The following is a 56299-nucleotide window of genomic DNA, read 5'->3' on the forward strand; positions in this document are numbered from 1 at the left end:
GGCTCAATGGTGGGCGTTCCCTTGGAGGCACGCCCACGAGGACTGGAGGGGCGACAAGTACCCCGCAATTAAAGTGCTTTATCGCAACAGGCGGTCCGCGCCGGACGACCTCACTGGCATTGTTGCGTGCTTGCCTCCTGCCCCTCACCCGACGGTACTTCGCCTGGCCCTTGCTTCAACGGAACAACTCAACCTGGCGCTGACACTGGTTCACGACACGTTCAATCCTGAAGCGGCGACGCCGTTGAGCGAGAGTCAGCACCTGTGGTGCATGCGTTTATCCAAGGCGCTGCCCCCTACCATGCTGTCGCGCGATGCTGATCCATTGCAATTGCTCTCCAGCTGGGTAGAGCCCGATACCTGGCGGCGCCTTCGACTGAGATTCCCCCGTAACCGCGTACAGGCGGTTGAGAAAAGTACCGTCTCACTCGAAAACGCAAGCAGTCGACTGAACACGCTATGGCAAGCCGTAGTCTGGCGCGTGACGACATTGGCAAACGCCCCCCTGTCACCTGACCCGAACGCGTAAGGAAAACAGCGATGTTATGCCGACACACCATTGAGTTGCTCAAGGATGCTTCGGAATTGCCACGTTGCCTGATCCCCCGGGAAGAGCTTGCAAACTGGGCACACGCCAACCAACTCATCAGTCGCGCCAAGGCACAGGCTGATGAACTGGTAATCCAGGCAGAGAAGCGATGCGAAATGCTGCTGGAAAAGGCGTCCCTGGATTTCTGGCAACGCGCAGACGCCCAACTCAAGCGCTGGGAGCGTGACCGTCAAGCGATGTGTGACAACCTGGAGGTGTATGCAACATCAATCACCAACCAGGCGATTCGCTGCCTGCTTGACGACACGGTGCCCCCCGAGCGGCTGGCCGCCCTTCTGAGGCAACTACTGGCAAACCAGATTCATGAGATCAACGCCTCGCTGCTCTGTCACCCACAGGACATTGAGGAGATAAAACAGTGCCTCGCCAATCAACAGGCAACACTCTGGAAGCTTCAGCCCGACGAAACAATCCCTGCGCAGACCCTTGTATTGAAAACCGATGAGGGTGATTTCCGTATTAGCTGGCACTCGATGCTCGATGCTTTTTTCAATCACGCAAAGGAATACCGGATAGACATTTAATTGCATCCGCCTGGCGTCCTGCACAACGCTACTTAACAACAATTGATCCACCCATGCACGTCCACCCAAGACAAAGGAACGCCCATGAGTCTTTCCAACAATCTTTCACAAGAACTTTCAAGAAGCAGCAGTATTGCCCACAAGCTGTATAAGCAGAGTTCAAGCAACGGCTCTAAAGATGGGGCTGACGCTGAATTATTCTATGAACTTGCCGTCAAGAACACCCTTTCCCAAATGGCGTATCTGGAACATAACCGCGTTTCGCATATGTTGCTCAAAAGTACTTTTGAGAGTTTCCAATAACATGCAATCGCTAGTTCGTGATTGGTTAAGTGGCTGTAGAGAACAACTCAGTTTGTTTGAGGGTGATGACCAAATCATGCTGAAACGTCAGGGAGACGCTTTGTTACTTAGCCCTCAACTGACCTCAATCCGCGCAGACACCACCACCTTGCAGCACTGGATGCGCCTGGGCGCGGCCAGCCTGAATCATTTCCATGGCGCACTGGCTCAAAAAGCTGACAGCGGCGCGTTATGGCTGATTCAGAAACTGCCAGGTGGGCAGGGAGAGGCTTACGTGCTCGGTTGCCTTGAGGCCCTGCTGAACCAACGCGACACCTGGCGCGCCACAGTCGCGCGCTTTGCTCGCCCGACTCAAAACCTCAAACCCACCTCGCTACGCTCACTGTCGTACTAACCCGAGAGCCCAGTGTGTAAACCCACTTGATGTCATGAGCATCCGCCCGGTGTCCCAGCAGCGCCGCCATCCCGGTAAAACCAAACATCCGCCCGAGCAATCCCCCGGCAATCATCCGCACGTTGCCCAGCCCCATACCTGTGTAGACGCCGCCTACGGCCAGCCAACACGGCCATTTTCGATAAACAATTGAAAGCGTAGAAAAATTCTTAATAAAAATGCTTGACGCATTCCCGTTCTGCGCGAATAATGCGCGCCACTTGGCTACATAGCTCAGTTGGTTAGAGCATAGCATTCATAATGCTGGGGTCCGGGGTTCAAGTCCCTGTGTAGCCACCAAGTACCTGTTTACAGATGTCTCCATGAGTCTCTAAACAACCTCAAGAAGCCCGCCTAGTGCGGGCTTTCTTGTTTCTGGCTATCTCTCCTTGTATCTCCCTATACCTTCCCTCCGTGTATCCCCCTGTGTATCCTCGACAAATAATTGAACCGAGGGGATACAAGCCCAAATGAAGCGATCCGAGATAAAACGCCGCCCCCTTTCCGATACCGCATTGGCCGGCCTTGAGCCTGATGCCAGCGAGTATCGCGAGCTGGACGGGAGCGGCCTTTATTTCCGCGTGAAGCCTGATGGCCAAAAGTCCTGGCAGCTTCGCTACAAGAAGCCCGACGGCAAATGGTCGTGGCTTGGGCTTGGCGGTTACCCCGAGGTAAGCGGATCAGTCGCCAGGCAGAAAGCGGCCGAATTGCTCACCGACGCAGCCGACGGCAAAAACCCGATCGTTACCAAGCAAGCCCGCAAGAAAGCAGAAAGGGATGTCGCCGGCGAGACATTCGAGCCACTGGCGCGAGAGTGGTACGCCTCTCGTCTCACCAACTGGGACGCGGGCACCGCCAAGCGAATCATCGGCGCCCTGGAACGTCACGTCTTCCCGGTGTTCGGCAAGCGACCCTACGCCGACATCACACCGCTTGAGTGGATGGAGTTTCTGCGCGGCATGGAGCAGCAGGGAATCCTCGAGCAAATGAGCCGGGTGCGCTCGTACTGCCGAGACGCCTACGACCTGGCCCGGGTAACTGGCCGGGCGACCCATAACCCACTTGATGGGCTGCAAAAATACCTCCAGTCAGGCAAGGCCGAGAACTACGCCCACGTCTCACCCGATGAACTTCCCGGCCTGATCCGCGCCATCGCTGCCTATCCGCACGCCCACGATGTGCGTCTCGGCCTTCGCCTGCTGAGCCTGTTCGCCGTGCGCCCCAGCGAGCTGCGCGAGGCGCAGTGGTCGGAGTTCGATTTCGCCAAGAAGGTCTGGACGATCCCGGTCGAGCGTAAAGGCCGCAAAAAGGGACTTGAGCACCTAGTGCCGCTTTCGTCTCAGGCGATCGAGGCGCTAGAGGAGCTCCGCCAGTACACCGGCAGCTATCCCCTTTTATTCCCAGGCCGCAGCGACCACACCAAGCCACGCAGTGACACCGTGTTTCTGATGGCGCTGCGCCGTATGGGATATGAAGGCCGACAAACAGGTCACGGTTTCCGGCATATCGCGTCGACAGTGCTCAACGAGAACGGGTTCGAAGAGAATCACATCGAAGCCCAGTTATCACACAAAAAGCCTGGCGTTGCCGGCGTCTACAACAAAGCCCAGTACCTGCCGCAGCGCAAAACGATGATGCAATGGTATGCGAACTACCTCGATGGCCTGGCTGGCGGCGTTGTGATCCAGGGCCACTTCGGCAAGCTGGCATGAGCGTACTTCCCTAGCAGGCGTAGACAGCTATAGACTGAACGCCATTACTGTTCGGATAGCCAGTACCTATATAGGCATAGCGTTTTGGCCAGCCTAGCCCGACGGGGCGAAAAGCGGACACTCATCCGCTTTGCTGGCCAACCTAATGAGTAATGCCGGAGGGCATTTAATTGGCAGAGATCCCAACACCAGACAGCTTTTATGAGCTCTCGTTGGTAGCAGATCGCTTCATTGACAAAGCATCTAAAGCTATCGTTTTCGAAATTGATGAGCTGGCCGTCAGTGGTTTTCAAGACGCTGATCTCCCAGGGGCGGCGCGCGCGTGCTCAAAGCTGATCGAGGTCCAGCTAAGCGAGACTCTTAATGATGAGTGCAAGAGAACAATGGAATGGCTCGAATCTGAGCCCGCATTCGCGATGGCATTCAAGTCACTGGGTTACCACAAAGTGACTGATGATCACTGGGAGGTACCAATCCGGCGCGAATTAGAACGATGGCTACCAAGCTACCGTGAAGAGAAATACGCACGCGCGAGCTACATTGCTCTGAAAATTGCTCGCCTCCCGTCCCACTATATCAATTACGTTTCACTGGTCGCGGGTGCGTCTTACAGGTACATCAGCGGCGCCGGCCATCGCACCGCAATCGAGGGGCCAGCGACAATCCGCCGCCTCAAAGACCTGCTCGCGGATTTCGAGGAAGTGCTCAGCACCGAATGGTTACCTGACAGCCTTCGGAAGAATCTCGCATACAGCATCCGTACAGAATCAGCCTTGCGTGATTTGGATTCTTGTGAAGATATTTCTTCCCCTGCAAGCCGCAGGAATGACGCAGATCTCCCTACCCGTCTATTCGCCACTGATTTGCTGAGAGTAAACCAACAAGCTTTTCGCTCATTCCATAAAAAAGCTGTGTTCCATTTGATGGGGCTGTCATTTGTGGAAAGGCCATTGGAGATGCGGACCATCGAACGATTGGCAAAAAGTGAGTTGGACGCCCACCGGGAAATTGCCGCCAAACGCATCGCCGACAAAAGAGGCCTAGATTTCGACGATGTTCTGACGACACTAAAAACGAATAGAAGCTTCAACTTGCCGCGCTAGAACACAGGCTGAAATGACGGCGCTTTGTCGTGCCCAAAGCGCCAACGAATTGCGAATCTGTCTCCCGTCATCTCCAGTTAGTACGGGAATCGCAACATGCATACAATCCATACGCCCCATCAGCCATCCCCCGCCGCCGCGCAAAACTTCGATCCTGCAATCACCTTGATTCGTATGCCGGATCTGGAGGCCATCACCGGCCTGGCCCGCCCCACTGTCTACAAACGCCTCAAGGACGACCCGACCTTCCCCCGCCCTGTCCCACTGAGCAACAGCAAGTCGCGTGGTTCGCCAGTCGGTTTTGTACTGGCTGAGGTCCACGCCTGGGTGCGCCAACGCATCGCCTTGCGAGGGGAGGCTGCATAAATGGCCGACCAAAAAAAAGGCCAACCCAATAAGGCCAGCCCAGAAAAAACTCACCTATACGATACCAGTAACCACGCCCAACTAGTACGGCTTGTTCCGCGTCTTCGTAAAGGGCCTGCTGACACCTTCACCATCATGCGCGAGCTGAACATCTGCCGTCCTGGCGCTCGTATCTGCGACTTGCGCAGTGCCGGATACAAGATCATCACCAACCGCATCACGATGACGGATGAGTGGGGCCGCATACACCGTGGTGTTGCCGTCTACACATTGATCACGGAACCAGGCGCGAAGGTGGCGGCATGAGCGCCCGTGTTGTCCCCCTCTCATACGAGGGCCAGGTCATCAACTTCAATGCTGACGGTTGGATCAACGCGACCGTTGCAGCCGCCCGCTTCGATAAGGTTCCCAACGAGTGGCTGCGTCTCGGCTCCACCGAGGAGTACATAGAGAAACTGGCGAGCAGGATGATTGAGAGTAATACGGGAAAATCCCGCATTACTCTTGTTACGACCCGTCGAGGCAATACTGCCAACAGCGGTACCTGGCTCCATCCGAAGCTGGCTGTGAAATTCGCCCGCTGGCTCTCTGTGGACTTTGAGATCTGGTGCGACGAGCAGATCGACGCTCTGGTACGCGGTGACCAGGCCAAATGGCAACAGGCCCGCCAGCAATCGGCCGTCGGCTATCGCGGTCTGTGTGAGGCTCTGGCAATCGCTCATGAGGAGAGTGGCAAGACTCCCCAGCACCACCACTTCATCAACGAAGCCAAACTGATTAACCAGGCGATCACCGGACAATTCGCCGGCCGCAATCGCGATGAGCTCAGCGCCCATGAGCTGGTGCTGGTTACCTTGATCGAGATCCGCGATGTGCTGCTGATCGGCCAGGGCAAGGACTTCGCCGCCCGCAAAGCATCCCTACTGCGCTATGTCCAAAGCCTAACGGCCAAGCACCTCCGGAGTGTTGCGGTATGACAGCTATGCTCATGATCAGCGATAAACGGTCGATAACTTTTGTTGCAAGCAATCGTGCTCGTCGGTATGGTTTGCCAGTCGCTGCAAATTCAGCGACCGGGCTTGGTAACCCGATCAGCAAAAGGCGCAACAGCGCCCCCATTACGATTGCAGGCGCTTTTTTTGTGCCCGCAGTTACGTGTTATGGCGGCTGTGCGTGGGAGGCATTCGTGCCTGCCGGGTTCCTTTTGCCCCGGTTTACCAACCTGCGTACAGCTGCCACCCATTCGCTTGGTAACGAACGTGGCAGCTCCTCAGCAGAAGGAGCTACACCAATGAATCACGCCCTCATTCCGTCCGCAATTCGCGCATTTGCTCACCGCCGTATGGCCCTGAGCGCCCTCCGCGCAAACTCCAGCCTCGCAACCCGCCTCAAGCGTTACTCGCATCACATGAGCATTGCCCGCTCCCTGGAGTCTGCCGGCGGTGCGCAATGAATACTCCCGCTCGCACCATCCAAGAAATCGCCCACGACACGGTTGAGGATCTCGAAAGCGCCCAGATCGCCCTGCGCAAGATTGAGGCCGTTCTCTATGCCGCATTGGCAGACAAGGGCACGAGTCAGCACGTCCGCAATCTGGTAGATGTCGCGTGGAACCTAGCCGCTGACGGCGCCAAGACCGCCGACTGCAACCGCGAGGCAATTCCCGCGGCTCTGTCCGGGTGCGCTGGCCTGGGCGCCGGGGGTGACGAATGAAAACGGCAATCCAAACGCGGGATGACCTCAGTTTCACCAAGCGCGACGACATGGGCAGGCTCATCAACTGGCCCCGGAACAACCCTGGCGTAGCTGCCGATTGGGAAAAGGGCCTTGCTTGCTTCGATTACGAGATCACCGAGCTGGCCGCACATGATGAAACCGAAGCATTCGGCGCCATTCAGTTCGCCTTGTGCGGCATGGGTGGGCGATATACGAACCTTGAAATCGGCTTTATAGATCGCGTAGCCAGGGCTGCGGTGATTGGCTTGCGCGCAATGCGAAATGGCTCCGAGCGGTTCAAGCCGAAAGACCAAGTAGAGGCTTAAAAAATCATGAACAACCTAACCTGCAAAAACGCGGGTACGCCGAAGGCTTGCCTGAAAAAAACCATCGAACTGTTTTACGTCACGCACCCGAAGGTGCCCAAGGCGTTGCTGGGATCATTCTTGACCGAGGCCGACGCTGAGTGCGGGCGCGTTGTTATGCGCAATGCTGGCGCCCAGGTGACGGCCTGCCTGGTTGATTCAATCGACGACGTTACCCGCTGGCACGGTGTGAACAACGGTCAAGTTTGCCGGGCCTTTGCTGGCGCTGATCGCCGGGAGGTCGGCCATGGATAACGTGACCCCAATCAAGCGCAGGGGCAGTGGCGGCCCCCCACTGCTGGCGCTCATATCGACAGCGCCAGCTATGCGCTGCTGGTGGAATCCCTGGTGGGCTTCCTGGAGCTGCGCATCTCGGAAGGCGACCAAGGCCGCCAATGCGATGAGTTGGAGCGCCTGACTCAGAAACTGGAGAACTTGGCCAAGCGGTTTACCCCGCCGAAGGGGGCCGCATGACTGACGCAACGATCCTATTCCGTGATGCGCTCCAGGCCGTCTATGGCCCTCTCGAGTGGCTCCCCTTGGCCGACGGCACCATTCACCGGTTTCACGTTCCAGGCGACAAGGCTGGCTCCTTCAATGGCTGGTACACACTGTTTGCTGACGGTATCGCGTCCGGCGCTTTCGGCAGTTGGAAAGCCGGTGGCACCAGCACGTGGTGTAGTCGCGAGCCAGTGGACGCCCGCGAAGCGGCTCAAATCCGCGAGCGGGTCGACCAGGCCCGGCGTCAGCGCGAAGCCGAGCAACACCGGCGCCAGCAGCAGGCCGCCGAGAAGGCTAATCACTGGTGGCGCAATGCGCGCCGGGCCGCGCCCGACCACCCGTATCTGGTAGCCAAGGCAGTTCGCTCCTACGGCCTGCGCCAGCGTGGCGCTGACCTGCTGATACCGCTGTACCTAGATGGGCGCTTGGTCAACCTGCAAAGGATCGGGCCGGACGGCGACAAGCGCTTCCTGTTCGGCGGCCGGATCAAGGGCACCTATTCGCCGCTGGGCATCATCGAGCCAGGCTCTGTGCTTTGCATCTGCGAAGGGTGGGCGACGGCCGCCAGCCTCCACCAGCACGGCGGCTATGTCGTTGCCGCGGCCATGAACGCGGGCAACTTGATCCCGGCGGCGATGGGCTTGCGCGCTCGCTACCCGGGCCAGGCAATCGTCATCGCCGGCGACGACGATCGGCTCACCGATGGCAACCCGGGGCGCGCAGCGGCAAACGCAGCAGCGGCGGCCGTGGGTGGCCAAGTGGCTTTCCCTGAATGGCCGGAAGGCGCCCCCGATGACCTAACCGACTTCAACGACCTCGCCAACTGGAAACTCCCCCATGTCCAAGCCTGACACCAACGTGATCCATCTTCGGCCGGACGCCGCGACCATTGCGCCAGATCGCCCCTGCTGGGCGGTGTATGAGCATTGGGTGATCAATGAGAAGGGCCGCAAGCTGCGCCCGGGCGTTTACTGGCATAGCTTCAAGCGCGCCGCCGCTGACCAGGACGACGCCGAGGGCGATACCGGCGACCGGCCTATCACTGATGAGTGGATCTCCAGCCCCGTCACCGTCGTCGCCCGCACCACCAACAGCGACGATGGCAGCGAGGGCCGGCTGCTACGCCTAGTCACAGAGGGCGGCATCAAGGAATGGATCATCGCCATGGAAGTGTTCGGCGGCAGCGGCGAGGACGCCCGGCGTGCCTTGTTCGGGATGGGCGTCATTATCGCCCTCAAGAAGCGCGGCACGTTCATGGAGTACCTGCTCGACCAGCATCCTGCAGAAGTGTTTGCCACCACCAGCCGGCCGGGTTGGCATGAATCGGGCGCATTCGTGCTGCCTGGGCGAACCATCGGCAGCGCCAATGTGCGGTACCAGGCCAGCAACAAGGCTCAGGTACTTTTCAGCCGGCGCGGCGAGCTGGCGCTGTGGCAATCGGAGGTGGCCGCCAAGTGCGCGGGCAACCCGGTGCTGACGCTGGCGATCGGCTGCTCACTAGCTGGCCCACTGCTGAGTTTGGTCGGCGTGCTAGGTGGCGGTGTTCACCTGGTGGGCGATAGCTCGAGCGGTAAGTCGCTGGCGCAACTGATCGGATCGTCGGTATGGGGCGACCCGGGCGTGTTCGCCGCCAGTTGGGACATGACCAAGGGCGGCCTGGAGATCGAAGCATCGAGCCGCAATGACACCATCCTGCCCTTGGATGAGATAAAGCGCGCCGACCCCAAGCGCGTACAGGAAATGGCGTACTCCCTCGCCAACGGCCAGGGTAAGGGCACCATGACCCGTGAGCGTGAAGGCCGTGCGAAGTTGAGCTGGCGCCTGCTGACACTCTCCAGCGGCGAGCGCTCACTCTCTGAACACGCGGCCATATCCGGTAATGCCGCCCACGCTGGCGCCGAGCTGCGCATGGTCGATGTGAACGCCGGTACACGTACACACCGGGCCTTCGACGAATTGCACGGGCTTGAGGGAGCGGACTTTCACCGACAGCTCACCGTGGCGGTCGGAGCCCACCACGGCCACCTCGGGCCAGCGTTTGTGGAGCGCCTGGTCGCCGACGACGATAAGCCCGGGCTGCTCAGTGACTTTGACGGCATCCGCGCCCAGTTCGTCGAGGACAACGCCCAGGCCGGCCGCGTGGCTGACCGGTTCGCCGTGATCGCACTGGCGGGCGAAATGGCCATCGCCTACGGCTTGCTCCCTTGGGCGCCCGGCACCGCCCTCTCCGACTGCCGTTTGCTCTACGGGGAATGGCTCTCCCGTGTCGGCGGGGGCAACGCAGAAGACCGCCAGATCCTGGCCGGCATCATCGACTTTATCGACAAGCACAGTAGCAGCCGATTCTCCGATGTCGACGCAGCAGAGGTGGACGCCAAGGTATTCAACCGCGCCGGGTACTGGGAGCTGGTAGCCGGCAAACGGTTGTACCTGTTCAACAAGTCCGCGCTGATCGAGGCCGCCCATGGGTTCGGCCTCACCCGCGTCGTCAAGGCACTGGAGGTTGGCGGAGCCCTGGCCAAACGCGACACCGACCGCGATAGCCGCAAAACCAAAAAGTACCGCATCCCTGCCGGCGGATCGGCGCGCCTGTACGTGATCGACCCAGAAGCCATGGACAGCGAAGGGGGCGGCGCATGACCACCATATCCATCAAGTATGAATGCCCGAGTTCACAGGAACCTATAAACGTGGGGAACAGGGGGAACGGGGGAACAGCCAGTAAAACCGTGGGCTGTGGCCGTTCCCCCTTATTGAATGTATGGGGAACAGGGGGAACACAAACATGTTTTTGAATATAAGCGTGTCTGCGCTTTCGAGAATTTGGTTATCACCGTTCCCCACAAAAAAACGTGGGGAACAGAAACCCCCTCTGAAAGCTCCGGAAACATTGGCTGTTCCCACTGTTCCCCCGTTCCCCCGATTTTTTTCTAGAGACACATATGGGCAATGGAGCAATCAGGCCGAGGTGACGCCATGAGTCTCCTTTCCGGCTTGCTCGATCACATGCCGCCAGCCATTGCCAGCACCGACACGCCAAAAATGGATAGCCGGCCTCGCCCACGCCTGGTGCTGGCCAGCCCTGTCGAGCGCACTCCCCGACTCATCACAAGCCCACACGCAAGCGCCGCAACGGCCACGCCCGAATGGCGAAAGGCCCGTGACCACTACCTCAATCACGTCATGGATTGTAGGAGCTGCTACGCGCCCACCGGCCGCTATTGCACGGCTGGCGCTCACCTGCGCGCCAGCTACGACGCCACACCTATGGAGGCGCACCAATGACGCCCAGCCTTATCACCCGCTTGTGCAACATCGCTTTGAAGCCAGGCGTCAGCGCCGCCACGCAGCTCATCACCACCCGGCGGATCTGTCGCGCCATTGCTGACCAGGTCGACGTTATACGCAGTGAACGGCGAGCCCTTCGCCGGCAGGCGGGCAAATTGAAAGCATTCCTCCCCTTCACCCGGCAGGCCATTGCTGAATTGGAGGAGCAAGCCCAGAAACACCAAGAGGCCACCCGCAGCGGAGCGTGGAGCGCACTCGCAGGGTTTGGCCAATCACTAATGTTCGACCGCGAGGGGCTGACGCAGGCTCTGGGCTTCGACCAGATGTGCGACCTGCTGGGCGTCAACCCAGTACATCGCCATCGGGCCAGCGCAGACGGTGACACCAGCCTTCGCGGACTGGCCTACCTATCCCAACTGGAGGACAGCGCCGACCGCAAGAGCGACGAATGGGGCGCCGGTGGCCCGCTGTGTCAAGCCTGCCACGCCGCCATGATCCGGTTCATCAGGGAATGCCCAGAAGACCAACTGCCCGACCCATTCGCCCCTGGTGCGCCGTTCGGCCCGAAGCTGCCGCCAGCCCTGAGCATCGTCGGCAACTGACCATTTTCAGCGCCACGTTTTGCGAATCACGAAAACGTGGCGCGACACCGAGCAACACCACCGGGCAACTGCCCATGACCGGCGCCCGCGGCGCATAGAGGAAACATGACAGACCAAAACAGCAATACAACGGGCCAGGTGCCCACGTACCTGGACCGCTTCGCGGAGGCGTGCAAAATCATGGATTTTGCAGTCGTCCCAAACATGAATGGCGGCTACCTCGTCTGGGAAGTGCAACACGTCCGTGATGGGCAGAAGGTGACCATCGACGGGCCATTTTTCACAGAGGATGAGGGAAGGATCTCAGCCGACCTATTGCGCGGGACATTCCGCGGGGCTCGCGCTTACCAGGCGATTCACTGCTGGGCATGGAACCCAGACCCACGCCGCGAAAAGGCTATCCGTGACGACGCCATGGCATCCCGAATGATGCTCGCCATGCAGATCGGCGCCGGAGTACCAACCCACGCCACCAACGACAAGTAGGAGAAACAGACCATGGCCGCTTCAGTGATCGAATACACCCCTGTCATCAACTTCAAGCTTCGCGGTGCCCTTCGCCAGTTCGGCAAGTCCTATCCATTGGCTGTACGTACCCCAGCGGAAGCCGTCAAAGCCTTATGCGTTCAGATCCCCGGATTTGAGCGCTATATATCGAACGCCAAATCCCGAGGTTTAGAGTTCGCAGTGTTCCGCGAAAAACGGAATATTGGCGAGAAGGAGTTGAACTACAACGGAACCGGCGACATCACCATTGCACCAGTAATTACAGGTAGTAAACGCGCGGGTTCCCTTCAGACAATCGTCGGCGGGATATTGATTGCAGCAGCATACGTACTGTCTTTCACGCCGTTCGCTGCTGCGTCACCTTTTCTGTATTCGGCAGGCGCTGCAATGTCCATCGGCGGCATTATCCAAATGCTCAGCCCACAGGCTGGTGGCCTCAAGACCAGCGCAGCGCCGGAGAACGTGCCCGGGTACGCATTCGGATCAGCGAAAAACACCACAGCCTCAGGCAACCCGGTACCGCTTTGCATTGGCCACCGGCGGTGGGGCGGCGCGATCATCAGCGCCGCAATTTATGCCGAGGATCAAGTCTGAACTTAGACAGTGCTATTGTTGCATCTCATGAAAAGGAGCTCTCATGCTGAGGATCGCTGCAACAACAGCACTATTTGCCGCCCTTCTGGCAGGATGTGCCACTTCTCCGGTGCCAATCAAAAACGCTGTCGCGGTACCGCCTGAAAGGGTTCTTGCATACCAGAAAGACGTGCCAGGCACAGGCACGTTGTCGGTGACCCGCGACTCGGGCCATACGGGAAGCCTTTGCTCGGTTGGCCTTTTCGTAGACGGAAAAGTGGCGGCATTACTCAAGCCTGGAGAGAGGGTTTCCCTCCACGTCCCAGCGGGGTCTGTTGTTGTCGGTGCGGCATATCAAGGAAGCGGTATCTGCGGGATGGGCGCGGACCGACAAGAGCGAGAGGCAATCGTCAGTGGCGGAAAGGTGAAAAACTACCGAATATCAACAAGCGGTGACGGTGTTTTAGACATTCTCCCCACGACGCTGTAGCGAAAAGATAGGGCCGCTTTCGGGCGGCTTTGTCACGCTTTGAGACAGACGATATGGTCTCACTCAGACCAAATCGTCTGTTTCGCTAAGCGCATCCAGTACGGGCATTTAGCCCACTTATCATCAAGGAAGAGTAAATGAAATCTCGTGAACTACATACTACACCGACTCTTATTATTACAAACTATAGAATAGTCCCGCATCCCGATGGGAAGTACCTACACAGTTTCACACCGGAAAATACGAATACGGTCTATCAGTTTATTGCGAATCACGAGCCCGTTCTCGAAGAAGGCCAGAGATACAATATTGGCTTCACTGTCGAAGATAATGCGAACTGGGTGGATATTTCCGCAACTGCTAAGGCTGACGATGTTGACCAGTTCAAAAGTCACTACGTTGCACGTCTGCTCGGTGAAGAAAAGCGTTCCGTCGAAACTCAAAAATCTAGGGATCGCGTCCAACATAACGCGACTGACGGTCACTATCTGGGTAAGAAATATGCTTGGCGAATTTACGGTATGGCTGTTGCGCGCGATACCTTCGATGACTACCTAGAGGAAACCAAGCATCCAAGCACTCCATGCCTTACGGAAGGCAGCAAGTCGACCGCCTACAAAGAAGACGGTCTTGCTGCCGCGATGGATCTGTTAATTCAAACAGCCACGAGAGTTAGCGGAAACCGATTCCGCTCACCACTTTTGCCCTCAAAGAAATGGTTCCAGATCAAAGGTATTTCGGCCATCACAGACAAAAAGTAGGTTTTCACCCAATCATTTCACTGAACCCGCCCTACCTGAGCTTCTGGGGTTCAGTGAATTTAGAAACTTGATGTCAAGTTTTGACAAGTTCTCGACCTGAAAAAAGGTTAAGTTTTGTTAAGTCGCTGGCGCTGACCAATCGGAAGGAATCGGTCGATTTCTGCCTGTCGTGACTGGCTGAAACGTCCGCCCAACCAACGTGGTAACGAATAAGGTCGATTTGATCTATGACCTCCCGCTTCACCGGAACATCACTGCCGTGCAGAGTGGCAGCGCAAAACGCCTTAAGTCGTTAAGCTTGTCAAAATGCCGTTCCGACTTAACTAGCGCAGCGCTGCCAAAAGAGAACGGATGAGTTGCCTGCGGCGTACATACCAAGAACGAGGATTTCATGCATAGTCTGCTGCTAGGGAATGGCGTCAATCGGGCCGCACTACAGAAGGATTGGACGCAGATCCTGCGGGAGCTTGCGGCCCAGTTTGACGCTGACGAGCTAGTCCACCATCTGGGCTCAAAGCCTCTTTCAATGTTCATCGAAGAGCTCTGCGCTCGCTCAGAGGGTGTATTCCGACATACTGAGCACGACGTCAAAGTGGCATTCGCAAAGCTGCTGGAGCAGATCACCCCTATCGAGGCGCATCATAGGATCTGCAATCCGTTCAAAACCATCCTCACCACAAATTACGACTTTACGATTGAGGAAGCCTTTGTAGGGCCTCTCTATAACCCGGCTTTTCTTTACCCCGAAACCCGTTACAGCCTGTTCCGCCGCTATCAGGCAGGCGCCAAGGATATATGGCATGTTCACGGTGACTCAGCTAGACCCAGTTCGATGGTGTTGGGATATGACCAGTACGCAGGCAGCCTGCAGAAGATACGTAATTACGTCACTGAAGGTGTGAAGATCAAGACGCTCGGCTACCGACTTTCATCCCCGGTCAAGAACGGTGTGATCGAATTCGAAAGTAACCGACGGATTTACTCATGGGTAGACCATTTTCTAAGAGACCATCTGCACATCGTTGGGTTAGGTATGGACTTCACGGAAATAGATCTCTGGTGGTTGCTGCTCCACAAACGCCGACGGACCAACCAGACAGGCAAGATATTCTACTACCAGGCGGGGCTGTCCTTAACCGACGATACAGCTGTTACCTCTCTAATGAAGTCGCTCAATGTCGAAGTAATTCATGTGGTTGCAGACAGCTACAATGAGTGCTACCTGCGTATCGCTGACGAGATTGAGGGCCGGATAAAGGCATACCCCGAACTGTTATCCTTGCCTGAGCGATGCATTGAGCAGTCCAAGTACCAAGCTATAAGCCTACCGAGGGCCAAGGAAATGCAGCGAAGCTTCAGGTTCCCGTCACCTTCGAAGACTTGAAGCGCATCAATAATCGTCGTCCTTCGTTCGTTTCGATTTGAAGCCAATGTGCTATCGAACTAGCAGCTACCAGCAACAAGCTTTCCTCTCGGTTCTGCCAGTGGGAGCTTTGGATCGATACCTGCCGGTATCCAAACAGGTATCCACGGATTAACGCAGATCCACGTTGGATACCCGGGCGGTGACCGCCATCAGTGACCAATTGGTGCTGGTCACTGCCACAAGACGCCCAAATTGCGAAACAACCCCATGTAAGGCTGGTGCCCAGTTTCGTGCTGGAGCGTGTTGCGCAGTGTTTCGCGCACACTCATCGCGCACCTGGCCTGCGCGAAGCGGTGCCCTGGCAAGATTCACGCACCCTCACGCAGCATATTTACGCACTGGGCCGCGTAATGCCCTGGCGGCCCGCAGATGCTCAAGCCTCAGCAACGGCCGCTGGACTGCGCAGTAACTGCGCAAATTGCGCACAGCTGATACGCATGGTTGGTACGCACTCCGGGGATATGCCAGCAGTAGATCCGGTGGCCCGTGAGGCATAGTTGAATGGCTAAACTCACAGATGGCCTGACTGACTAGTGTCGCTGGCCGTAGGAGAGAAAAATACACTCACCGGAAACTGATCATCATCGCTAAAAAAAGTAACAAAGCCTAAGCTGGCCATTACCTATCACTCACTAGAGTTGCCTTGCCACCATGAGTATCGACGCACTTGTATACACTCAAATTGCTTCAATCCTCGGCTACGTGGGGACGGTATTCGGCCTCTATCGCCTGCTCGTTCAGCAGAAGGAAAGTGTTATTCAGCAAAAAGACAGCGTCATACAGCTGTTGAAGGAGAGTCTGGCCGATCGAGACCACCGAATTGACGCACTGAAATCACAAACCCCAGACGCCCTGGCGTCGGCGTTATCGGATCGAATTAGGATGTCTGTGGATGAGATTGCTCGATTGAAGATTGACGGAGGTACTCATTTGCAAGAAATCGCTCAAAGGGAGGAGGACCTTAGGGCTCTTCAAGAGCGACTGGGCATGATCGCTGAGCTCATACGAGGTAGCGATCTCGTATGTCCACAATGCGGAGCCCCGCTGGTACAGCGCGAACAACACACTAATTACATAGGTCTCGATAATCGTGACTGGGGTTATGTTATCGAGTTCCGCAAATATGACTGCGGCCTTTCTGTAAGCGACGAAAAGGAAATTTCTCCTTGCGAGCATCCGAAATGATGATCAAGCAGCCGTAGAAGCTCAAACAGTTATGGGTATCTCCCCATAAAATCCGGTCGCGCCGCGGCAAAGCAAATGTGGTTTGCACTGAGGTTCGCACCCTCTTACGCGAACCTGGTGCGAACCAGTGCGGCAGCCTGTTATCAAAAGCTATGGTTGCCAGGCGCTGGTTTCCACTGTGGTTTCCAGGGTTTTGCAGTGGTTTCCACTGGCAACCAGATCAGTTGCCGAACAATCCCAAGGAGGTGGTGCGACAAGCTTGCAAGCCCTTCACAAAATCCAACGGGCGCGTAGGATCAATAAGCGCAAATAGGAGGGCGCCCCTATGAAATTGATCATGGACTTCAAGGCCGACTGGCACGAAACACTCAGGGAGATCATGAAATCAGAATGGGATCTCGACACGAAAGCCATCACTGAGGACGTTCCTGTTCACTACTTCAACGCGGCCCAACGCCGCATAACCACGACGCCGAGAAAGGTTCTTGTATCTGATACTTTTCAATGCCCAGCCGAACATTTGCGGGGTTGGGAACAGATCAAGCTAAGCGTGATAGAGGGTAAGGATCTCAATTCCCATCTGAGCAAACTTATAGGCAAGGTAAAAAAAACTGATCTTCTGCTCAGCGACTGGGGAGTACATCACCTACATCTGGGCACCGTGTTAGACGGACAGTACATGGACAGAACAGGGCCGCTTTTGTTTGCACGAGTGACCGCAGACATTTTTTATGCGATCGATGTGTATACACACGACGACTTTGCGGACGCGGAGATTGTGGAGGTCGTGCATAGGAACTGGCCTGAATCGATAGAGCATTGGGCGCTTCGTGGAATGCAACCCAAAGAGACGCTGACATCCGATCAGCGCGAAACGCTACGAAAGAAAAGGTACAACTCTTTTGTTCAAGTGAAGGACGGCACTACATATGCTCCCATCGGTGGAGGGTATATGTTTTCTGGCCACAGCATATTTGCGATCACGGAAATGGACAAAGAGCATGATCTTCTCGAATGCTTGGAGCAGTTCATTCCCGACCTGATGCCCAAATTGCTTCCCGAACTCGAAAAGCGTGGTTACTCAGAAAATGGTGATCTCAGGGTGAGCCTAGTTCTGACCGATTTCGCTTACTTTGCTCATTTCCCCCAATACAGCATTGCCACCGAGCTACAGAAACGGCGCCCAGGGCCTTGGAGCGCTGCTGTCTCCAAAAATGCCAAAACCTTGAAGTGGACCTAAGCGTAGAGCACGCACTTTGACCACACTTTGACGGAATGAGAGACAGGCATGAGACGGAATCCAAGCTGGGTGGGCGTCTGAGGCTCATTCCGTGTGTGCTGCGTCAAAGTAGACTGTCTGGCCGTCTCACACCCCCGACAGACCCCAGACGGGTCTTCAGGTGCCGGTGCTACGCTCTCTCGAAACACGGAGAGCCACCATGACTGATACCAAACTGATCGCCAGCCTGTTCGACCGCCTCAATCAAAACCAGCTCGCACTGGGCGCCGCAGTGGAGGAGCTTTCCAACTGGGTCGAACAGCGCGGATCGGCAGACATCGCCAACAACGTGCGCGGCGCACTGGAAACGCTCGACGAGAACCTGGTGTCTATTCGCCAGGGTATTGGTGAGCTGGTCGTCGCCGGCAGCCTGGGTAATTGACCGAACCCCATCCTTAAAGTTGTGTCATATGAAAGCTGTAAGGCTCGCTCGCTTGGCAATATCGACTTACCAGAAAGGATAGATTTTAAAAAATGAATGACGGACCTCCTAGGAAACTTTTTGCCAGACTCAGCACTCCGTTAGATAGCCCACAACGAACTTCACGCACAACCTGAATTGTTACTCAGCGATAAATCAAAATACTGAGTTACATTATTCAAAAATCTTCCTCTCTAACCACTCCCAAATTCAACAGCCTGTACTCCATAGCACTATTCGACACAACGAATGCCGAAGCCAAGCGCCTAGCTAGATCTCCCGGATACATATAGTTACCCTCACCATGCCTCTGGCTTGCATTAAGTATATATTCCGACATATCTAAAACGAGATTCGCCGGCATTAATATTTGCGCTGCAAAATTATTTGCTTCAGACTCCAATATATCCCAATAAGACTGAGTTCGACTCATAGTCTTTCTATTATCTTTAAAGCCTTGAGAAACCTTATCTCGATGCAAACAAAAATGCCCCAACTCATGAGCCAGTGTAAACCTCCTTCTTGGCTCATATGAATTCTGAGTAGGATTTATTGTTACAACAGGAATATCTCCTTCAAAAATAATCTGACCTATAATATCAAACTGCTCTAGCGCATAGTCATACCTCACCTCAACACCTAACAACCTAGCGATTTCATCAACATCAACCGGAATGACAGGTCTGCCAGGCGAATTCCTCTCATACATAGCAAGAACATCATTTGCGAGCATAATTTGATTCATTATTTGGCATTCCTCTTCGCTAACCTTTCAGCAAGAGCCCTCATTCGCTCAGTGTGATCAAGAGTCGACTGGAGAACATTCTCGTTATCGACAACTTTCTCCTTAACAAGTTCATTAAACTTATCATTCATAAGCTTATTTAGATGCGCTATAACATCAGGATTTTCCAATACCGCAGTAATAATACCAACACCCATGACCTCGTCTTTCCCGACGCAAGCTATTAACTCATCGATAATTTCAGATTCGTGAGCACTTTTAGCAGCAGAGAATTGCTGAGCAATAACATATCCAGCAATGGCCAAAAGAACCGTAATACCCACAAATATTATCGTGGTAAAAACAATGTAGGTATTAGCAATGGCAAATGCATCACTGGCTGTTTCGACGTTGACATTTTTTATCCACCCCAGCACCCAAGGCGACAGGGTTCCACCAGCAAAGCCTACAAGTGCTACAAACGCGATTTGCACAATCCTTATCAAACTACTGTTCGATACGTTTACTGGCTTTCTTTTTCCTGCTTTTTTTTTCTCAGCTTCTTTGCTCATCTCTATCCCTAGCTAGATCGGCAGTACCTTCATATCATAATGACATGCCGCTTGCATTTTTACATCTCCAAGCTTCGATACCTGACTTGACGGTCAGGATAGTGAGCTAGATCGATAACCAAAATCCGAGCCATTCAGGCGCACCTACGTGATCCCAAACCCTTTCTGCACTCGAGAGCGCAGCGGCACTAAACATCAAGAGTTTACCGATGCTTCCATCCGCCTAGCACCAGATCGGAGCAAGGGGAGCGACTTGCTTATCCCGAGCATTAAATTAGCTAGCGCCCCCACCAACCCCACAATTGACATTAGTGAACTGAGCCAGTGTGGCATTTCGTCAATACATTAACTCCTTATTACTTGTGAGCAAAAAACTAGTCAAAAGTTTGCAAGCATGCGTAAGATCGCTTAAGCGGTTCCGCTATGACTATGCTCTATAAGTATGTCTTGGATTTTTGGCATATTTGAATTTACTATTTAGCAGCCACCTCCGCGGGCTAAATAACTGGGGGAAGGAGTTCAGATCAATTAATCGAAAAAATCAGGTTCGACATCCATGGGCTCACAGTCGTAGCTGCCTTGAGCAATATCAATTTCGATATCCCAGTCTTCTGGCGAGGAGTCGCCTTGCACACCGGAACATGTCAGATAAGCTTGGACTTCAATGACTACGGATGATGCAAATGAATCTGAGCCAATAGAAATCTCTTCACGATCGATGGAATCCCAAGCTAAGAAATCGACATATACTGATAATTCTACCTCGGCCTTAATCGCCAACTCGATAACCCATGTTGCCTTATCATCACTTAACGACCAGACTTCGGCAGCATCAATTTCGAACGAGCGGAGCTGCGCATCGTTAACTTCGGCCTCTACACGTGACACGGTACCGCTAACCACGTTATCCGCGCTCCATGAAGCGTTAACCACATGCTCGACAAGCGCGTCGTTAACTGCGTCTTTGACTGGGGAGCCATCTGTTTTCACAGCATCTATGACTTTTTGCTCTACCGCCTGAGCATGCTCATCGGTTGCAGCAAATAAAGCAGCAAGCTCTTCAATAGACCTTACGCAGTACAAATAATCCGACTCATCTGCAAATGTGCTCCAGCCTTCATCACCGGACGCAACAATTCCCATCGTGCGCTTTTCCTCTGCATGTCCTTCAAGCAACAACAGGGAAGCAGCATCAGGGAATTCTGATTTCTTATCTTTCCGCTTTGCAAAAGGTGCTTCGCCAGCAAAGTAGAGGTTAAACATCTGCTTCGCCAGATCATTCCCTGCAACCGGTAGGACATCACCACCACCGCAGCTATTTGCGTACGCCTCAACTTCATCCCGAAAGGCTTTTGAAGCAGTTCGCTCTACATCCAGTCCGTCGAATAATCCATCAATGTGCTCCATCGGTGCCGTAGCTAGGCGCTTTAGGCTGCCCGAGGCCGTTTTAAAGCTTCCTACAGCCTCCATTACTTTGACCATTCGATGAGCCACAATTTCGCGAACAACCACGTCAGACAGATACAGGGCCATTGTGTCCGGAAGCTGTTTGGGTAACTGCTTTAATGCGCCCTCAGCGAAATTGTAGCCGGCGCTTTGGATGAGGTCAGTGTCCAATGAGAAGAAGGAGACATCCCCCTCCCACAACTGGGCTGCGGTGGGCATTCCTTTGGGCATAACTCAGCACTCCTTGATTTCAGGTGGCCAGCATAGATCCAAACGATAAGGACTACCACAGAACGAGGGGAAGGAAAGGCACAACCCTGTTCCGGGGTGGTGCTGGCAAGGGGGAATGGCAAGAACGCCTCTGTGCAGTGGAAGTGCCACACCGCGCCAGCACTACCTCCTCAGAAGTGAGGAGCTAGATGATCCTGCCGCTTTTGGACTGGCCCATCAGCTTAGTGGTGATATGACCACTCCTTTATACCCACGGCGGGTTTATCAAGATGGCTGTACCGTTCGTCGGGGATGAAGCAACGAATCTCGCCCGGCTTTTTCAGCCAGCGTGAAACGGGCCAAAACCACCGCAGCAGACAGCACTTTGTATCCCATTATGTATCCCTCATATAAAATTAAACACTTATAACCAACAAAAACAGTAGCTTACATAACCAGTTCAAATGTCTGTGTACCACCAAGTACTAAAAACGGCTTACCGAAAGGTAGGCCGTTTTTTTATGCCTGTAGAAAAGTGCTGAGGCATACTCGCAACGGTCTACCTCCACGACGCGGCGCTGAACCCCACAGGACATCCCTTCATGAGCCTTGATGTGTTCGTAATCATCATGCTGGGCGCTGCGCTGCATGCCACGTGGAATGCAGTGGTCAAGGGGGGTGACGACAAGCTGCTGACCACGTGCATGATCGCGTCCTTCGCTTCACTGATCGCGCTGGCGGTCATTCCGTTCCTGGCAGTGCCTTCGACGCAAAGCTGGCCCTTCATCGGCGCGTCGGTGATATTCCAGGTGCTGTATTTCGTACTGGTCGCCTCGACCTACCGCGTTGCCGACATGAGCCAGACCTACCCGATCATGCGGGGCACCGCGCCGTTGCTGGTGGCGACGGCGAGCTTAGGGCTGCTGTCCGAATCCTTGTCCGCGTTTGCCTGGCTCGGCATTGCCGTGATCTGCATCGGTATTTTGAGCATGGCAGCAGCCCCTTCAGCCGGTCAGCGTAAAGGGATACTCCTTGCGCTGCTTAACGCGGCTGTCATCGCGGGCTACACCCTCATCGACGGAATAGGTGTGCGCAAATCCGGTGCCCCGGCGGCCTACACGTTGTGGATATTCCTGTTGACCGGCATCCCACTCGGCGCATGGGCATTGGCCCGCCGTCGACGCGAATTCAGCCGCTATCTGGCGCGTCACTGGCGCCCCGGCGTGATAGGTGGCTTCGGAACCGTCGCGTCCTATGGCCTGGCGCTGTGGGCTATGACCGCGGCCCCCATTGCCACGGTTGCGGCGCTCAGGGAGACCTCGATTCTGTTTGGCATCGTGATCTCGGCGCTGGTGCTCAAAGAGCAGTTGACCCGCGCCCGCATCGTGGCCGCGTGCATCATTGCCGCCGGGGCGATGGTGTTGCGACTGGGCTGACGCGTCGACAAACAAATCTTCCATCACCCTATCAAATGAGACAGCTTCTCATTAGTATGCCCGCTATCCGCGCAATGCAGCATCAAGGTATCAGGGGCCATGGAGACAGGGACGCCAGGGGATCAGGAAAAACTCAGCGCCGTTTTCATCGGGCAGCGCAGTGCGTTAATCCGTATGCTGTCGCGCGTCGTCGGCTGTTCGAGCCAGGCGGAGGACTTGGCCCAGGAAACCTATCTGAAGGTAGCTAAGGCGCTGTACACCCGCCCGATCGAACACTTGAAGCCGTTTCTTTATCAAACTGCGCAGTATCTGGCCTTTGATCATTTGCGCAGTGTGCGCAGTAAAAGGCGCTACGAGTGCCACTTGGCCGAAAGCCTGGTTGTCGAGGTGCCCACAATGGCACCCGGACCGGAGAGCCAGGCTCAGGGCCAGCAGCAACTGCAGCGGTTTCAACAGGTGCTCGCTACCTTGCCCAAACGCCAGCAACAAATCCTGGTATTGCATCGACTGCACGACCTGTCCCAAGGCGAGATCGCCCAGCGCCTGCAGGTGTCGTTGAGTACGGTGGAAAAAGACCTGCGCCAAGCCCTCACTGCCTGCGTCAAGCAAACGACCTACCATGATTGACCGTCCCGTCATTCCCGAAGCAGTACGTGAGCAGGCGGCCGATTGGTTCGCCCTGCGCGATGAAAGTGCGCGCAACCTCATCACCCGTCAGCGCTTTGAGCAGTGGCGCGCGGCCGATCCCCTGCACGCCACCGCCTATTCCGAAGTGGAGACGCTGTGGGAAAACCGCGCCTTCGAACAAGCCTTGAAAGACCTCGCCGTCGACCTTGAATTGCCCCCTTCCCCGGTAACCACCAAGCCTCCCAAGACACGTTTTGTGGCTGCCGCCGCTACCCTGTTGCTCGCACTGGGCATCGGTTGGATGGCCGACGTGCCGATGCGCCTGCAAGCCGATCACATGACCGACGTCGCGCAGCTGGAACGCTTTGACCTGGAAGATGGCTCTCACATCGTGCTGGGCAGCCACAGCGCAATCAGCACCACCTTCGACGGCGCCCAGCGGCGCATCAAGCTATTGCGTGGAGAGCTCTACGTCGAGGCCGCCCACGACTCTAAACGCCCACTGAGCATCGAGACCAACGAGGCCAGCGTAACCGTGGTCGGCACGCAATTCAGCGTCAGCCAGCGAGACTCGGAGGTCACTGTCGCCGTGCGTGAAGGCCAGGTGCGCTTCGCCAACCGCAAGGGCGAGCAGAGCCTGCTGCAGGCGGGTAACTGGCAACAGCTACGAGATGGTCAACTGCAACCGCTGTCCCTGGAAGGCAGTGAACGGCAGATGGCCTGGATCAACGGGCGACTGTCATTCCAGAACGCGCCACTGGTGAAGGTGCTGAAAGAGATCCAGCGTTACTACCCGGCGCCGATCCTGTTATTCAACGATGCCGCCGCCGGTGAGCGGGTCAGCGGGAATTACCAGTTGGACGATCCCCTGGCGATCGTACAGGCGTTGAGTAAAGTCACGTCCACCCACGCCCAGCGACTGCCCGGTGGCATCCTGGTGATTCGCTGACACAGAGCCCCCGATACCTTCGAAAAGTTTTACGGCTTTCGAAGGTTCAACCCGTCAAGAACTTTGCCTTTGCAAATCATTCCTATTTCTAACGGGGCTCACATGCACTTTCCAACACTCAATCCGACCCATGCCCGCAGCATGCTCGCGCTCGCCATCTGCCTGGCGTGCAGCCCGGCGGTTGCGGTGGAGCCAGCAGGCCAGCCAGCCACTCGCGAAGCGGCGGACACCCGCAGCTTCGCGATAGCGCGTCAGTCGCTGGTCAATGCCCTGGATCAATTGAGTGTGCAGAGCGGGCTGCAAATTGCCTACGCGGCGGACCTCGCTCAGGGCGTCGAATCCCCCGGCGTCAGCGGCCGCATGACCGCCCTGGAAGCGCTGGCCCAACTGCTCAAAGGCACGCCCCTGAGCTTCGAGCCCAACGGCCCCAACGCGGTGATACTGAACCGCACCGAACAACCCGGCGCGGCCTTGCAACTGGGCACCACCACGGTGATCAGCAACCAACTGGGCACCGTCACCGAAGGCACTGGCTCCTACACCCCGGGGACCATCGCCACGGCTACGCGCCTGGTACTGACGCCCCGGGAAACACCACAGTCCATCAGCGTCGTCACGCGCCAGCACATGGATGACTTCGCCCTCGACAGCGTTGACGACGTGATGCGCCACACGCCCGGCATCACCGTTTCGGCCTACGACACCGACCGCAGCAACTACTATTCGCGCGGTTTCTCGATCAACAATTTCCAGTACGACGGCATCCCCTCGGCCGTGCGCAACGTGGCCTATTCGGCGGGCAACACCCTGAGCGACATGGCGATCTATGACCGTGTCGAAGTACTCAAAGGCGCCTCTGGCCTGCTCAGCGGCGCCGGTTCCCTGGGCGGCACCATCAACCTGGTACGCAAGAAACCCACGTCGGAATTCCTCGGCCATATCACCACAGCGGCGGGCACCTGGGATCACTACCGCACGGAAGTGGACGTCAGCGGCCCACTGACCGAAACCGGCAATGTGCGCGGGCGGGCAGTAGCGGCATATCAGGACAACAAGTCCTGGATCGACCGCTACTCCAACAAAAGCTCAGTGTTCTACGGCATCCTCGAATTCGACCTGTCGCCCGACACCCTGCTCACCGTGGGCGCCGATTATCAGGACAGCAAACCCAAAGGTTCGACCTGGTCCGGCAGTTTCCCGCTGTTCAACTATTCGGGTGCGCTCAACGACGCCAAGCGGTCTTTCAGTAATGCCACCGATTGGAGCAGTTGGCAGCAATACACCCGCACGGTGTTCGCGAACCTGGAGCACGACCTCGGCGACGGCTGGGTCACCAAGCTGCAACTGGACCACAAGCTCAATGGCTACGATGCCCAGATGGGTGCGATCCAGTTCTACCAGCCGGCAGCGGATGGCACTGCCGACATTAACGCCCAGCGCTACAAAGGCGAGACCACCAGCGATTCCGCCGACCTGTACCTCAGCGGTCCGTTCAACTTCCTCGGTCGCGAACACGACCTGGTGGTCGGCGGCTCCATCAGCACCGCCCACTGGAAGGGCAAGGGCTACTGGGACGAAACCTTCCCCACCGCCAACCTGGTCGACTACTTCAACTGGCACGGCAACCTGGCCAAGCCGGACTGGGGCGTGGCCTCACAAGTCACCGACGACACCATTCGCCAGACCGGCATGTACGTCACCACCCGCTGGAACCTCACCGACGATCTGAAACTGTTGCTCGGCGGGCGCGTGGTCGACTACACCCTGACCGGCACCACTGACACCTACCGAGAGACCGGGCGTTTCATTCCCTATGCCGGGGCCATCTATGACCTCACGGACAACCTGTCGGCCTATGTCAGCTACACCGATGTGTTCATGCCCCAGGAAAGCTACAACCTCGACCGTAACCGCAAGCTGATCGACCCGGACGAAGGCGAGAACTACGAAGTGGGCCTCAAGGGCGAATTCCTCGACGGTCGCCTGAACGCCAGCCTGGCGTACTTCGAAGTCAAGGAAAGCAACCGCTCCCTGCCCGACGATGCATACAACAACCAGACCCCAACCCCGCCCAACTTTGCCTTCAAGGGTACCGACGCGACGACCAAGGGCTATGAGCTGGAGCTGTCCGGCGAAATCGCCCCCGGCTGGCAGTTGCAGGGCGGCTACACCCACAAAGTGGTGCGCGACGATGCCGGCAAAAAAATCTCGACTTTCGAGCCCGAGGACCAGGTGAGCATGTTCACCATCTACAAGCTCAAGGGCGATCTGGACAAAGTCAGCGTCGGCGGTGGCCTGCGCTGGCAGAACACGGTGTGGCAGGACATCTACAACGGGCCCAAAGGAACGACGGACGCGTTTTCCCAGGAGTCCTACTGGGTGGTGGACTTGATGACGCGCTACCAATTCACCAAAAACCTGTCGACGACGCTGAACCTGAATAACGTATTCGATAAGTACTACTACACCAACGTGGGTTTCTATAACTCCGCCATCTACGGCGCGCCGCGTCACTTCATGCTGACCACCCGCTGGGACTTCTGATCACTTGAGCCACACGGCCTATCCCAGGGTAGGCCGCTTTTGACGCCCTCCTTTGCCACTGTTAGTGTCCAGCCTCCCCACACACGGAGTGCTCACTGCGACGCACCTGTAAACCGCTGCCCCCAAGGACAACAGATCATTCTCAAAATGAACGGAGTTCAGCACGTGCTTTCGATTTCTCGCCGTCAGTTGTCGGTTATTGCCGCAGCCCTGGCCCTTGCGGCCTGTCACACCCCGGTCAACGAACAGCCGCCGGCACCGGAGCTGGGCTCGGGCTATCGCACCGACCTGACCACTCAACACGCCGAACGCCATATGGCCGCCGCCGCCAACCCGCTGGCCGCCGAAGCCGGGCGCGAGATGTTGCGCAAAGGCGGTTCGGCGATTGATGCAGCGATCGCCATGCAGGCGGTGTTGACCTTGGTGGAGCCGCAATCCTCCGGCATTGGCGGCGGCGCGTTCATCATGCTGTGGGACGGGAAAAAGGTGCACGCCTATGACGGTCGGGAAACGGCGCCGGCAGGCGCGACGGAGCGGTTGTTCCTGAACGCCGACGGCACACCGATGACCTTCACCGACGCGCAGATTGGCGGGCGCTCGGTGGGTACGCCCGGTGTGCTGCGCGCCCTGGAGATGGCCCATAAGAAGACCGGTCAACTGCGATGGGCCGAGCTGTTTGAGCCAGCGATTCGTTTGTCGGAACAGGGCTTCGCCATTTCACCACGCTTGCACAGCCTGATCGCGGCTGACCGATTTATTACGCAATCGCCGGAGATGGCCGCCTACTTTCTGAACGCCGATGGCACACTCAAAGCCACCGGCACGCTGCTGAAAAACCCGGCGCTGGCCGCCGTGTTCAAGCGCATCGCCAACGAGGGCCCTGATGCGCTATACCACGGGCCAATTGCCGATGAAATTGCGCGCAAAGTGCAGGGCAATCGCAATGCGGGCAGCCTCTCCCAGGCCGACCTGAAGGGTTACGCCGCCAAGGAGCGCGAACCGCTGTGCACCGACTACAAACGCTGGAAAATCTGTGGCATGCCGCCGCCGTCGTCAGGCGCGGTTGCGGTCGCGCAGATCCTTGGTACGTTGCAGGCCCTGGAAGCCCGCGACCCGCGCCTGGCTATCGCACCGATGACACCGATAAAAAGCGCGTTGCCTGCCGGGTTTGAGCCGACGCCCGAGGCCGTGCACCTGATCGCCGAGGCCGGTCGCCTGGCCTTCGCCGACCGCGCGCTGTACCTGGCTGATTCAGACTTTACGCCGGTGCCGACCGCCGGCCTTGTCGCGCCCAACTACCTGGCCCAACGCGCCGCGCTGATCGGTGAGCGCAGCATGGGCATCGCCAAGCCAGGCCAACCTGCGGGCATACAAATGGCCTACGCGCCGGACCGTTCGCCACTGCGCATTTCCACCTCCCAAGTGGTGGCCGTGGACGACATGGGCGGCGCCGTATCGATGACCACCACGGTGGAAGCCGCGTTTGGCTCCCATGTGATGGTCCAGGGCTTTTTGCTCAACAACCAGATGACCGACTTCTCATTCATCCCCGAAGAAAACGGTCAGCCGGTAGCCAACCGCGTACAACCCGGCAAACGCCCGCGCTCGGCCATGGCGCCGACCCTGGTGTTCGACCGCGAGAGCGGTGAGTTGCTGGCCACGGTCGGTTCGCCGGGCGGCTCCCAAATCATCGAGTACGTGAGCAAATCCCTGGTGGCCATGCTCGACTGGAACCTCGACCCGCAAGCCGCCATCAGCCTGCCCAACTTCGGCAGTCGCAATGGCGCTACCGAGTTGGAGGCCGGTTTGTTCAGCCCAGGGCTGAAGCAGGCGTTGAAGGACAAGGGCCATGCACTGAGCGAGATCGACATGACCAGCGGCATACAGGCCATCGTGCTCAAGCGGGACGCCCAGGGCAAGGTATCGCTGAGCGGTGGCGCCGACCCTCGTCGCGAAGGCGAAGCGCTCGGCGACTGACTTTATTGAACGGAGGTGATCCCTTGCATCAGGCTGAAAATCTCGCTGCCATCCCTGGCATCGACCACGGTTTCTGTTCGATAGATGACCCACTGCGCCCGGATGACGTGTTCATCTGCAAGCAAGTGCACAGCGCCTCAGTGATTGAATGGCAGGCGGGCCAGGTACCCAACACGATCGAGGCCGATGGTGTGTTGACGCACCACGCTCACCCGATCGCGGTGATCACCGCAGATTGCCTGCCCATTCTGTTCGCATCGAAAACGGGCGAACGGGTCGCCGCAGTACATGGCGGCTGGAAGGGGCTGCAACGCGGGATTATCGCCAACGTCATGCAGCGCTTTGCCGCCGAGGGGATACCAGCCAACCAGTTGCAAGTGGGTATCGGCCCTTCGATCAAGCCGTGCTGTTATGAGGTGAGCGAAGGGTTTATCGCCGAGTTCCAGATTGACCAGGGGCACCTGTGGCAACACGGCCTGGCACCGTGGAGCTTGGAGCAACCGGCACCGCTGCGGTCACCGGAAATTAGCCCGCCCCATGCAAGGCAAGCAGGTAGCGCATGGTTTGACTTGAGCGGCTATGGGTTGTTGTTGCTGCAAGCGGCGGGTATCAAGCGAGAGCAGATCGACGTGAGCGAGGTATGCACTTACTGCACCTCGCCGACGTTTGCCAGCTATCGCAGGAGAACCCATCACCCGGCGGAAGCGAAGACGTTGATTTATTCGTGGATTGCTCGTAGACCCTGACGAACCTACGCCCCCTTGTGGCGAGCGGGCTCGCCACAGGTATTTATCCCATCCGTTAGCGGCTGATCTTCAAGCCCTTACGCCCCGCATGCCGCTCCAGCGCCAGCTCAATCAACCGGCTCACCAACTCGCTGTAGCTCATCCCCGCCGCCTGCCATAACTTGGGGTACATACTGATGCGGGTGAAGCCGGGCAGTGAGTTAATTTCGTTGATCAGCACTTCGCCGTCGTCGGTCAAGAACACATCGACCCGCGCCAACCCTGCGCAGCCGAGCACGTCAAACGCTTCAAGGGCCAAGCGGCGAATACGCTCACTGGCTTCATGGCTGATATCAGCCGGCACCACCACCTGGGCCGCCTGGCCGTCGATGTATTTGCTGTCGTAGGAGTAGAAACCGCTGCTCACCACGATCTCGCCGCAGCCGCTTGCGACGGGGTTTTCGTTACCCAGCACCGCGCATTCTATTTCGCGGCCGCGCACGGCGGATTCCACCAGCACCTTTTGATCAAACCCCAGCGCCAGTTCAACGGCGGTGTGGTACTCGGCCTCGTTGCCAACCTTGCTCACACCCACCGAAGAGCCCTGGTTGGCCGGTTTGACGAACATCGGCAGGCCGAGTTTATTCACCGCAGTTTCAAAGGAAGTGCGCGCGGCGTTGCTGCGGGTCAGGGTAATGAACGGCGTCACGGCAATGCCGGCGTCGCGCAGCAAGCGCTTGCTGATGTCCTTGTCCATGCACACTGCCGAGCCGAGCACGTCGGAGCCGACGAAAGGCAAGTCAGCCATGCGAAGCAGGCCTTGCAGGCAGCCGTCTTCGCCGAGGGTGCCGTGGACGATTGGGAAGATCACGTCGATGTGTGCCAGCAGGCCGTTGCCGGAGGTTTCCACCACCTGCTGGCTGGCTTTGCCGGGCACCACCGCCAGTTCGCGGTTGGATTGGTTAAGGGCGATGAGTGCCGGGTTTTCCTGGTTGTTCAGGAAGTTCGAGGTGTCGTTGAGGTGCCAGTGGCCGGCCTTGTCGATGCCGATCAGGACCGGCTCAAAGCGTGCACGGTCAAGCGCATCGACAATATTGCGCGCCGACTGCAACGAGACCTCGTGCTCAGCCGAACGACCACCAAAAATAATCCCCACCCGCACCTTGCTCATGACTCGCCTCACTGTTGAAAGTAAGGCTTCTTACCACGGGCGGTCAGCGATTCGCTACCAGATGTGCGCCGAACAACACGTAGCAACCACCGGCAAAACGATCGAGCCATTTGCGTGAGCGACTGTAGAGGTTGGCCATGCGCGCACTTGAAAACACCAACGCCACGCAGGAATACCAACTGAACGACAAGCTGGCCATGGTGATCACCGCCAGGGTCAGCAGCATCGGCGACGGAGACGGCGGCATGGTGGAGGCGAAGATGGTGGCGACGAACAACGCGGCCTTGGGATTAGACAGGTTGCCCAACAACCCCAGGCGCCACGCGGAAAACAGCGAACGTCGCGTGTCATCCGGCAATAGGCTCTGGCCCATCGCCGGTGCCGAGCGCTTGAACAGTTTCAGCCCCAGGTAAATCAGGTAGCAGCCGCCGATGATCTTGAACGCCAGGTACAACATGGGCGCAGCGGTAAACAGCGATTTGATGCCCAGGCCACCCGCCAGCCCCCACATGATCGTGCCGGTGGACACGCCCGCCGAAGCCACCACGCCATGGCGGCGCGAACAACTGGCAGCCAACTGTGCCGTGTTGAAGAAGTTGGGCCCAGGCGTGACCACCGCCACCGTCCACAGCAGGGCCAGCGAGACCAGGGGAGCCACGTAGGCGGGGTTGATAACTTCCATTGGGCAGCTCCATCAGCGCAGGGACGAGCAAGGAGCATAGACCTCGCCAATCGCCTGCACAATCGTACAAGACCCCGGCAGACAAGGGTTGCAGACTGGGTTAACGTATTTCCATCTCTTCTTGTGACACGCCACCATGGGCAACCCTAGCCACACTCTCGACTGGCTGCACCGCGCCCCGCATGCCAGCGGCCTGGATCGTATCGAGGCGTACTTTGCGGGCTTTGCGTTCGACCCCCATCGCCATGACACCTACGCCATCGGGCGTACCTTGTCTGGCGTGCAGAGTTTTCACTACCGCGGCGACATGATCCACAGCCTGCCCGGCACGACCATGGTGCTTCATCCCGACGAGACCCACGACGGCCACGCTGGCAGCGACGAAGGCTTCAAGTACCGGATGATCTACGTGGAGCCGTCACTGATTCAGCAGATACTCGGCGGCAAGCCGCTGCCGTTTATCCCCAGTGGTTTATCCACTGACCCAAGGCTGTTCCGCGCCAGCGAAGTGCTGCTGCAGAACCTCGATCATCCGATTGACCCGTTGCAGGAACAGGACGCGATGTTCGACCTGGCCCATGCGCTCAACAATGCGTCGGGGGCGATCGTCAGCCGTAAGACCTTCGATTACGTAGCCGCCGAGCGTGCCCGGGAGTTTATCCACAGCACCCTGGGCCGCAGCATCACCCTGGACGAAATCGCTGATCACGCTGGCCGCGACCGCTGGGCATTGTCGCGGGATTTTCGCGTGCTGTTCGGCACCAGCCCCTACCGCTACCTGACGATGCGCCGCCTGGACCTGGTGCGCAGTCTGCTGGCGCAGGGACAGTCGCTGGTGGACGCCGCGCTGATCGCCGGCTTCACCGACCAGAGCCACATGACCCGGCAGTTTCGCAGCACCTACGGCATGCCGCCGTCCCGGTGGGTGAAGATGCTCGGGCGCTGAGTCAGCGTTGTAAACATGCACTCTAAATGTGGGCTTGCTGTGATGAGTTCGACATGGGATGGCGCTCTTTCAGCGCCAGCACCAACACCGCTCCCACCAGCGCAATCGCCGCACTCCACCACAACGCCAACTCGATCCCACCCGCATTGGCCACCGACACCAACACCGCCAACCCCAACGCGCCACCAATCTGCTGGCTGGTAGACGCCATCCCCGCCGCCACGCCCTGCTCCCCAGGACGGATGCCTAGCCCGGCTGCCACCCACATCGCCGTCCACGTCATGCCCTGGCCAATGCTCAGGATGAAAATCCCCGGCAGCAGCGACCAGAATCCCACCCCGGTGGGCAATGCCCAACACACCAGCGCAATCCCCACCGCGCCGGCCAATTGCCCGCTGACCAAGGTGTTGCGCAGCCCCAGCCGCGCCATCGAGCGTTCCGCTAGCCAGATGCCAAATGTGCACACCAAGGTTGCCGGCAAAAACGCCAAGCCCGCTTGCAACACGCTGTAGCCGTAGACCTGCTGGTAATACAGCGCCAGGAAGTAGTACTGCACGCCAAAGCTGCTCATGAACACTGCCGTCAGTACCATGGCCATGCGCAATTCTCGATAAGCCAGCAAGCGCAGCGGCATCAGCGGATCGCGGCCGCGATGTTCAATCCAGGCGAACAGCCCCAGCAATGCCACAGCCAAGGCGATACAACCGAGGGTCGACGGTGCCGCCCAGCCCCACTCGGGGCCTTGCACCAGGGAAAACACCAGCAACGTACCGCCGACGGTCACGGTCAGCGCGCCGCTGATATCGAAATTACGGCCGTGGGCCCGCGCGCCATCGGCAGGAATCCAATAACGCGCCGCCCATGCACAACCGCCAGCCAACGGCACGTTGACCAGAAACACCGCCTCCCAACCCCACACCTGGGTCAGCACACCGCCGAGCAAGGCGCCGAGCGCCAACCCCGCGGCTGACGCTGCGCTCCATACCGCGAACGCACGGTTGCGTGCCGGACCTTCGGCGTAGTGGGTGTTGATCAACGCCAGGGTCGCCGGGAACAACAGCGCGCCGCCCACGCCCTGCACTGCTCGCGCCAACACCAGTAACACCGCGCTGCCGCCGACCACTGCCGCCAGCGACGACAGCGCATACAGCGACTGGCCAACGCGATACAGGCGGCGCTTGCCCAACAAGTCAGTGGCGCGGCCACCCAGCAACAAGAAACCGCCAAACGCTACGCTGTAGGCACTGACCACCCACTGCAATTGCTGGGCAGAGAAATCCAAGTGAGTGCCGATCTGCGGCAGCGCCACAAATACGATGGTGGCATCAAGGGCGATGATCAACTGAGCGGTGGCCAGTAACGCCAGCATCCAGCCTGAAGGTCGTGAGGGAGACATCACAGCGTCCTGTCCGAAAATGAAGTGCCGCCAGTGTCTTTTATGCGGGCCAAGTGATAAATAGCCCTACCACTCTTTCAGTAATGACTTTAATCATGGATCTGAATGCTGTTCGCCTGCTGGTCCGCGTGGCCGAAGCCCGCAGTTTTACCCGTGCGGCGGGTGATCTGGGGCTCACTCAGTCGGGCCTGTCCCGCGCCATCTCACGCCTGGAAAACGAATTGGGCGTGCGCCTGCTGCAACGTAATACGCGCAGCGTCAGCCTGACCCCCGATGGCCAGATGCTCTACGAGCGCAGCGCGCCGCTGCTGGCGGAACTGGCCGAAACCGAAAAGCTGATGCTCGACCGTCGCTGCAGCCCATCGGGCCTGTTAAAAATCAGTACACCTTCATTGTTCGGCCGCAAGGTGGTGATGCCGGTCATCGGCGAGTTGACCTTGCGTTACCCCGAGTTGCGCATCGAAGCCGTAATGACCGACCGCCTGGTGGATATCGTCGATGAAGGCTTCGACGCGTTGTTGCGCACCGGAGAAATCCAGGACCAACGCCTGATCGCCCGCAACCTGGCACCCCTGCGATGGATCACCGTTGCCGCACCCGCCTATCTGGCGCGCTTTGGTACTCCGCAGACAATTGATGAACTCAAGGACCACCACTGCCTCACCGTGCGCAACTTACGTACCGGCCGTATGGTGGATTGGCAATTCATGATCGACGGCAAAGTGCAGGACGTCAGTGTCGAGGGGCGGCTGATCTTTGATATCGGTGATGCGATGGTCGACGGCGCCGTGGGAGGCTTTGGCATTGCCCAGGTAATGGATTTCGCCGTGCGGGATGACCTGGCCACAGGACGCCTGGTGCCAGTATTGGAGACAGTCGCCGGGCGCAGCCGGGGCATCTCGTTGGTCTACCCGCCATCCCGGCAGTACTCGCCAAAATTGATGGCGTTTGCCGAGGCGCTGGCAAACGCACGCTGGTGAGGCTTAGAGCTGCCGCCCCACAATCGGCTGGCCGATGCTCAGGAAATTACCGCCGGCTACATGGTGCAAAGTGCGCAACTCATCATGACCTTCAAAGTGCCAGTGGCCTTCACTGAACACCCGCTCGTCGGCATAGGCCGCGACCACTTCGCCGAGGAACAGGTCATAGGTCTGCTGGTTGTGGGGTTCGGGAAGCAGGCGACATTCCAGCCAGGCTACGCAGCCTTCCAGCAAGGGCGCATCGGTGTGTTCACCGCTGAAGGTTTGCAAGCCATACGTGGCGAACTTGTCGCGCTCGGTGCCGGTGGTATTGCCGACTGTCTGAACCAGATCGGCCTGGGCCGCGCAGGGCACCTGCAGCACGAACGTGCCGGCGCCTTCCAACAGCTGACGGGTCCAGGTGGCCTTGTCCAGCACCACAGCGACTTTCGGCGGTTCGAAGTCCAGCGGCATGGCCCAGGCCGCCGCCATGATATTGCGCTGGCCGTTGTGGGCCGCACTGACCAGCACGGTCGGGCCGTGGTTGAGCAAGCGATAGGCCTTGGACAGCGGAACGGGGCGGCAGTGGGCAGGGCTCATGGAGGATCGGCTCTTCTAAACGGAAAAAACCTACGATACCTCAAGCATGAGCCCTACGGGTCAGGTCGACAGTTGGTTAGCGAATTGCCCCACAGCGCTGACCACCTTCTGTGCGCCGTCCTGGATCTCCACAATCACCGTGCCCGCTTCCGCCGCCAGGGCCAGACCTTGCTCGGCTTGCAGACGGCCGTCGGTCATCAGGGCTACCGCATCGCGGGCCATGTCCTGGTTCTGACGCACCACACCGACGATTTCCTCGGTGGCTTTGCTGGTACGCGACGCCAACTGGCGGACCTCATCGGCCACTACCGCAAAACCGCGGCCCTGCTCGCCAGCGCGCGCCGCCTCGATGGCCGCGTTGAGCGCCAGCAAGTTGGTCTGCTCGGCGATGCCGCTGATGGTCTTGACGATGGTGCCTATCACCTGGGATTGCGCGTTCAGCGCCTCAATGCCTTCACCGGCCTGTTGCATGTGCGTAGCCAGATCGCGCATCACTTCCACCGCCTGAGTCACCACCGTGGTGCCGCGTTGGGCGCTGTTGTCGGTTTGCAGGGAGGTGGTGTACGCAATGTTCGCGGCGTCGGCCACCGTTTGTTCACGGTTGACCTGATCGGTGATCACCGTAGCGAACTTGACCACTTTGTACAGGCGTTCATTGGCGTCCATCACCGGGTTGTAGGTAGCTTCCAACCACACCACATGCCCACGGCTGTCCACACGCTTGAAGCGAGCGGCGACGAACTCACCGTTGTTCAGACGATTCCAGAAGTTCTGGTACTCGGCGCTGTTGTACTCCTGCGGCTCACAGAACATACGGTGATGTTTGCCCTGGATCTGCGCCAGGCTGTAACCCATGCCGCCGAGGAACCGATCATTCGCGGTGAGCACATGGCCGCCCAGGTCGAACTCGATCACAGCGGTGGAACGCACCAGTGCAGTAATCAGGTTTTCATGCTCGCGCGATGCTTCGATGGTGCGGGTCAGGTCGCTGGCGTAAATCGAAAAATGCTTGATGCGCCCATCGGAACTGCGCACCGGCTGCACGATCGAGCGCAGCCACACTTCCAGGCCATTGCCACGCATCAACCGCACAGTGCCAGCGAAGTGCTCGCCACGTCGCAGTGCGTTGTTGAAGCGCTGCTGGAACTCATCCCTGCGTACATGAACTGGCACCAAATCTTCGATGGGGCGCCCCACAATATTGCTCGACTGGTAAGCCAGCTCCTGCAGGAAATTGGCATTCGCCCATTCCACCCGACCTTCGGCGTCCAGCGTCAGGCACAACATTTCGCTTTCCAGGCTCTCCTTAACCTGCTGCAAGCTGGACAATTCTTCGCGAAGAGCCGACAGCTCCTGCTTCAAACGGGTGTTGAACATTGGTCACCGATGGTCAAATGGAGAAAGAAAGATCTGACATGCATCGGCCCTGCGGAACCTTTCTGAAGCGTACTTTAGTGCCATTCTCGACTCTTTTTTTTGACGCCATTAACTGCCGTTATTTCGACACACGCCCATGACTTGATATTCCAAGGTAGTGAGTGTTCCGCTGGAGTCCTCATAGGTCATGCGCGAGGGCACAGGGTTACAGGCGCGGATCGGCGGTGTGACGTTGACCACCTTGGCAATGTCCAGGTCCATGCCATAGCGATACACCTGCACCTGGGGCGCGGGTTTGCCGTTTTTCTCCGCGTAGGCGGCCATGGCTTTTTCATTGCGCTCCATCATTCGGTCAAAGGTGCGGTCACCGCCGCCTTCGGCCAGTGCCCCGAATGACAACGTAGCGATCAATACACCCAAGCCAATGCGATAAAAGTTCATGGTTAATTCCTCGACTGAAAGTTCAGTGCCGAGACTAACCAACCCACCCTGTCACGATGTTCACTAGAACATTACTTATTTGTTAGGCGGCGGGGAGTTTCCAGAATTGTAATGTTCAAGCCATCCAATCGTTATCCACGGTTTGCAACTATCAGCCCGGGCCAAATCAATAAGAACGCCCACCTCCATAAGAAGCTGATAACTGCCAATACCGAGGAGCGAAACATGCAGATCCGTTATTACACCCTTCCCCTATCACTGTGCGCCGCTTTACCCCTGGCGGCGGTAGCGGTTGAAGACACGCCCGAAGGGTTTATCGAAGGCAGCAGCCTGAACGTGCTGGCGCGCAATTTTTACTTCAATCGCGATGATCGCAAGGGCCAATCCAGCCCGACCGGCAATGGTTATTCGGAAGCCTGGGCCCAGGGTTTGATCGGTAAATTCGAGTCTGGCTTTACCCAGGGCACCGTGGGGTTTGGCTTGGACGCCTTCGCCATGGTCGGCGTGAAGCTCGACTCGGGCACCGGCCGCAGCGGCGGCAAGGGCTCGTTCGGCGTGCTGCCGGTGGACAGCAACAACCATCCCGAAGACAGCTACAGCAAAGTGGGCGGAGCGGCGAAATTGCGCGTATTGGACACGGTGATCAAGGCCGGCGACGTGTTCCCGCTTACGCCGGTGGTGGCCTACGGCGATTCACGGGTGCTGCCGGAAAGCTTCCGTGGCGTGACCGCACAGAACACCAGCCTGGAAGGCCTGACCTTGCAGGGCGGGCGCCTGAGCGGCATGAGCCAACCGGCTGAAAGCGGCATGAACAAAGGCTTTGCAACGTTTTACGCAGGCCCCGTGGACTCGCCCTGGATCGCCTATGGCGGCGGCGATTACCAGCTCAACAAACACCTCAGCCTAAGCCTCTATAGCAGCCGACTCAAAGACGCGTGGAACCAGTATTACGCGGGCAGCGCGGCCAGTTACCCGCTGAGCGACGACGTCTCGTTGTTCGGCGACGTCAACGTCTATAAGGCTGTGGACGAAGGTAAAAAACTGCTCGGTGAGTTCGATAACACCATCTGGAGCGCCCGACTCGGCGTGAAGGTCGGCGCCCACAGCCTGGCCGTGTCCCATCAACGCAACAACGGCGATGACGACTTCGACTACCTGCGCAACTCGGACTCGATCTTCCTCAACAACTCGATCCAGTACAGCGACTTCAACTCGCCCAAGGAACGCTCGTGGATGGTTCGCTATGACCTGGACATGCAGGCCTTCGGCATCCCCGGCCTGTCGTTCATGACCCGCTACGCCAAAGGCACCGGCGCCGATTACAGCAACGCCAACGCGGTGTACATGCGCCGCGATTCAGCCGGCGATCCGCTCACCGATCAACGCCGATGGGAGCGGGATATCGAAGCCAAGTACGTGGTGCAAAGTGGCAACTTGAAAGATCTGTCGCTCAGGCTACGCCAGGCCACCGTGCGTTCAAGTGCGTTCGAGTCGGACCTGGAAGAAGTTCGCATGATTATCGAGTATCCGTTGGCCGTGCTCTAGGTGTTCCACTTACATTCAGTTGCCGATGCCGTACATCTGTTCACAAGTTGAAGTCTGTCAGAACTGTAATATCGGCCCCACCTTCTCGTTAAGTTGCACTTTTTATACTGCACATCGAACACACTTCATCTCTGCAGCTTTTGTGTAGCTCCTTTGGAACAGAGATGAATTTTTACGCCCCATCTGGGGCGTTTTTTTTGTGCGTGTGTTCAGCGACGAATCGTCGCAGCGGCCTGGGCTGCCTTGACCCTAAAGCTACTTCAGGCTTCAGAGTTTTCCTATAGATCCCTCAGAGCCTCTATGAGGCCATCTCCTTTCGTTTCCTTGAAGGTAAATCCCCATGCGTATCCTTGTGGTTGAGGACGAGCAGAAAACCGCCGATTACTTGCAGCAAGGCCTGACCGAAAGCGGTTACGTCGTCGACTGCGCCGCCAGCGGCATCGACGGTCTGCACCTGGCCAGGCAAAACACCTATGAACTGGTGATCCTCGACGTCAACCTGCCCAACACCGACGGTTGGGAAGTGCTGGAGCAACTGCGCCGTGAGGGCAATCAGCGCGTGATGATGCTCACAGCGCGCGGGCGCCTGGCCGATAAGATCAAGGGCCTGGACATGGGCGCCGACGATTACCTGGTCAAACCCTTCGAATTTCCCGAGTTGCTCGCCCGCGTGCGCACCCTGCTGCGGCGCAGTGAACATATCCCGCTGCCGGAGGTGCTGCGCGTCTCGGACCTGGAGTTGGACCCACGCCGGCATCGTGCCTATCGCGGCAACCGGCGCATCGACCTGACCACCAAGGAGTTCGCCCTGCTGCATGTGCTGATGCGCCAGACGGGCGAGGTGATGACCCGCACGCAGATTATTTCCCTGGTGTGGGACATGAACTTCGATTGCGACACCAACGTAGTGGAAGTCTCCATCAGCCGCCTGCGCGGCAAGGTCGATGACCAGAGCGAGGTCAAGCTGATCCACACCATTCGCGGCGTGGGTTATGTGCTGGAAGCGCGCCAATGAAGACCAGCAGCCTATCGATGCGCCTGGGCCTGACGGTCAGCCTGATGGGCGCGGGGCTGGTCGTACTGCTCGCCACCCTCGCCTACCTGGCCCTGACCCACGAATTGGAAAACCTCGCGCGCAAAGGCCTGGAAAACAAGATGGAGCAGTTGGAACACAGCCTGCGCCAGGATTTAAAACCCCACGACATCGCCGCCCGCCCTCACTCGTTGCTGGACTTGGTGATGGGCCACGACAACATCTACCTGACCATCACCGGCACCCAGCCTGACGCGCCGGTGCTGCTCAGCGTCGGCGCCAAACCTCAGCAGCCGCTGTTGCTCGACGCCCCCGCCGGCAAAAACCTGGCCTACGTGAATTGGGTGGACGGTCGCGACAATCGCATCCTCACCGCCACCCACGTGATGCCCTTGCGCGGCGGCGAGTATGTGCGGGTATTGCTGTCGCTGGACCGCTCCGACGATGAAGCGTTACTCAGCGCCTACCTGCGCTCCACCGTGATCGCCTTGCCGTTGTTGTTGATCCTGATCGGCATGGGCGCCTGGTGGCTGGTGCAACGCGGCTTGGCGCCATTGAAGCAGTTCAGCCATGTGGCGGCCCAAGTCACCACCCAGGACCTGACCCATCGGTTGTCTGTGGATAACCTGCCCAAGGAACTGGGCGAGTTGGCACAAGGTTTCAACGTGATGCTCAATCGCCTCGATGCCGGGGTGCAGCAGCTGTCGCAATTCTCCGACGACCTGGCCCACGAACTGCGCGCGCCGTTGACCAACCTGATGGGCAAGGCCCAAGTGACCCTGTCCCGCAAGCGCCCTTCGGACGAATACAAAGCCGGGCTGGAATCCTGCACCGAGGAAATGGAACGCCTGTCGCGCATCGTCTCCGACATGCTGTTTCTTGCCCAGGTCAGCCACCCGGCGGCACGGGCCGGGTTTGGCGCGGTGTCACTGGGGGACGAAGCGCAGCGGGTGATCGAACTGTTCTCCCTGAGTGCCGAGGACAAGCAGGTCACCCTGAGCCTGCGCGGCGACGCGTGGGTGAACGGGGATCGCCTGATGATCCAGCGCGCCATCTCTAACCTGCTGTCCAACGCGATCCGCCACACGCCCAGCGGCGCCAGCGTGTTGCTGCTGGTGGAAACCTACGACCAGAGCGTGGCGCTGTCGGTGGGCAATCCCGGCCGAGGCATCGAAACGCAGCACCTGCCGCACTTGTTCGAACGTTTCTACCGCGCCGACAGCAGTCGCACCCGCGCCGAAGGCGGCACCGGGTTGGGACTGGCCATCGTGCAATCGATCATGCACCTGCACCAAGGGCACGCCGACGTCAGCAGCCAACCAGGGTGCTTTACGCGGTTCAGACTGGTGTTTCCCCTTCCTTGAACACGCCGTTTTTTAGTGATCAGGCTTGTTGTGGTGACCGGGCTTATTGTGGTCACCGCACTTGTTGTGCCGATCGAGCTTATTGTGATCACCGCACTTATTGTGTCGAGCGGGATTATTGTGGTGAGCGGGCTTGCCCCGCGCTGGGCTGCGAAGCAGCCCCAAAAACAGGCGCTGCGGTTTGTCTAAAAAACCTCGGTAGCCGGATTAGGGCCGCTTCGCAGCCCAGCGCGGGGCAAGCCCGCTCACCACAGACACCACAGAAGCCCCACTTCAACCACCTCAACCATTGCTCTCTTCCTTGCGATGCGCTCACTGGTACAACGCCGGCAACACCAGCAAGGACAGCAACGTAATCGGGCTTATTTTGGTCACCGCACTTGTTGTGGCATCGAGATTATTGTGATCACCGCACTTGTTGTGCCGAGCGGGATTATTGTGGTGAGCGGGCTTGCCCCGCGCTGGGCTGCGAAGCAGCCCTGAAAACAGACGCTGCGGTTTGTCTTAAAAACCTCGGTGGCTGGATTAGGGCCGCTTCGCAGCCCAGCGCGGGGCAAGCCCGCTCACCACAGACACTACAGAAGCCCCGCTTCAACTACTTCAAACATTGCCCTCTTCCTTGCGATGCGCCCACTGGTAAAACGCCGGCACCACCAACAAGGTCAGCAACGTGATCGGGTTTATTTTGGTCACCGCACTTGTTGTGCCGAGCGGGATTATTGTGGTGAGCGGGCTTGCCCCGCGCTGGGCTGCGAAGCAGCCCTGAAAACAGGCGCTGCGGTTTGTCTTGAAAAACTCGGTAGCAGGATTGGGGCCGCTTCGCAGCCCAGCGCGGGGCAAGCCCGCTCACCACAGACACCGCAGAAGCCCCACTTCAACCACCTCAACCATTGCCCTCTTCCTTGCGATGCGCCCACTGGTACAACGCCGGCAACACCAGCAAGGACAGCAACGTGATCGGGCTTATTTTGGTCACCGCACTTGTTGTGGCGATCAAGCTTATTGTGGTCACCGCACTTGTTGTGGCATCGAGATTATTGTGGTCACCGCACTTATTGTGCCGAGCGGAATTATTGTGGTGAGCGGGCTTGCCCCGCGCTGGGCTGCGAAGCAGCCCCAAAAACAGGCGCTGCGGTTTGTCTTAAAAACCCCGGTAGCCGGATTAGGGCCGCTTCGCAGCCCGGCGCGGGGCAAGCCCGCTCACCACAGACACCACAGAAACCCCGCTTCAACTACTTCAACCATTGCCCTCTTCCTTGCGATGCGCCCACTGGTACAACGCCGGCAACACCAGCAAGGTCAGCAACGTCGAAGAAATAATCCCCCCGATCACCACTGTCGCCAGCGGCCGTTGCACCTCGGCCCCGGTGCCGGTGGCCAGGGCCATGGGGATAAATCCGAGGGACGCCACCAGTGCGGTCATCAACACTGGGCGCAGTCGGGTCAGAGCGCCTTCGTTGATCGCCACCGACAATGAGCGCCCTTCCTCGCGCAGGTTGCGGATAAACGCAATCATCACCAGGCCATTGAGCACCGCCACACCGGACAACGCGATAAAGCCCACCCCTGCCGAGATCGACAGAGGAATATCCCGCAGCCACAAGGCCATGATCCCACCCGTTAACGCGAACGGAATGCCGGTAAACACCAGCAGCCCGTCCTTGAGGTTGTTGAACATCATAAACAGCAAGCCGAACACCAGCAGCAACGCCACCGGCACCACGATGCGCAAGCGCTCGGAGGCTTCCTTGAGCTGTTCGAACTGGCCGCCCCAGGTGGTCCAGTATCCCGCCGGTACTTTCACCTGATCGGTGATGGCCGCTTCGGCCTCTGCCACAAACGAACCAATATCGCGCCCACGCACGTTGGCGCTGACGATCACCAGGCGCTTGCCGTTCTCGCGGCTGATCTGATTCGGACCGAGCACCAAGTCCAGGCTGGCAACTTGGGACAAGGCAATAAAACCCAGTTGCCCGGAGGCCAGCGCCGGCACCGGGATCAGCAGCCGCGACAGGCCGTCGATATCGGTGCGCAGGGCGTCGGACAAACGCACAACCATGTCAAAACGGCGGTCGCCTTCATACAACGTACCGGCCTGGCGCCCACCGACGGCCACCGCAATAGTGTCCTGCACATCACCGACATTCAGGCCAAAACGCGCAGCCTTGTCGCGGTCGATATTGATGGTCAGCACCGGCAAACCGGAGGTCTGTTCCACCTTCACTTCCGAGGCCCCATCGAGCTTCTGCAAGGTCTCGGCGATTTCCCCGGCGGTCTTGTTCAACACCGCCATGTCATCGCCAAACACCTTGACCGCCACATCACTGCGTACCCCGGAGATCAGCTCGTTGAAGCGCAGTTGGATCGGTTGCGACAGTTCATACGCGCTGCCTGGCACGATCGCACTGGCGCGCTGAATGTCCGCAATCAGCGTTTCGCGGGTTTTGTCCGGATCGGGCCATTGGTCCTTGGGTTTAAGCATCACGTAGCTGTCGGAAATATTCGGCGGCATCGGGTCAGAGGCGATTTCTGCGGTACCGGTGCGCGCAAACACCCGCTCGATTTCCGGCACCTGGGCCATCAATACTTTCTCAAGCTGCTGCTGCATCTGCACCGATTGCGTGAGGCTGGTGCCGGGCACACGCAGGGCCTGTTGGGCGAAATCGCCCTCGCTAAGGCTGGGGATAAATTCACTGCCCATGCGGCTGGCCACCGCGCCCGAACCGACGATGGTCAGCAGCGCCAGACCGAACACCAGCGGACGGCGCGTCATCACCCAATCCAGCACCGGCGCGTAGACCCGGCGTGCGCTGCGCATCACCAGGTTTTCCTCTTCCTTGACCTTGCCGGTGACAAACAGCGCAATCGCCGCCGGTACGAAGGTCACCGACAGAATCATCGCGCCCAGCAGGGCGATCACGACAGTGAAGGCCATGGGGTGGAACATCTTCCCGGCCACACCGGTGAGGGCGAAGATCGGCAGGTAGACGACCATGATGATCAACTGCCCAAAGATCAACGCACGCCTTGCCTCCTTGGCGGCGGCGAACACTTCGTGCAGGCGCTCGCTGCGGGTCAACAGACGACCGTGGCGCTGTTGCGCGTGGGCCAGGCGGCGGATGGCGTTCTCGACGATCACCACCGCGCCGTCGACGATAATGCCGAAGTCCAGCGCGCCGAGGCTCATCAGGTTGGCGCTGACTTTGTTGGTGAACATGCCGGTGAAGGTGAACAGCATCGCCAGGGGAATCACCATCGCGGTGATCAACGCCGCCCGGATATTGCCCAGGAACAGAAACAGCACCGCGACCACCAACAGCGCCCCCTCAAAGAGGTTCTTCTTTACCGTGGCAATGGCTTTTTCGACGAGGTTGGTGCGGTCGTAGACCGTCACCGCCACCACGCCTTCGGGCAGCGAGCGGTTGATGTCTTCGAGTTTTTTCGCCACGGCCTGGGACACGCTGCGGCTGTTTTCGCCGATCAACATAAACACCGTGCCCAGCACCACTTCACGGCCGTTTTCCGTGGCGGCGCCAGTGCGCAGTTCACGGCCGATCTCGACCTGGGCCACATTACGCACGCGAATCGGCGTGCCGTCCGCAGACGTGATGACGATATTGGCGATGTCATCAATGGACGCCAATTGCCCCGGTGCGCGGATCAGCAGTTGCTCGCCACTGCGCTCGATATAACCGGCGCCGACGTTGGCGTTGTTGCGCTCCAGCGCAGTGACGAGATCGTTCAAAGTCAGGTTGTAGGCCGCCAAACGCTTTGGATCTGGGGCGATCTGGTATTCCTTGGCAAAGCCGCCGATGGTGTTGATCTCGGCCACGCCGGGCACGTTGCGCAGTTGCGGCTTGATAATCCAGTCCTGGATCACCCGCAGGTCCGTCGGCGTGTAAGGCGTGCCGTCGTCCTTGAGCGCGCCGTCCTTGGCTTCCACGGTCCACAGGAAGATTTCCCCAAGCCCGGTGGAGATCGGTCCCATCGCCGTTTCGATGCCGCTGGGCAATTGCTCGCGCGCGACTTGCAAGCGTTCGTTGACCAATTGACGGGCGAAGAACAGATCGGTGCCGTCCTTGAAAATCACCGTGACCTGGGACAAGCCGGAGCGCGACAGCGAACGCGTCTGCTGCAAACCCGGCAGACCGGCCATCGCAGTTTCGATGGGAAAAGTAATGCGCTGCTCGGTTTCCAATGGCGAGAAACCAGCCGCCGCCGAGTTGATCTGTACCTGCACGTTGGTGATGTCAGGCACCGCGTCTATGGGCAATTTCTGATAGCTGGCGATGCCGACACCGGCCATCAACAGCACCGCCAGCAGCACGATGATGCGCTGCTCAATGGCGAATTGGATAAGGCGCTCAAACATGGGGAATCACTCGCAGGATCAATGGGCGTGCTCGGCCGAGCCTTTGCCCAGTTCGGACTTGAGGATGAAGCTGCCGACCGTGGCCACCTGCTCGCCGGCGTCCAGCCCCTGGCGCACTTCGACGTAGCCGTTTTCTCTGACACCCAGTTCAAGATGGCGAGTGATAAAACCGTCCGGGGTGCGCACGAACACAGAGGGTTTGTCCTCGACGGTCTGGATCGCTTCCTGCGGTACGGTGACCTTGGCCTGGGCGGTGTCCGTGGCCAGTTGCACCGTGACAAACAGCCCAGGGCGCCAGGCATCGTCAGGGTTGGGCACGCTCACGCGCACGGTGGCGGTGCGCGTTTGCTCGCCGAGTAGATTGCCGACGTAGGCCACGGTGCCGCGCACGTGGGTACCCATTTCCGTGGAACTGACGGTCACCGGTTTGCCGATGCGAACCTTGTTCAAGTCCTTGGGAAACACGCCGAAGGTGACCCACACCTGGGACAAGTCCGAGAGGGTAAAGGCGTTACTGGTTTCGCTCACGACCTCGCCAACACCGAGGTGTTTTTCAACCACCACACCGGCAAACGGCGCACGCAGCTCATAACGATTGCCGCCGACCAACACCGCACTGCCGCTGAGGGCGGTCATCTTCTGGCGGGCATTGTTCAGCGCGATTTCGGCCTCTTGCAGGGACTGGCGCGCCAGCAGGTAATCCTGCTCGGCGGAGATCTTGTCCTGCCATAACTGGCGCTCACGCTGGAAGGTCGTACGCGCCAGTTCCACCCGGCGCTCGCTGGCAGCCAGCTCGCTGCGCTGGTCAGAAATCTGCTGGCTGGCGATCACCGCCAGCAACTCGCCCGCCTTCACTGATTGACCGAGATTGACCTTCACCGACTCCACAACCCCGGCAGCACGCGGGACGATGTGCGAGGTGCGGTCTTCGTCAAACCGCACTTCTCCCGGCAGCGTCAGCAAAGTACTGATCGGCCTGGGTTGGGCCTGGGCAAGTTGAATGCCGGCGGCCTCGATTTGCTGCACGGTGAGTTCGAGTGCGCCTTCTTCTTCCTCGGCATTTGCCAGGCTGGACAGCATCAGGCCCAAGGCGACGGCAAGCGCCACGCCGTGTTTTCTATTCATAGGGGACTCCAGAAAAAATCAGAACCGGGCGAGGTCGCCGTAAATCCGCTCGATGCGCAGCCAGGCGTCGGTGGCCTGGGAGGTGGCCGTCAGGTATTGGGTGCGTGCCGCAATCAGGGTGCGCTGGGCGTCGAGCACGTCGAGGAAGTTGAACTTGCCCATCTCGAAGCCACGGGTGGCGGCGTCTACCGCGCTTTGGGCGGCGGGCAGGATCTGCTGGTTGAACGCGCGCACCTCGTTATTGGCGGCTTGCCACAGGCCGAGGGCCTGGCGGGTTTCGGTGCGCAGGCGAAGTTCGGCGGCATTGCGCAGATCGCGGGCCTGATCAGCGCGGCGGGTGGCGGCAAGCACGTTGCCCTGGTTGCGGTTGAACAGCGGGATCGGCATCGACACCCCCACCAGGTTCACGCGCTCGCGCACGCTGGCGTCGTATTGGCTGCCGATGGACACATCGAGGTCGGGAATCCGCTGGGCTTTCTCCAGGCCCACATTGGCCTCGTTCTGCAGGATCTGCAGTTCGGCCAGGCGCAGCTCGGTGGTTTGCTCAAGGCGCGCCAGCAATTGCGCAGCGGGCGGCAACGCGGGTGTGGATTGACTTGGCGGGGCGACGGACGCGAAGTCGGCGCTGGCGCTGCCCGTGCTGGCGGCCAGGCGGCGATAGGCGTCGGTAAGGCCGATCTGTGCGCGGTTGAATTCCAGGCGGATTTCCGACAACTGCACTTGCGCGCGCGTGGCTTCCACCGGAGACGACTTGCCTGCGGTGACGCGACCATTGGCGATCACCAGACCACGCTCGGCCAAGGCCAGGGAGCGTTGCGCCAGATCGAGCCGCTCCTGGGCGCGAAGGGCCGCGTAATAGCTGTCGATCACGTCAGTGCGCAGGCTGTTGCGGCGCTGTTCCAGGGTCAGCGCGGCGGCGTCCTGAGTACGGGAAGCGACATCGATGCGTGCACCGCGCTTGCCGCCCAGTTCCAGAGTCTGGCTGAGCTTGACGGTGGTGGTGCGTGAGTCGCGGCGAGTGTCTTCGGCGTCCCAGGAAGCGACCGGATTGGGGATCAGCCCAGCCTGTTGGCGACCACCCGCAGCGATGTCAATTTCCCACTGCGCAGCGGCCAGGTCCGGGTTGTTGGCGAAGGCGTTTTGCAGGGCGCTATCGAGGGTCAGGGGTTGCGCCAGGGCCGCGTTTGCAGCCAACCACAACACTGTCGCCCCCATCAGTTTTTTAACGGAAATTGCCATAACGAGAGTTCCACGGCCATGAAGTCCAAGCGCTGGCAATGTAGCGCTCGCGACTTATCAGGTCGGTGGAGCAAAGATTACAAAATCGACAGCAAGGGCTCTGGGGCGGGCTTTTTCGTTGACGCTGCAAACGACCGTTTCAGTGACCAGGTTGATCAGTGCTCGGGCACGTTCCTAGCTGATCTTCACGCGGCTAACGTGTGACGCTTGCCAAACAGCGCCACACTCGCCACCCCCACCGCCCCCATCACCACGCAATACCCCACGCAAATCCATGGGCTGGTAGGCATTAACGCGATCAGCATCAGCGGTGTGGTGCTCGCCCACAGCGCGTAGGCAATGTTGTAGGTAAAGGAAATCCCCGACGCCCGCACCTGCGCCGGAAACAGCCCGACCATCACCGACGGCACCGCGCCCACCACGCCGCAGCTCAAGCCCGCCAAGGCGTACGCCGCGCCCAGCCACACGCCGCCATTGATCAGGCTGGCGTACAACACCGCGATGCCCATTGGCAGCAACAGGCTGTAAACCAGCACCGCGCGCCAGGCGCCGATGCGGTCCACCAGCAGGCCGGCGAGGACGCAGCCGATGTTCAGGAACACGATGCCCAAGGCGCTCAGGGCGAAGGTGTGGCTGGGGCTCATGCCGAAGGTTTTTTGCATCATGGTCGGGGTGATGACGACAAGGACCACCACCGCAGAGGTGAGCACACAAGTGAGGATCATCGCCGGCAACAATACGGCGCGGTGGTCGCGCAGTACGGTGCGCAGGGGCAGTTCGGCAGCGGCTTGGCGGCGGGCCTGCATTTCGAGGAACACCGGGGTTTCGCTGAGCCAGCGGCGCAGCCATACGCCGATCACGCCGAACACACCGCCGAGCAGGAACGGGAAACGCCAGGCGTAATCGAGGATTTCGGCCGGGGTGAAGACTTGCGCCAGCAGCGTGGCCGTCAAGGCACCGAGCAGGTAACCGAAGGTCAGGCCAGCTTGCAGGAAGCCCAACGCATACCCACGGTGATTGCGCGGTGCGTGCTCGGCGACGAAGGTCCAGGCACTGGGCACTTCACCGCCCACCGCCGCGCCTTGCAGCACGCGCAGCGCCAGCAGGATCAGCGGGGCGAAATAACCGATTTGCGCGTAGGTCGGCATAATCCCGATCAGCAGGCACGGCAGCGCCATCATCAGGATGCTTAGGCTGAACACGCGCTTACGCCCCAAGTGGTCAGCAAAATGCGCCATCAGGATCCCGCCCAACGGGCGCGCCAGGTAGCCGGTGACGAAGATGCCGAAGCTTTGCAGCAGGCGCAGCCACTCGGGCATTTCCGGGGGGAAAAACAGTTGGCTGAGGGTCAGCGCAAAAAACACGAAAATAATGAAATCGTAGATTTCCAAGGCACCGCCCAAGGCGGCCAGGCCCAGGGTTTTGTAGTCGGAGCGGGAAAAACGCTGCGCCTGTGAGGAAAAGGTGGCAGTCATGTAGAGGCTCGGCAGACAAACAAAATGGCGTGCAGGTTATGAGGTGAGCCGAAGGATGGCAATCGCCGCAGATATATTTGTTTTCCTCATGGATCGATGAAGATAACTGCATTCCCATATCAATGGCCGTGGAGGAACATGCGCGAAAACTGCCGCCCTCATAATAAATACAAGAGGTATGACCCGTGGCCGATGCTATCGAAGAAAGCCGCTATGCCCGATTTGCCCTGCGCTGCTCCAACTTCGCCGAACGCTGGTTCCCTGACTCCTGGGTATTTGCAGCCCTCGCGGTGATCATCGTCGCTGTGGCGACCCTGGGCATGGGCGCTGCGCCCACCGAGGCCGCCAAGGCGTTTGGCGATGGGTTCTGGAGCCTGATCCCGTTCACCATGCAGATGGCCTTCGTAGTGATCGGCGGTTACGTGGTCGCCAGTTCGCCGCCGGCAGTGAAACTGATTGACCGCCTGGCGCGCATCCCCAAGAACGGCCGTTCGGCCGTGGCCTGGGTGGCGTTGATTTCCATGGTCGCGTCGTTGCTCAACTGGGGCCTGTCCCTTGTGTTCGGCGGCTTGCTGGTAAGGGCACTGGCGCGGCGTACGGATCTGCGCATGGATTACCGCGCCGCGGGTGCTGCGGCCTATCTGGGCCTGGGCGCGGTGTGGGCACTGGGCTTGTCGTCGTCGGCCGCTCAATTGCAGGCCAACCCGGCCAGCTTGCCGCCGTCGATCCTGTCGATCACCGGGATGATCCCGTTTACCGAGACCATCTTCCTGTGGCAATCCGGCGTGCTGTTATTGGCGCTGATCGTGGTGTCGCTGATCATCGCCTACGCCACCGCGCCCGGCCCGAACAGTGCCCGTGACGCCAAGGCCTGCGGCGTCGACCCAGCCTTCAACCTGCCCAAGCCGCAAGCACCGACCCGGCCTGGCGAATGGCTGGAACACAGCCCGCTGCTGACCATCTTGCTGGCGCTGCTGGCGGCCGGTTGGCTGTTCCATGAGTTTTCGACCAAACCGGCGATCAGCGCCATCTCGGGACTCAACACCTACAACTTCCTGTTCATCATGGCCGGCGCCCTGCTGCACTGGCGCCCGCGAAGCTTCCTGGATGCCGTGGCGCGCGCAGTGCCGACCACCACTGGGGTGCTGATTCAATTTCCGCTGTACGGCTCGATTGCGGCACTGATGACGGTGGTTAAAGGCGGCGACGGCCAGACCCTGGCGCACCATATCTCGACCTTCTTCACCTCCATCGCGTCCCACGACACCTACGCGCTGCTGATGGGCGTGTACTCGGCGGTGCTGGGCTTCTTTATTCCGTCGGGCGGCGGCAAGTGGATCATCGAAGCACCGTACGTGATGCAGGTGGCCAATGACCTGCAATACCACCTGGGCTGGGCGGTGCAGATCTACAACGCAGCCGAAGCGCTGCCGAATTTGATCAACCCGTTCTATATGTTGCCGCTGCTGGGTGTGTTGGGGCTGAAGGCACGGGATCTGATCGGCTTTTCGTTTGTGCAGTTGCTGGTGCACACACCATTGGTGTTGTTTTTGCTGTGGGCATTGGGGACAACGTTGAAGTATTTGCCGCCAGTGATGCCGTAGGTCACGACGTTTCTGATGAAACGCATAGGGGTTGTCCCACGCCATGCGGCGACACCCCCTGACTCCTCCTGCCCGCGCCCTTGATTAACCTGACCCGGATAAATCCTCACACTAGACCAAGGAATATCCGATGACCCCTCTATCCAAGACCCTGGAAACGCTGCTCAACGAAATTTACCAGGACGACAACGTATCGTTCGTCGAGTACAAGACCCTGCGCGACGAGGCCGATCGGCGCATGGACGCTGTTATCAAGGAGTTCGGCCTGCACAACAACGTGACGGCCTTCCAGAAAGCCATCGATGTGGCCATGCAGTTGCTGCAGACCAGCGTCATCGACGCCAAGAAAGACAAACTGACCGACACGGGCGAGGCCATCGTAAAAGATGCGATAACAGCCCAAGTAGAGTACTTGCGTGCCGGCAGCCAGTTGGCGCTGCGGCTGCTTTAAGCGCCTGTCTTCGTTCCGTCATATTGCGTTGCTACCGTCCTGCGAAATATCTTGCAACAACTCGCCAGCAAGGACTCCCGCAATGAGTGACGAGCACGAAGACCGCCCTTCCCCTGATTCCATCCCCCAACCATCTGTAGACAGCAGCCGCCGGCGTTTCCTGGGTGGTGCGGCGGTGTTGGGGGTGGGTGCGACCTTGAGTGCCTGCGGCAACACCAGCGAAGCGCCCGGAAAACCGGTAGCGCGACCGCTCACACCTCAAGAGCTGGACAAGGCCTTGCACGACCAAGTGAAAACCGTGGTAGTGATCTATGCCGAGAACCGCAGTTTCAACAATCTGTTTGCGGATTTCCCAGGTGTCGAGAAACCGCTCTCCGCGCTTTCCGCGACCGATACTCAGCAACGCGACCGCGACGGCAGCCTGTTGACCACCCTGCCACCGGCCTGGGGCGGTGTGCTGCAAGTCGGCCCGCAAACCGTGGACGGGGTGACCTACCCCAGCGAAGTGCAATTCCAGGAAAACCTGCCCAACGCCCCTTTCGACCTCAAGGGCCCGAGTGGCGAGGACCTGCCCTTGAGCCTGGTCACCCGCGACTTGTGGCATGTGTTTTACCAGAACCAGATGCAGATTAACGGCGGCAAGAACGATGGCTTCGTTGCCTGGGCGGACTCCGGCGGGCTGGTGATGGGCCGTTACGCCCAAAGCCGCTATTCCCTGCGCCTGTGGGACGTGGCCAAGGAGTTTGTGCTCTGCGATAACTTCTTCCAGGGCGCATTCGGCGGTTCATTCCTTAACCATCAATACCTGATCAGCGCTACGGCGCCGGTGTATCCGAACGCAGCAGCGTCGGTGGCCAAGGCGCAGATCGCCACGCTGCAAAGCGATGACCCCACCGACACGCGCCTCAAACCGCTGGAAAAATCTCCAGCAAGCGCCATGACCGGTCCACCGCAATTCGGCCCCAGCGCGCTGACGCCGGACGGTTACGCAGTCAATACCTTGGCCCCGCCCTACTGGCCGACCTGGATTCGCGACCCGCAGAATCCGGACTATTCCAAGCCCGACCTGCCCAACGTGCTGGTGCCACAGACCCACGAGCACATCGGCGACAAGCTGTCGAAAAAAAACGTCGACTGGGCTTGGTACGCCGGAGCCTGGCAAGCGACGCTGGATCAGTTCAAGGATTCGGGAGGTATTCCGAAAATCCCGAATTTCCAATACCACCACCAGCCGTTCAACTACTTCAAAAAACAGGGCCCCGAGAACCGTGCCGAGCGCGACAAGCGCCTGCGCGATGGGGGATTGGGTGATGAGTCCAGCACCAACAAGTTTTTCGCCGATGCCCAGGCCGGCAAGCTGCCGGCGGTGACGTTCTATAAACCCCAGGGCAACCTGAACATGCACGCTGGTTACGCCGACGTGGCCTCGGGCGATCGCCATATTGCCCGCGCCTTGAAGGTACTGCAGGAAAGCCCCCAGTGGAAAAACATGGTGGTGGTCGTCACCGTCGATGAAAACGGCGGCTGGTGGGACCACGTCGCACCGCCTAAGGGTGATCGCTGGGGCCCTGGCACGCGGGTTCCGGCGCTGGTGGTATCGCCGTTCGCACGTAAAGGCACGGTGGACCATACGGTATACGACACCGCATCAATCCTGCGATTGATCACCCGAGTCTTCCAATTGGAGACGCTGGACGGTCTCAAACAGCGCGATGATGCAATGATCGCCCGTGGTCAGAAGCCCATGGGCGATTTGAGCAACGCGTTGCAGTTCAACGTGTAGGACGCTTATCCAATAGCGACACGCCCAGCGATTTAGCACGCGGTTTTCCTGGTCAGCCGCTACTGTGAGGAGGTGGGCTTTCATCCCGCGCAGACGGGCTTTCGCTGACAAGGAACCAACTATGCTTACATCGACCAGGCTGTATTTGACCCTGGCCGCACTGATGGCCAGTGCGGTCGTTCAAGCCGATATCGAAGTACCGCTGGGCAGCACGCAGCGTGTCACTCAGTTGTTCGCTTACCCCAACAACTGCAACGTCATCTGCTTTCGGCCTTGGACGCTGGAGCAGACCGTCGAGCACTACCTGAACCAGAGCGTGCAGCGCGACGGCTACAGCCGGGCCAAGGTCAGCGTCAAAGTCCATGATGGCCAGGTGGCCGCGACCTTCAGCGGCGTACCTGACAGTTATGGCCAGCCCCTGACGGCACTGCTCAATACCGCCGACCTCGCCTACCAAGGCGCCAGCAAGCTCAACAGCGACGGTAAATGGGCATTTAACTGGTACCTGTTCCTGCCGTTGGGCATGGCGTTGGAAAACCGCAAAAGCATCGAGTTGATGCACTTCCCGCCGGACTACTCACTCACTCAGGCACAGGATTACCTGGAATCGAAAACCACGGATCGCTGGGCCGACTTGCTCACCGACAACGGGGTGCCGGCCGCCGAAACCCCGGCCTACCAGACCATGATCGACATCGCCCCCATCGCCGCACCGTCCACGGCGGGCAAAGAGCTGGAGGGCGTCTACAGCTACTTCACCGATTATCAAACCCGCATGGTCAAGGAACTGAGCCTCCAGCCCGACGGCTCGTTGCCGATGGTGGCGTTCGGGGCACCGGTGCGTAGTTGGATCAAGCAGCAATACGGGCAAACCGTGAATGTGCTCGGGCTGGCGCAGATAAGCCCGGCCGAGGGCAAAAGCGTTTCAGTACTGGGTGCCAACCATCCCAGCTACATCTGGTATGCAGCCGACCCCGAATCTTATGACGGCGATGAGCAAAAGGCCGACGAGGCGGGCTTGAAGGTGATGGGCCAGGACCTTAGCGCCGCCTGCTGGCAGGCCGGGATGGGCCAGAAACCGGCGAGCGATCCGAATGTGCTGCTTAAGGCCTGCATGAATACCTGGCAGGTCACGCGCAAAGAACAGACCTGTGAATTGTTCTACACCTCGGTGCGCAAACTGAGCCAGGAGCAAGCCAATGCCAAATGTGCAACGCCAGCAATAAAAACTCAGTTGAAACAATTGAGGAACGCCGCTCCTGCCCCCTTCAACACGGAACCTGCGTTGTAAATCCCACGAAAAAAAGATCCGATTTCTACTGTCAGATTTGACAGTAGAAATCGGATCCAACTTAAGCGAATGTTTAGCCGCGCCCATCCGCTGCAAGACTGGTAGTCAGACACCACCCGCAGGTCGATGCAGCCTAACCAAGGAGAGTTATGAAAACTCAGGCCATGGACAAGGCTAGAACTGCTGTGACTGAATGCTTATATCCGTTCAAGACGCTGCGAATTGAGCAAGGCTACCCCTCGTCCGAGCATTTCAAAGTCGTAAGCACCGCAAATGACATGGAAGGCGGGGTCAAGGCGCGCACAGCCTTTGACAGCCGCATACGCATTGCTCATGTCTCCGGCTATGCCGTGGGCGAGAGACGCCCGCATACGCTGCAGCTATCACCGCGCATCCACTTGTACGATTGCTGGTTCTGCGGCCTGTTGCGGCACTCCTGCAATCCGAATGTATTCTTCGACACGACGTACCTGGAACTCTGGACCGTGCAACCTATCGCCGCCGGCGCCTGGCTGACCCTGGACTACGCCAGCACTGAGGACGTGCTGTTCCGGCAGTTCGCTTGCCAATGCGGCGAACTGAACTGCCGGGGCTGGATCACTGGCAGCCAGGAGCCATTGAACGCCGAAGGCCAAGCGTTCATGGCGCAGTGGAGAATGCGCAAACGAACTTAGGCTTCGCCCAACGGCCGCAAGCGATATTGCGGCGGTAGTTGCTCGAAGCCACTGATGGTGGTGTTCAAACTCTTCCAGCGGCCATCCTTGATGCCGTAGATGCAACCATGAATCGACAGGCTTTGCCCCCGGTGCCAGGCGTTTTGCACAATGCTGGTGTGGCCTACGTTGGCCACCTGCTGAATCACGTTCAGCTCGCACATGCGATCGACGCGTTCCTCTTCGGTCGGCAATTGGGCCAGCACGTCGCGGTTTTCGTAATACAAGTCGCGAATGGTGCGCAGCCAGCCGTCGATCAGGCCGAACTGGCGATCCTGCATCGAAGCACGCACACCGCCACAGCCATAGTGGCCGGTAACAAGGATGTGTTTGACCTTGAGCACGTCGACCGCGTACTGGATCACCGACAGGCAGTTGAGGTCGGTGTGCAACACCACGTTGGCCACGTTGCGGTGCACGAACAGATCACCCGGCAGCATGCCGACGATCTCGTTGGCCGGTACGCGGGCGTCGGAGCAGCCGATCCACAGGTATTCCGGGGTTTGCTGGCGGGCGAGCTTGGCGAAGAATTCGGGATCTTCCTGTTTGATCGCGTCCGCCCAGCGTTCATTGTTATCAAGCAGGTCTTGTAGTTCGTTCATCAGGGAAAGCCTCAGGAATGATGCGCAGTTTTGTGACTGACGACCTTTCGTCCAGGTCACGCGATGCGCAAATTAGCTTGAATCTTTGGCGAGCCGTGCCTGTCCACACACTATAAGCCCCACAGTATGAGGATTGGCCATGACTGAATCACGACGTCCCTACGGCGCTACACAGCCCGAACCGATTGACGACAACGAAGATCGCATGGGCTCGATGCGCGAGCTGGATTTTGACGATGAGGCGCCGACGGCGGAAATCGGCGATGAAATCCCGCCCCGCGAACGCGAACACCTGATGCCCGACGAACGGGTACGTGAAGCCGGTCTGACTGGCGCTTCGACGGATGACCACGAGCCGACCGATGACGATATGAGCCCGGAAACCCTGATCCATGAAGATGGCGCACGGGATGCCCGGGAGGCGGGTGAAGACAACCCGGCAGATTTTGACCTGAGCATTGTGGATGAAGATGAAATTGGCGGCGGCAATGGCCTGGATGAAGCGGAGCTGGCTGATCTGGACCCGGTAGACGGAAACCGCTGACACTGCGCAAATCCAAATGTGGGAGGGGCGGTAAGACGATTCGACTTGCCTCTCCCACACTGGATCGCGTGTTTAATCGACCAAGGTGCAGGCCATGACGACCGCATCTTCGCGCCCGCCGACAGCCGGGTAGTAGTCCCGGCGACGCCCAATCTCGTTGAACCCATAACGCTCATACAGACGGAACGCGCCGGTATTGCTGTCGCGAACT

59 protein-coding genes, 1 tRNA gene and 1 pseudogene (2 of these 61 cut by a window edge) are annotated in these 56299 nt (G+C 58.6%); 45 read left to right on the forward strand and 16 right to left on the reverse strand.

The features are described from left to right. From AB4N82_RS06160 to AB4N82_RS06290, 27 genes are all read left to right on the forward strand, one after another. Positions 1-529: the 3' portion of a type III secretion protein gene (locus AB4N82_RS06160; protein ID WP_122752753.1), read on the forward strand. Its footprint begins 20 nt before the window's first position; 529 of the gene's 549 nt are visible here — the last part of the coding sequence; its start codon lies beyond the left edge, outside the window; it ends in the stop codon at positions 527-529. An 11-nt stretch (positions 530-540) separates the two neighbouring features. After that, complete coding sequence (gene sctL / locus AB4N82_RS06165) at positions 541-1134, forward strand: type III secretion system stator protein SctL (RefSeq protein WP_122752376.1); 594 nt, start codon at positions 541-543, stop codon at positions 1132-1134. 84 nt (positions 1135-1218) lie between these two features. Beyond that, positions 1219-1437: a hypothetical protein gene (locus AB4N82_RS06170; protein ID WP_032886104.1), complete on the forward strand. Its 219-nt coding sequence runs from the start codon at positions 1219-1221 to the stop codon at positions 1435-1437. A 76-nt stretch (positions 1438-1513) separates the two neighbouring features. Next, positions 1514-1831 carry a type III secretion protein gene (locus tag AB4N82_RS06175; protein WP_460104655.1) on the forward strand — a complete coding sequence of 106 codons (318 nt, stop codon included), beginning with the start codon at positions 1514-1516 and terminating at the stop codon, positions 1829-1831. Between the two features lie 262 nt (positions 1832-2093). Beyond that, positions 2094-2170 (forward strand) — tRNA-Met (locus tag AB4N82_RS06180). Between the two features lie 170 nt (positions 2171-2340). Further along, on the forward strand, positions 2341-3582 hold the full coding sequence (locus AB4N82_RS06185; protein WP_460104657.1) for a tyrosine-type recombinase/integrase: 1242 nt from the start codon (positions 2341-2343) through the stop codon (positions 3580-3582). Between the two features lie 170 nt (positions 3583-3752). Continuing rightward, positions 3753-4685 (forward strand): hypothetical protein, encoded by a 933-nt coding sequence (locus AB4N82_RS06190; protein WP_460104660.1) that lies wholly within the window; start codon positions 3753-3755, stop codon positions 4683-4685. Positions 4686-4781: 96 nt separating this feature from the next. Next, a complete protein-coding gene (locus AB4N82_RS06195; protein WP_460104662.1) occupies positions 4782-5051 on the forward strand; it encodes a helix-turn-helix transcriptional regulator in 270 nt (89 codons plus the stop codon). Continuing rightward, positions 5052-5357, forward strand: a complete 306-nt coding sequence (locus AB4N82_RS06200; RefSeq protein WP_460104665.1) for a helix-turn-helix domain-containing protein — start codon at positions 5052-5054, stop codon at positions 5355-5357. Next, positions 5354-6028, forward strand: coding sequence for a KilA-N domain-containing protein (locus tag AB4N82_RS06205; RefSeq protein WP_460104668.1), 675 nt, complete (start codon positions 5354-5356; stop codon positions 6026-6028). The genes AB4N82_RS06200 and AB4N82_RS06205 overlap by 4 nt, the downstream gene beginning before the upstream one ends. Positions 6029-6342: 314 nt before the next feature. Beyond that, entirely contained in the window at positions 6343-6504 is a 162-nt protein-coding gene (locus tag AB4N82_RS06210; protein ID WP_460104670.1) for a hypothetical protein, read from the forward strand. Further along, positions 6501-6764, forward strand: a complete 264-nt coding sequence (locus AB4N82_RS06215; protein WP_460104673.1) for a hypothetical protein — start codon at positions 6501-6503, stop codon at positions 6762-6764. The genes AB4N82_RS06210 and AB4N82_RS06215 overlap by 4 nt, the downstream gene beginning before the upstream one ends. Beyond that, positions 6761-7093: a hypothetical protein gene (locus AB4N82_RS06220; RefSeq protein ID WP_460104676.1), complete on the forward strand. Its 333-nt coding sequence runs from the start codon at positions 6761-6763 to the stop codon at positions 7091-7093. Before AB4N82_RS06215 ends, AB4N82_RS06220 begins: the two co-directional genes overlap by 4 nt. A gap of 6 nt (positions 7094-7099) precedes the next feature. After that, positions 7100-7387 (forward strand): hypothetical protein, encoded by a 288-nt coding sequence (locus AB4N82_RS06225; protein ID WP_460104677.1) that lies wholly within the window; start codon positions 7100-7102, stop codon positions 7385-7387. A gap of 81 nt (positions 7388-7468) precedes the next feature. Beyond that, entirely contained in the window at positions 7469-7606 is a 138-nt protein-coding gene (locus AB4N82_RS06230; protein WP_460104679.1) for a hypothetical protein, read from the forward strand. Next, positions 7603-8484: a toprim domain-containing protein gene (locus tag AB4N82_RS06235; protein WP_460104681.1), complete on the forward strand. Its 882-nt coding sequence runs from the start codon at positions 7603-7605 to the stop codon at positions 8482-8484. The genes AB4N82_RS06230 and AB4N82_RS06235 overlap by 4 nt, the downstream gene beginning before the upstream one ends. Further along, positions 8471-10273, forward strand: a complete 1803-nt coding sequence (locus AB4N82_RS06240) for a DUF927 domain-containing protein (protein ID WP_460104684.1) — start codon at positions 8471-8473, stop codon at positions 10271-10273. Before AB4N82_RS06235 ends, AB4N82_RS06240 begins: the two co-directional genes overlap by 14 nt. A 336-nt stretch (positions 10274-10609) precedes the next feature. Beyond that, a complete protein-coding gene (locus tag AB4N82_RS06245; RefSeq protein ID WP_460104687.1) occupies positions 10610-10918 on the forward strand; it encodes a hypothetical protein in 309 nt (102 codons plus the stop codon). Then, a complete protein-coding gene (locus tag AB4N82_RS06250; protein ID WP_460104690.1) occupies positions 10915-11523 on the forward strand; it encodes a hypothetical protein in 609 nt (202 codons plus the stop codon). The genes AB4N82_RS06245 and AB4N82_RS06250 overlap by 4 nt, the downstream gene beginning before the upstream one ends. Positions 11524-11628: 105 nt before the next feature. Beyond that, positions 11629-12009, forward strand: coding sequence for a hypothetical protein (locus tag AB4N82_RS06255; protein ID WP_460104692.1), 381 nt, complete (start codon positions 11629-11631; stop codon positions 12007-12009). A 12-nt stretch (positions 12010-12021) separates the two neighbouring features. After that, a complete protein-coding gene (locus AB4N82_RS06260) occupies positions 12022-12624 on the forward strand; it encodes a tail assembly protein (RefSeq protein WP_122463550.1) in 603 nt (200 codons plus the stop codon). A 43-nt stretch (positions 12625-12667) separates the two neighbouring features. Further along, the gene (locus AB4N82_RS06265) at positions 12668-13093 is read left to right on the forward strand and encodes a hypothetical protein (protein WP_460104695.1); all 426 of its coding nucleotides are present in this window, start codon (positions 12668-12670) and stop codon (positions 13091-13093) included. 137 nt (positions 13094-13230) lie between these two features. Then, on the forward strand, positions 13231-13854 hold the full coding sequence (locus AB4N82_RS06270) for a hypothetical protein (RefSeq protein WP_219266393.1): 624 nt from the start codon (positions 13231-13233) through the stop codon (positions 13852-13854). A 391-nt stretch (positions 13855-14245) separates the two neighbouring features. Next, positions 14246-15238 carry an SIR2 family protein gene (locus tag AB4N82_RS06275; protein ID WP_460104697.1) on the forward strand — a complete coding sequence of 331 codons (993 nt, stop codon included), beginning with the start codon at positions 14246-14248 and terminating at the stop codon, positions 15236-15238. A 693-nt stretch (positions 15239-15931) separates the two neighbouring features. Further along, positions 15932-16465 carry a hypothetical protein gene (locus tag AB4N82_RS06280; protein WP_460104699.1) on the forward strand — a complete coding sequence of 178 codons (534 nt, stop codon included), beginning with the start codon at positions 15932-15934 and terminating at the stop codon, positions 16463-16465. Positions 16466-16790: 325 nt separating this feature from the next. Beyond that, positions 16791-17705 carry a hypothetical protein gene (locus AB4N82_RS06285; RefSeq protein ID WP_460104700.1) on the forward strand — a complete coding sequence of 305 codons (915 nt, stop codon included), beginning with the start codon at positions 16791-16793 and terminating at the stop codon, positions 17703-17705. 199 nt (positions 17706-17904) lie between these two features. Beyond that, a complete protein-coding gene (locus AB4N82_RS06290; RefSeq protein WP_177006925.1) occupies positions 17905-18126 on the forward strand; it encodes a hypothetical protein in 222 nt (73 codons plus the stop codon). A gap of 217 nt (positions 18127-18343) precedes the next feature. Here AB4N82_RS06290 and AB4N82_RS06295 read toward each other — a convergent pair whose 3' ends face one another. The 3 genes from AB4N82_RS06295 to AB4N82_RS06305 form a co-directional block, all read right to left on the reverse strand. Then, positions 18344-18910, reverse strand: a complete 567-nt coding sequence (locus tag AB4N82_RS06295; protein ID WP_177006926.1) for an ImmA/IrrE family metallo-endopeptidase — start codon at positions 18908-18910, stop codon at positions 18344-18346. Beyond that, on the reverse strand, positions 18910-19461 hold the full coding sequence (locus tag AB4N82_RS06300; RefSeq protein WP_460104703.1) for a hypothetical protein: 552 nt from the start codon (positions 19459-19461) through the stop codon (positions 18910-18912). The genes AB4N82_RS06295 and AB4N82_RS06300 overlap by 1 nt, the downstream gene beginning before the upstream one ends. A gap of 528 nt (positions 19462-19989) precedes the next feature. Next, complete coding sequence (locus AB4N82_RS06305; RefSeq protein ID WP_460104705.1) at positions 19990-21138, reverse strand: PIN domain-containing protein; 1149 nt, start codon at positions 21136-21138, stop codon at positions 19990-19992. Positions 21139-21719: 581 nt separating this feature from the next. On the opposite strand from AB4N82_RS06305, the gene AB4N82_RS06310 reads away from it, so the two are divergent. From AB4N82_RS06310 to AB4N82_RS06335, 6 genes are all read left to right on the forward strand, one after another. Continuing rightward, positions 21720-22553, forward strand: coding sequence for an EamA family transporter (locus AB4N82_RS06310; protein WP_122752366.1), 834 nt, complete (start codon positions 21720-21722; stop codon positions 22551-22553). Positions 22554-22652: 99 nt separating this feature from the next. Continuing rightward, positions 22653-23180, forward strand: a complete 528-nt coding sequence (locus AB4N82_RS06315; RefSeq protein WP_099601919.1) for an RNA polymerase sigma factor — start codon at positions 22653-22655, stop codon at positions 23178-23180. Continuing rightward, positions 23173-24129: a FecR family protein gene (locus AB4N82_RS06320; protein ID WP_122752365.1), complete on the forward strand. Its 957-nt coding sequence runs from the start codon at positions 23173-23175 to the stop codon at positions 24127-24129. The genes AB4N82_RS06315 and AB4N82_RS06320 overlap by 8 nt, the downstream gene beginning before the upstream one ends. Before the next feature lie 102 nt (positions 24130-24231). Next, positions 24232-26673, forward strand: coding sequence for a TonB-dependent siderophore receptor (locus AB4N82_RS06325; protein WP_122752364.1), 2442 nt, complete (start codon positions 24232-24234; stop codon positions 26671-26673). A 147-nt stretch (positions 26674-26820) separates the two neighbouring features. Next, positions 26821-28650 carry a gamma-glutamyltransferase gene (ggt, locus tag AB4N82_RS06330; RefSeq protein ID WP_122764706.1) on the forward strand — a complete coding sequence of 610 codons (1830 nt, stop codon included), beginning with the start codon at positions 26821-26823 and terminating at the stop codon, positions 28648-28650. A gap of 23 nt (positions 28651-28673) precedes the next feature. After that, entirely contained in the window at positions 28674-29396 is a 723-nt protein-coding gene (locus AB4N82_RS06335) for a purine nucleoside phosphorylase YfiH/LACC1 family protein (protein ID WP_122764705.1), read from the forward strand. A gap of 55 nt (positions 29397-29451) precedes the next feature. Here AB4N82_RS06335 and ddlA read toward each other — a convergent pair whose 3' ends face one another. Both ddlA and AB4N82_RS06345 read right to left on the reverse strand, forming a co-directional pair. Further along, positions 29452-30546 (reverse strand): D-alanine--D-alanine ligase, encoded by a 1095-nt coding sequence (gene ddlA / locus AB4N82_RS06340; protein WP_122764704.1) that lies wholly within the window; start codon positions 30544-30546, stop codon positions 29452-29454. Positions 30547-30589: 43 nt separating this feature from the next. Further along, positions 30590-31228, reverse strand: coding sequence for a LysE family transporter (locus AB4N82_RS06345; RefSeq protein WP_095183754.1), 639 nt, complete (start codon positions 31226-31228; stop codon positions 30590-30592). A gap of 136 nt (positions 31229-31364) precedes the next feature. Here AB4N82_RS06345 and AB4N82_RS06350 point away from each other — a divergent pair, with 136 nt between their 5' ends. After that, positions 31365-32174, forward strand: coding sequence for an AraC family transcriptional regulator (locus AB4N82_RS06350; protein WP_122764703.1), 810 nt, complete (start codon positions 31365-31367; stop codon positions 32172-32174). Between the two features lie 22 nt (positions 32175-32196). Here the strand turns inward: AB4N82_RS06350 and AB4N82_RS06355 are convergent, their stop codons facing one another. Next, on the reverse strand, positions 32197-33543 hold the full coding sequence (locus AB4N82_RS06355; protein ID WP_099601914.1) for an MFS transporter: 1347 nt from the start codon (positions 33541-33543) through the stop codon (positions 32197-32199). 122 nt (positions 33544-33665) lie between these two features. Here AB4N82_RS06355 and AB4N82_RS06360 point away from each other — a divergent pair, with 122 nt between their 5' ends. After that, entirely contained in the window at positions 33666-34550 is an 885-nt protein-coding gene (locus tag AB4N82_RS06360; protein ID WP_032886062.1) for a LysR family transcriptional regulator, read from the forward strand. A 3-nt stretch (positions 34551-34553) separates the two neighbouring features. On the opposite strand, the gene AB4N82_RS06365 is transcribed toward AB4N82_RS06360, so the two are convergent. From AB4N82_RS06365 to AB4N82_RS06380, 4 genes and pseudogenes are all read right to left on the reverse strand, one after another. Continuing rightward, entirely contained in the window at positions 34554-35129 is a 576-nt protein-coding gene (locus AB4N82_RS06365) for a flavin reductase family protein (RefSeq protein ID WP_095183750.1), read from the reverse strand. Positions 35130-35189: 60 nt separating this feature from the next. Beyond that, a complete protein-coding gene (locus AB4N82_RS06370) occupies positions 35190-35621 on the reverse strand; it encodes a methyl-accepting chemotaxis protein (protein WP_371926554.1) in 432 nt (143 codons plus the stop codon). A gap of 111 nt (positions 35622-35732) precedes the next feature. Further along, positions 35733-36506: pseudogene (locus tag AB4N82_RS06375) on the reverse strand (PAS domain-containing protein); the annotation flags it as partial. Positions 36507-36614: 108 nt separating this feature from the next. Continuing rightward, positions 36615-36947 carry a DUF2790 domain-containing protein gene (locus tag AB4N82_RS06380; RefSeq protein ID WP_032886058.1) on the reverse strand — a complete coding sequence of 111 codons (333 nt, stop codon included), beginning with the start codon at positions 36945-36947 and terminating at the stop codon, positions 36615-36617. Positions 36948-37172: 225 nt separating this feature from the next. Here AB4N82_RS06380 and AB4N82_RS06385 point away from each other — a divergent pair, with 225 nt between their 5' ends. From AB4N82_RS06385 to AB4N82_RS06400, 4 genes are all read left to right on the forward strand, one after another. Beyond that, positions 37173-38492, forward strand: a complete 1320-nt coding sequence (locus AB4N82_RS06385; RefSeq protein WP_122752358.1) for an OprD family porin — start codon at positions 37173-37175, stop codon at positions 38490-38492. A gap of 340 nt (positions 38493-38832) precedes the next feature. Further along, positions 38833-39507: a heavy metal response regulator transcription factor gene (locus AB4N82_RS06390; protein ID WP_032886055.1), complete on the forward strand. Its 675-nt coding sequence runs from the start codon at positions 38833-38835 to the stop codon at positions 39505-39507. Then, positions 39504-40889 carry a heavy metal sensor histidine kinase gene (locus tag AB4N82_RS06395; protein ID WP_460104709.1) on the forward strand — a complete coding sequence of 462 codons (1386 nt, stop codon included), beginning with the start codon at positions 39504-39506 and terminating at the stop codon, positions 40887-40889. Before AB4N82_RS06390 ends, AB4N82_RS06395 begins: the two co-directional genes overlap by 4 nt. A 33-nt stretch (positions 40890-40922) precedes the next feature. Further along, on the forward strand, positions 40923-41078 hold the full coding sequence (locus AB4N82_RS06400; protein WP_163033159.1) for a hypothetical protein: 156 nt from the start codon (positions 40923-40925) through the stop codon (positions 41076-41078). A gap of 1048 nt (positions 41079-42126) precedes the next feature. Here the strand turns inward: AB4N82_RS06400 and AB4N82_RS06405 are convergent. From AB4N82_RS06405 to AB4N82_RS06420, 4 genes are all read right to left on the reverse strand, one after another. Continuing rightward, positions 42127-45261 carry a CusA/CzcA family heavy metal efflux RND transporter gene (locus AB4N82_RS06405; RefSeq protein WP_095183747.1) on the reverse strand — a complete coding sequence of 1045 codons (3135 nt, stop codon included), beginning with the start codon at positions 45259-45261 and terminating at the stop codon, positions 42127-42129. An 18-nt stretch (positions 45262-45279) separates the two neighbouring features. Beyond that, positions 45280-46386 carry an efflux RND transporter periplasmic adaptor subunit gene (locus tag AB4N82_RS06410; RefSeq protein WP_122752357.1) on the reverse strand — a complete coding sequence of 369 codons (1107 nt, stop codon included), beginning with the start codon at positions 46384-46386 and terminating at the stop codon, positions 45280-45282. 18 nt (positions 46387-46404) lie between these two features. After that, positions 46405-47625: a TolC family protein gene (locus AB4N82_RS06415; protein ID WP_122752356.1), complete on the reverse strand. Its 1221-nt coding sequence runs from the start codon at positions 47623-47625 to the stop codon at positions 46405-46407. 185 nt (positions 47626-47810) lie between these two features. Beyond that, entirely contained in the window at positions 47811-49100 is a 1290-nt protein-coding gene (locus AB4N82_RS06420) for an MFS transporter (protein ID WP_460104711.1), read from the reverse strand. Positions 49101-49285: 185 nt separating this feature from the next. Here AB4N82_RS06420 and AB4N82_RS06425 point away from each other — a divergent pair, with 185 nt between their 5' ends. From AB4N82_RS06425 to AB4N82_RS06445, 5 genes are all read left to right on the forward strand, one after another. Further along, positions 49286-50704, forward strand: a complete 1419-nt coding sequence (locus AB4N82_RS06425) for a short-chain fatty acid transporter (RefSeq protein WP_032886043.1) — start codon at positions 49286-49288, stop codon at positions 50702-50704. A gap of 130 nt (positions 50705-50834) precedes the next feature. Then, positions 50835-51155 (forward strand): hypothetical protein, encoded by a 321-nt coding sequence (locus AB4N82_RS06430; protein WP_032886041.1) that lies wholly within the window; start codon positions 50835-50837, stop codon positions 51153-51155. Positions 51156-51237: 82 nt separating this feature from the next. After that, complete coding sequence (gene acpA, locus AB4N82_RS06435) at positions 51238-52938, forward strand: acid phosphatase (protein WP_122680426.1); 1701 nt, start codon at positions 51238-51240, stop codon at positions 52936-52938. 121 nt (positions 52939-53059) lie between these two features. Continuing rightward, a complete protein-coding gene (locus tag AB4N82_RS06440) occupies positions 53060-54229 on the forward strand; it encodes a hypothetical protein (RefSeq protein ID WP_122764702.1) in 1170 nt (389 codons plus the stop codon). A 149-nt stretch (positions 54230-54378) separates the two neighbouring features. Further along, positions 54379-54903, forward strand: a complete 525-nt coding sequence (locus AB4N82_RS06445) for an SET domain-containing protein-lysine N-methyltransferase (protein ID WP_122752353.1) — start codon at positions 54379-54381, stop codon at positions 54901-54903. Here the strand turns inward: AB4N82_RS06445 and can are convergent. Then, a complete protein-coding gene (can, locus tag AB4N82_RS06450) occupies positions 54900-55544 on the reverse strand; it encodes a carbonate dehydratase (protein WP_003188288.1) in 645 nt (214 codons plus the stop codon). The two genes, AB4N82_RS06445 and can, sit on opposite strands and share 4 nt — an antisense overlap. A 139-nt stretch (positions 55545-55683) precedes the next feature. Here can and AB4N82_RS06455 point away from each other — a divergent pair, with 139 nt between their 5' ends. Then, the gene (locus AB4N82_RS06455) at positions 55684-56088 is read left to right on the forward strand and encodes a serine kinase/phosphatase (RefSeq protein WP_099601902.1); all 405 of its coding nucleotides are present in this window, start codon (positions 55684-55686) and stop codon (positions 56086-56088) included. 72 nt (positions 56089-56160) lie between these two features. On the opposite strand, the gene rimI is transcribed toward AB4N82_RS06455, so the two are convergent. Beyond that, on the reverse strand, positions 56161-56299 hold the final stretch of the coding sequence (gene rimI, locus AB4N82_RS06460; protein ID WP_032886035.1) for a ribosomal protein S18-alanine N-acetyltransferase. 314 nt of this gene lie beyond the right edge of the window; only the last 139 of its 453 coding nucleotides appear in the window; the start codon falls outside the window, past its right edge; the stop codon is at positions 56161-56163.

This window comes from Pseudomonas sp. H1_D04, assembly GCF_054683855.1.

Coding starts and splice junctions, on each gene's coding strand:
- AB4N82_RS06170 (WP_032886104.1), top strand. CDS start 1,219: ATGAGTCTTTCCAACAATCTTTCACAAGAACTTTCAAGAAGCAGCAGT.
- AB4N82_RS06255 (WP_460104692.1), top strand. CDS start 11,629: ATGACAGACCAAAACAGCAATACAACGGGCCAGGTGCCCACGTACCTG.
- can (WP_003188288.1), bottom strand. CDS start 55,544: ATGAACGAACTACAAGACCTGCTTGATAACAATGAACGCTGGGCGGAC.
- AB4N82_RS06390 (WP_032886055.1), top strand. CDS start 38,833: ATGCGTATCCTTGTGGTTGAGGACGAGCAGAAAACCGCCGATTACTTG.
- AB4N82_RS06365 (WP_095183750.1), bottom strand. CDS start 35,129: ATGAGCCCTGCCCACTGCCGCCCCGTTCCGCTGTCCAAGGCCTATCGC.
- AB4N82_RS06380 (WP_032886058.1), bottom strand. CDS start 36,947: ATGAACTTTTATCGCATTGGCTTGGGTGTATTGATCGCTACGTTGTCA.
- AB4N82_RS06280 (WP_460104699.1), top strand. CDS start 15,932: ATGAGTATCGACGCACTTGTATACACTCAAATTGCTTCAATCCTCGGC.
- AB4N82_RS06175 (WP_460104655.1), top strand. CDS start 1,514: ATGCTGAAACGTCAGGGAGACGCTTTGTTACTTAGCCCTCAACTGACC.
- AB4N82_RS06420 (WP_460104711.1), bottom strand. CDS start 49,100: ATGACTGCCACCTTTTCCTCACAGGCGCAGCGTTTTTCCCGCTCCGAC.
- acpA (WP_122680426.1), top strand. CDS start 51,238: ATGAGTGACGAGCACGAAGACCGCCCTTCCCCTGATTCCATCCCCCAA.
- AB4N82_RS06210 (WP_460104670.1), top strand. CDS start 6,343: ATGAATCACGCCCTCATTCCGTCCGCAATTCGCGCATTTGCTCACCGC.
- AB4N82_RS06290 (WP_177006925.1), top strand. CDS start 17,905: ATGACTGATACCAAACTGATCGCCAGCCTGTTCGACCGCCTCAATCAA.
- AB4N82_RS06415 (WP_122752356.1), bottom strand. CDS start 47,625: ATGGCAATTTCCGTTAAAAAACTGATGGGGGCGACAGTGTTGTGGTTG.
- AB4N82_RS06445 (WP_122752353.1), top strand. CDS start 54,379: ATGAAAACTCAGGCCATGGACAAGGCTAGAACTGCTGTGACTGAATGC.
- AB4N82_RS06325 (WP_122752364.1), top strand. CDS start 24,232: ATGCACTTTCCAACACTCAATCCGACCCATGCCCGCAGCATGCTCGCG.
- AB4N82_RS06300 (WP_460104703.1), bottom strand. CDS start 19,461: ATGAGCAAAGAAGCTGAGAAAAAAAAAGCAGGAAAAAGAAAGCCAGTA.
- AB4N82_RS06265 (WP_460104695.1), top strand. CDS start 12,668: ATGCTGAGGATCGCTGCAACAACAGCACTATTTGCCGCCCTTCTGGCA.
- AB4N82_RS06225 (WP_460104677.1), top strand. CDS start 7,100: ATGAACAACCTAACCTGCAAAAACGCGGGTACGCCGAAGGCTTGCCTG.
- ddlA (WP_122764704.1), bottom strand. CDS start 30,546: ATGAGCAAGGTGCGGGTGGGGATTATTTTTGGTGGTCGTTCGGCTGAG.
- AB4N82_RS06250 (WP_460104690.1), top strand. CDS start 10,915: ATGACGCCCAGCCTTATCACCCGCTTGTGCAACATCGCTTTGAAGCCA.
- AB4N82_RS06215 (WP_460104673.1), top strand. CDS start 6,501: ATGAATACTCCCGCTCGCACCATCCAAGAAATCGCCCACGACACGGTT.
- sctL (WP_122752376.1), top strand. CDS start 541: ATGTTATGCCGACACACCATTGAGTTGCTCAAGGATGCTTCGGAATTG.
- AB4N82_RS06315 (WP_099601919.1), top strand. CDS start 22,653: ATGGAGACAGGGACGCCAGGGGATCAGGAAAAACTCAGCGCCGTTTTC.
- AB4N82_RS06440 (WP_122764702.1), top strand. CDS start 53,060: ATGCTTACATCGACCAGGCTGTATTTGACCCTGGCCGCACTGATGGCC.
- AB4N82_RS06370 (WP_371926554.1), bottom strand. CDS start 35,621: ATGCGCGATCTGGCTACGCACATGCAACAGGCCGGTGAAGGCATTGAG.
- AB4N82_RS06260 (WP_122463550.1), top strand. CDS start 12,022: ATGGCCGCTTCAGTGATCGAATACACCCCTGTCATCAACTTCAAGCTT.
- AB4N82_RS06405 (WP_095183747.1), bottom strand. CDS start 45,261: ATGTTTGAGCGCCTTATCCAATTCGCCATTGAGCAGCGCATCATCGTG.
- AB4N82_RS06195 (WP_460104662.1), top strand. CDS start 4,782: ATGCATACAATCCATACGCCCCATCAGCCATCCCCCGCCGCCGCGCAA.
- AB4N82_RS06200 (WP_460104665.1), top strand. CDS start 5,052: ATGGCCGACCAAAAAAAAGGCCAACCCAATAAGGCCAGCCCAGAAAAA.
- AB4N82_RS06345 (WP_095183754.1), bottom strand. CDS start 31,228: ATGGAAGTTATCAACCCCGCCTACGTGGCTCCCCTGGTCTCGCTGGCC.
- AB4N82_RS06185 (WP_460104657.1), top strand. CDS start 2,341: ATGAAGCGATCCGAGATAAAACGCCGCCCCCTTTCCGATACCGCATTG.
- AB4N82_RS06350 (WP_122764703.1), top strand. CDS start 31,365: ATGGGCAACCCTAGCCACACTCTCGACTGGCTGCACCGCGCCCCGCAT.
- AB4N82_RS06245 (WP_460104687.1), top strand. CDS start 10,610: ATGAGTCTCCTTTCCGGCTTGCTCGATCACATGCCGCCAGCCATTGCC.
- AB4N82_RS06295 (WP_177006926.1), bottom strand. CDS start 18,910: ATGAATCAAATTATGCTCGCAAATGATGTTCTTGCTATGTATGAGAGG.
- AB4N82_RS06395 (WP_460104709.1), top strand. CDS start 39,504: ATGAAGACCAGCAGCCTATCGATGCGCCTGGGCCTGACGGTCAGCCTG.
- AB4N82_RS06410 (WP_122752357.1), bottom strand. CDS start 46,386: ATGAATAGAAAACACGGCGTGGCGCTTGCCGTCGCCTTGGGCCTGATG.
- AB4N82_RS06205 (WP_460104668.1), top strand. CDS start 5,354: ATGAGCGCCCGTGTTGTCCCCCTCTCATACGAGGGCCAGGTCATCAAC.
- AB4N82_RS06360 (WP_032886062.1), top strand. CDS start 33,666: ATGGATCTGAATGCTGTTCGCCTGCTGGTCCGCGTGGCCGAAGCCCGC.
- AB4N82_RS06240 (WP_460104684.1), top strand. CDS start 8,471: ATGTCCAAGCCTGACACCAACGTGATCCATCTTCGGCCGGACGCCGCG.
- AB4N82_RS06385 (WP_122752358.1), top strand. CDS start 37,173: ATGCAGATCCGTTATTACACCCTTCCCCTATCACTGTGCGCCGCTTTA.
- AB4N82_RS06355 (WP_099601914.1), bottom strand. CDS start 33,543: ATGCTGGCGTTACTGGCCACCGCTCAGTTGATCATCGCCCTTGATGCC.
- AB4N82_RS06220 (WP_460104676.1), top strand. CDS start 6,761: ATGAAAACGGCAATCCAAACGCGGGATGACCTCAGTTTCACCAAGCGC.
- AB4N82_RS06305 (WP_460104705.1), bottom strand. CDS start 21,138: ATGCCCAAAGGAATGCCCACCGCAGCCCAGTTGTGGGAGGGGGATGTC.
- AB4N82_RS06455 (WP_099601902.1), top strand. CDS start 55,684: ATGACTGAATCACGACGTCCCTACGGCGCTACACAGCCCGAACCGATT.
- AB4N82_RS06270 (WP_219266393.1), top strand. CDS start 13,231: ATGAAATCTCGTGAACTACATACTACACCGACTCTTATTATTACAAAC.
- AB4N82_RS06285 (WP_460104700.1), top strand. CDS start 16,791: ATGAAATTGATCATGGACTTCAAGGCCGACTGGCACGAAACACTCAGG.
- AB4N82_RS06310 (WP_122752366.1), top strand. CDS start 21,720: ATGAGCCTTGATGTGTTCGTAATCATCATGCTGGGCGCTGCGCTGCAT.
- AB4N82_RS06320 (WP_122752365.1), top strand. CDS start 23,173: ATGATTGACCGTCCCGTCATTCCCGAAGCAGTACGTGAGCAGGCGGCC.
- AB4N82_RS06275 (WP_460104697.1), top strand. CDS start 14,246: ATGCATAGTCTGCTGCTAGGGAATGGCGTCAATCGGGCCGCACTACAG.
- AB4N82_RS06235 (WP_460104681.1), top strand. CDS start 7,603: ATGACTGACGCAACGATCCTATTCCGTGATGCGCTCCAGGCCGTCTAT.
- ggt (WP_122764706.1), top strand. CDS start 26,821: ATGAACGGAGTTCAGCACGTGCTTTCGATTTCTCGCCGTCAGTTGTCG.
- AB4N82_RS06430 (WP_032886041.1), top strand. CDS start 50,835: ATGACCCCTCTATCCAAGACCCTGGAAACGCTGCTCAACGAAATTTAC.